The sequence below is a fragment of the Streptomyces sp. NPDC051664 genome (genome assembly GCF_044453545.1).
In the GTDB taxonomy this organism is placed as follows: Bacteria; Actinomycetota; Actinomycetes; order Streptomycetales; family Streptomycetaceae; genus Streptomyces.
In genome coordinates this window covers 1-57,671 of record NZ_JBITCU010000011.1, presented here as the reverse complement: position 1 = coordinate 57,671, position 57,671 = coordinate 1, and the positions used below count along the sequence as shown (strand labels likewise).

Below are 57,671 nucleotides of genomic sequence, written 5' to 3'. Positions count from 1 at the left end.
TCGTGCATGCCGGGGCCCTCCAGGTTCGGCGCGAGGAGCAACCCCTGCACCTGCCCGGATTCGGTCAGCCGGACGATCTGCCGGCGGTCCTCCGTCTGGTCGTAACTGGAGCCCCGCAGCTGAACGTTGACGCCGTGCGCCGCCGCGGCGTTGCGGACGCCACTGACGATGTGCGGCCAGTAGAAGTCCAGCGAGGGGACCACCATCCCGATCGTGTACGCGGGCATCGCGAGCCGCCTCCGGCGCACCGGCTCCTGCTCCAGGGCAGAGGGCAGCGTGGCCCCGCCGTGCACCCGGGTCAGCAGGCCGCGCTCGGCCAGCGCCGCGATGTCGCGCCGGATCGTCAGCTCGCTGACCGAGAGGTCCTGCGCGAGATCGCGCACGCGAACAGCGCCGTGCAGCCGCAGCTGGTCCATCAGCCGTTCGCGGCGTTGCAGTGCGAACAGCTGGTCGGCCCTCGCGGACGATCCCGCGGGTCCCTCGGGCCCGGTGAGCCGTGTCGACGTCATGGCGCATCCCCTCCCGTCCGGTGCTGAGCCCGGGCGATGTTCGAGTTTGTTCGGCTCGTTTCGTCTGTGGTCGAGCTCTGGTGGGTCTGTGTGGCTGACCACTATCTCTGACTCAGCGTCTTCTGGCTGGAACTCGCCGGAAACACGGATGGCACCTGCTGTTTGAGCGGGCGCCCAAAGGCAGAGGAGCCCGCACCGCATGCAGACCAAGGCCCGCGCTCTGGTCGTGATGAGCAGGTCCAGCTTCGAGGCACACTTCGACCAGGACCGGCTGCGCCGCCTCGCCGACCTCGTGACCCTGGACGAGCCCTGCTGGACGGACGACCTCGACAGCGCACGGTCGCGCAAACGCCTGGCCCGCGCCGAAGTGCTGCTCACGTCGTGGGGCGCGCCCGCTCTCACACCGCAGCGGCTCGCCGCGGCACCCCGCCTGCGGGCCGTGCTGCACGGGGCGGGCAGCGTGCGCGACCTGGTCGGGCAGGAGGTGTGGCGGCGCGGGATCCGGGTGACCAGCGCCGCCGACGCCAACGCCGTACCGGTGGCGGAATACACCCTCGCCGCGATCATCTTCGCCGGGAAGAAGGTCCCGTTTCTCGCCGCCGACGAGCAGCGCGCTTACGGGGGCTGGGGCTCGGTCACCGGTTACGGCGACCTGTCCAACTTCCGGCGGACCGTCGGCATCGTCGGCTTCTCGCGGATCGGCCGTCAGGTCGTCGAGCTGCTGCAGGTGCTGCGCGGCACCACCTGCCTGGTGGCCGACCCGTACGCCGACCCGGAGGAGGTGGCGCGGGCCGGTGCGAGGCTCGTACCGCTGGAGGAGATGCTGCCGCGGGTCCACGTGCTGTCCGTGCACGCCCCCGAGCTGCCCGAGACCCACCACCTCATCGGCGCCGAACAGCTGAGCATGCTCCCCGACTTCGCGACGGTCATCAACACCGCGCGCGGCTCGCTCGTCGACCCCGACGCGTTGGCCGCCGAGTGCGCCGCCCACCGGCTCTTCGCGATCCTCGACGTCACCGATCCCGAACCGCTGCCCGCCGAATCGCCGTTGCGCCGCCTCGCCCGCGTGATGATTACGCCGCACATCGCCGGGTCCCTGGGCACCGAGATCGGCCGGCTGACCGACCACGTCCTCGACGAGCTCGCCCGCTGGGTCGCCAGCAAGCCGCTGCGGGCCGAGATCACCGCGGAGAGCTGGGCCCTGGGCCTGAGCGCCTGACCCCGACCCGCTTGCTCCACCGTCCCCAACCGCTCAAAGGAGAGCCGCCGCAATGAAGTTGACGAAGAACCTCGCCCGTATCGCGCCGTTGGTCGTCGCCGCGACCCTCACTGCCACCGCCTGCGACGCCAGCGGCACGGACAGCACCTCGTCGTCCAAGGGCAAGACCGTCGTGAAGATCGCGTTGTGGAACTACAAGACCACGCCCGAGTTCAAGGCCCTGATCGACGGCTTCGAGGCCAAGTACCCCGACATCGACGTCCAGCCGGTCGACATCCTCGCTGACAACTACCCGGAGAAGGTCACCACAATGCTTGCGGGCGGTGACACCACCGATGTCCTGACCATGAAGAACGTCACCGACTACGCCCGCTACGCCACCCGCAACCAGCTCCTGCCGCTGACCGACGAGGCGGCCGAGCTGGACAAGGCGTCGTACTCCGGTCTCGACGACTACAACCTCAAGGGCAAGTACTACGCGCTGCCCTACCGCTCGGACTTCTGGGTCCTCTTCTACAACAAGGACATGGTCGGCAAGGAAGACCTGTCCAAGCTGACCTGGGACGACTACGCGGAGCTGGCGAAGAAGTTCACCAAGGGCTCCGGCTCCGACAAGGTCTACGGCACCTACCTGCACACCTGGCGCTCCGTCGTCCAGGCGATCTCCTCCGCGCAGACCGGCGGCGACCAGCTCGGCGGCGACTACGCGTTCTTCAAGGACCAGTACGAGATGGCCCTCGGCCTGCAGAAGGCGAAGGCGACCCTGCCGTTCTCCACAGCCTCCAGCAACCAGATCACCTACGACTCGCAGCTGACCACCGGCAAGGCCGCCATGGTCCCGATGGGCTCGTGGTGGGCGGCCGCGCTGCTCGCCGAGAAGGCGCAGGGCAAGAACGACATCAACTGGGGCATGGCGCCGATGCCGCAGGTCAAGAACGACGGCAAGACCGTCACCTTCGGTTCGCCGACCGCGTTCGCCGTCAACAAGAAGGCCCGCAACGCGGACGCCGCCAGGAAGTTCGTCACCTGGGCCTCAGGTCCGGAGGGCGCCGCCGCCGTCGCGAAGATCGGCGTCACGCCCGCGTACACCAGCGACAAGATCCTCGACACCTTCTTCTCCGTCGACGGGATGCCGACCGACGCACTGTCCCGCAAGACGATGCAGCCGACCACGGTGCAGCTGGAGATGCCGGTCAGCGACAAGACCTCCGACATCGACCAGATCCTCAAGGAGGAGCACGAGATGATCATGAGCGGCGAGAAGTCCGTCGACGAGGGCATCAAGGAGATGGACAAGCGCGTGAAGGACGAAGTCCAGTGAGCGTCGTCGCACCCCCAGTCACCCAGCATGCGTCCGACGGCGTTTCCGCGGCCCACCAGGCCGCCGCGAAGCGCCGGCGGCGCCGCAACCTCCTGGTCGGCTGGTCGTTCATCCTGCCGAACTTCCTCGGGTTCGCCGCCCTCACCCTCGTCCCGGTGATCGGCGCGCTCGCGATCTCCTTCACCGACTGGGACTCCTACTCCACCCCGAAGTGGGCGGGCCTGGACAACTTCCAGCGGTTGTGGACCGACTCCAACTTCTGGGCCGCGCTGCAGAACACCCTGTACTACGCGGCAGGACACATCCCGCTCACCCTCGGGGTCTCGCTCGGCCTCGCCGTGCTGCTCAACCAGAGGCTGCGCGGCGTGCACGTCCTGCGGACCGCCTTCTTCTTCCCGTACATCACGTCGCTCGTCGCCGTCGCCGTGGTGTGGAACATGCTGCTGAGCCCCGAGTCGGGGCCGGTCAACCAGTTCCTGACGTTCCTCGGCATCGACCACCCGCCGGGCTGGACCAGCTCCCAGGACTGGGCGATGCCTGCGCTGATCATCACGAGCGTGTGGCGGGACATGGGCTACTACATGGTGCTGTTCCTGGCCGGACTGCAGACCGTCCCGGCCGAGCTGTACGAGGCGGCCCGCATGGACGGCGCGGGCCCCTGGCAGCGGTTCTGGCACGTCACCCTGCCGGGACTTCGGCCCACGACCTTTTTCGTCACCGTCATGATCACGGTCTCCAGCTTCAAGGTCTTCGACCTGGTGCAGGTCATGACCGAGGGCGGGCCGGGCCGCTCCACCCTCGTCCTGTCCCAGCTGATCTTCCGTGAGGGCATCACGCAGGGCCGCTTCGGTTACGCCTCGGCGGTCTCCCTCGCGCTCTTCCTGATCTGCCTGGTGATCACGGTGATCCAGTTCCGGATGCAGCGAAGGAGCGAGCGATGAGCACCACCGTGCTGCGCAAGGACAGCAGCGCGCCCACGGACCCGGCTCCCGCAGGCCCTGCGGCGGAGCCCCGCGCCCGCAGCGGCGCGGTGGTGGTCACCGGGCAGATCGCCCTGTACGTGCTTCTCGCCGTGGTGGCCCTTGCGGTTCTCCTGCCGTTCATCTGGATGCTGATCTCGTCGGTCAAGGATGACCGCGATGTCTTCACGGTGCCGATCCAGTGGATCCCCGAAGAGTTCAAATGGGACAATTTCGCCACCATCTGGACGCGGGTGCCGTTCGCCGCCTACCTCGGCAACTCGTTCTTCCTGAGTATCGTGATCACGTTTCTGCAGGTGCTCACCGGCAGCTTCGCGGCGTACGGCTTCGCCAAGATGCGCTTCCCGGGCCGGGATTTGCTGTTCACCGGCTACATCGCGACGATCGCAGTGCCGTGGCAGGCGTACATGGTGCCGCAGTACGTGATCATGCAGAAGCTCGGCCTGGTGAACTCGTACACGTCACTCATCCTGCTGCAGGCGTTCGGCGCGTTCGGAGTCTTCCTGATGCGGCAGTTCTATCTGACGATCCCGGACGAGATCAGCGAGGCGGCCCGCCTCGACGGCCTGACCGAGTACGGCATCTGGGCGCGGATCGTGCTTCCGCTGTCCAAGCCGGCCCTCGCGAGCCTCGCGCTGCTGACGTTCGTGAACACCTGGAACGACTACATGGGCCCGTTCATCTACCTCACCGACAACCGCCTGTGGACCGTGCAGTTGGGGCTGCGCGCCTTCATCGGGCAGTACGACGCGGAGTCGGCGATGATCATGACGGGTTCGGTGCTCTCCGTGGTGCCGGTCCTGGCGGTGTTCCTGCTTGGCCAGCGCTACTTCGTGCAGGGCATCGCGGCGACCGGTGTGAAGGGCTGAGGGGTGGAGAAGATGGAGGCGAGCCGGCGTCCGCGGCTGAATGTCGCTTACGGTTCATGGGAGTTGATCTGGGCGCACGTCCACCGTGTCCTGGTCGTCAACCTCGGGGTCGCCGTGACGAATCTGCCCCTGCTGGCCGCGCTGCAAGTGACCCATCAGCCGTGGCGGCACCCGGTGTTCTTCGGGCTGTTGCTGCTGACGCTGCCGGGACCGTCCCTCGCCGCCGCGTTCGCGTATCTCGGCGCGACAACCGGGGACGAGCAGGCGCCGGTACGGCTGTTCGCCCGGGCATACCGACAGCTGTTCCGGCGAGCGGCGCTGGTCTCGGCACCCTTCGTACTGCTCGTGATCGCGGCCGTCACGGATGTCGTGACACTGCGAACATTCGTGCTGGGTACGGCAGTCGTACCGATGGCGGTGGTGGTCGCGCTGGTGGCTGTCGCGGCGTGGCCGGTCGCGCTCGCGCATGTGGCCGGGGGCGGGGGCATCGGACGGCGGCTCTTCCTGCTGGCGCCGTACGCAGTGGTCCGGCACGGGCTGCTGGCCCTGATGAACCTCGTGCTGGGGATCGTGGTCCTGTTGCTCGTCAACCAGGCGCCACTGTTGGGGCTCGCGGTGTTGCCTGGGTGCGTGCTGTTCGTGTTGTGGCGCAACTGCCGGGTCATGGCGGTCTTCAGCGATCCGGGCGCGGCGAGCGACCCTGTCGAACGAGAGGGGAGGCGTGATGTCACCGACAGCTTCCGGTCGGGCGCGGGACCGAAAACATCCGCTGGACGCTGACCGCTTGGGCGGGCTGCATGCCCGTATCCGGTTGGCGGCGGACTCCGCGCGGAGCACGCACATGCCGGACCTGCCGTTCTCCGTGTACCGCCGCTTCGACGACGACGGCGACCGTCTGGCGTACGAGGAGCTGTACTTCCGGCGCCGAGCGCTGGTGACGGCCCTCGCCGCCGAGGTCCTGGTTGACCCGGCAGTCCAACTCGGGTCTTTGGCCGATGCGTTGTGGTCCGTCTGCGACGAGTACACCTGGGCGCTGCCCGCCCACGAGATGCATGCGACCCGCCTGGGCCGGGGCATGGACCAGTGCCTCGACCTGTTCGCCGCGCTCACCGCGCAGCTGCTCGCCGAGACGGTCCAGGTCTGCGGCGACCGGCTCGATCCCCGGGTCGCCGCCCGCGTGCGCGACCAGGTGGACCACCGGGTGCTGTCCCTCCTCGCCGACGACGAACGCCCGCTTCTGTGGGAGGGCTGGGCACACAACTGGGCAGCCGTGTGTGGCGGTTGCGTGGGGCTCGCGGCACTGGCCCTGTGGGAGCCGGGGCCGCGCCTGACCCGAGTCCTCGACCGGTGCCGACGCGCCCAACTCACGTACCTCAGTGGCTTCGGCGACGACGGGGGCTGTGCGGAAGGGGTGGGCTACTGGGTGTTCGGGTTCGCGCACTTCGTCTACTTCGCCGAGGGGCTACGGGAGTTCACCGGGGAGGATCTGCTCACCCACCCCAAGGTGTCGGCCATCGCCCGCTTTCCGGGCGCGGTGCATCTGGGCGGCGGGCTGTTCCCCGCCTTCTCGGACGGGGAGGAACGGTCTCGCGTGCCCGCCGGTCTCGCCCGACAGCTCGCGCGGAGGCTCGGGGTCCGGGTCCCCGCCGAGGCCGTGGAGGCCACGGACAGCGGGGCGGACCTCTCACGGGACTGGGCCGACCTCTCCCGAACCCTGCGCTGGGGCGCCCCGGGCCCCGCCCCCGCGCCGGAACCCGAGCCGCCCACGGCGTACCTCCCCGACCTCGCCTGGCTGGTCGACCGGGGACAGGGCGTGGCCTTCGCGGCCAAGGGCGGCCACAACGCCGAGCCGCACAACCACAACGACCTCGGCCAGTTCGTACTGGCGGCCCGGGGTGAGGTGCTGCTCGCCGACCTGGGCGCCGGCGAGTACCGCAAGGGGTACTTCGACGAGGCCACCCGCTACGCATTCCTGCACGCCTCCTCGCGCGCGCACTCCGTTCCCCGCGTCGACGCGCGCGAGCAGTCCGCGGGCGGCGCCCGTGCGGCCCGGGTCCTGAAGCTCCACCTCCACGCGCACGGCGCGGACTTGACCCTCGACCTCGCCAGCGCTTACGAGGTGAACGGCTTGACAGCGCTGCGCCGAACCTTCTCCTGGCACCGCGACACCGGGGAACTGCTGCTCGTCGACGAGGTGGAGGCAGAACGGCCGGTGCCGCTGGAGGAGGTGTTCGTCAGCCGGCTGCGCCCCGAACTCCGCGCGGACGGGGCGGTGTGGACCGGAACCGCGGCACAGGCCCACATCGGCCTACCGGAAGGCTGTGTCCCGCACGTCGAAACGGTGCACACCACCGACCATGAGGGTGCCCCCGACACGGTCCACCTCCTGCGGCTCGGCTTCGACCTCGTTGAGCGGCGGGCCCGGTTGCCGTTCCGTTTCACCGTCGGCCCTGCTGTCGGCGGGGATGGCCTCTCCGTGGCGTGGCCCGAACCAGGCCCGATGCCGACCGGGATTACGGATTACAGCTCTGTGAAGGGCTCCTCCTCCGACACGAACCGGTAAGGGTCGTAGGCCCGGTAGCTGACCCGCAGGAGACCCGGGATCTCGTAGCCCATACAGGAGTAGCCGTACTCCACGTGGTACTGGCGTGGCGAGCGCGCCCGCCACAGCTTGTGCAGATCGCCGGGCATCGACCCGGCCGCGTTGATGACGACATCCAGCTCGCCGACCACCGCGTCCAGCGCGCCAAGCACCTGCGCCTGGGTCGGCCGGGCCGCGCCGTCCGGGGCGGCGTACGCGGCCTCGATCACCGGCTCCCAGCGCGCCTTCGCCGCCGCATACTGGGCCCGGTACGCCTCGTCCACCCGGTAGCCGGCCAAGGCCCCGGTGAGCGCCGACAGGCCCTCGCGGGCGTCGGCGACCAGGCCAAGTCCGGCCAGCTTATGGGCGTCGCGCGCGTCGACGTTGAGGCCCACGAAGCGGACGTCCGGCGCCGCGAAGAGGGTGTTCGACGAGGTGGTGAAGTCCGAGTAGCGGGTGCCGACGCCGATCACCAGGTCGGCCTTACGGGCGACGGCGTCGGCCGCCTCGGTGCCCGTGTGGCCGATACCGCCCAGGTCGGCGGGGTGGTCGTGGCGCAGGGAGCCCTTGCCCGCCTGGGTGGATGCGACCGGGATGCCGGTGGCGTCGACCAGGACGCGCAGCGCCTCCTCGGCCTCGCTGTGGTGGATACCACCGCCGGCGACGATCAGGGGACGGCGTGCGGCCCTTACCGCCGCCGCGGCCTCGGCGACCGCCCGCGGCTCGGGCGCGGGCCTGCGCACCTGCCAGACCCGCTCCGCGAAGAACTCCTGGGGCCAGTCGAAGGCTTCCGCCTGCACGTCCTGCGGGAGGGCGAGGGTCACGGCGCCCGTCTCCACCGGGTCGGTGAGCACCCGCATCGCCTGCAGGGCGGCCGGGATCAGCGCCTCGGGGCGGGTGATCCGGTCGAAGTAGCGGGAGACGGGGCGCAGGGTGTCGTTCGATCCACTCGCTGTCGCCGGTGGCGAACGTGTGCTCGGTGGCGGGCGCCAGCCCAAGCACCCGCAGCGAGGAGTGCTCCCAGCCCACGCGCTGTGGGCTGATGTCCCATCAGATACGGTCCGCGCGCCGCGCTTCCCGCCGGAACATATGGATCCAGCGTCATGTTGTCAGCCTCTCCTGGTCCTGATCCGGTCAAAGCAGCCCGACGGCCGTGTCGACCGCCGCCGCCACGTCGCCGTCCGGCGGATAGAGCAGGGAGCGGCCCACGACCAGTCCGCGCACGGTGGGCAGCGAAAGCGCCCTGCGCCACTTCTCGTAGGTGGCGTCCTGTTCCCTGCTGACCTCGCCGCCCAGCACCACAGCGGGCAGTGTGGAGCTCTCCACCGCCTCGGCCATGTCGTCAAGATCGGCGGTGACCGGGAGCTTCAGCCAGGTGTAGGCCGAGGTGCCGCCAAGGCCGGAGGCCACCGCGATCGCGGTGGCGACGGCCTCGCCGCTGAGGTCGTTGCACACCCGGCCGTCCACGCGCCGCGAGATGAACGGCTCGACGAAGACCGGCAGCCGCCGCTCCGCCATCTCGTCGATCGCCCGAGCCGCCGACTCCATGGTCGCCAGCGAGCCGGCGTCGTCGTAGTCGATCCGCAGCAGCAGCTTGCCGCCGTCGAAGCGGTGCCGCTCGATGTCCTGCGGGCGATAGCCGGTGAACCGGTCGTCCAGCTCGAAGGACGAGCCGGCCAGCCCGCCCCGGTTCATCGAGCACAGCACCACCTTGTTGTCGAGGGCGCCCAGCAGGAGCAGGTCGTCAAGGATGTCGGCGGTGGCGAGCACGCCGTCCACGCCCGGCCGGGACAGGGCGATGGTGAGGCGGTCGAGCAGCTCGTTGCGGTTGGCCATGGCGAGCCGCTGTCCCCCGACGGCGAGGGCTCCGCGCGCCGGATGGTCGGCCGCGACGATCATCAGTCGTCCGCCGTCGCCCACCAGCGGGCGGCGGACCCGCCGGGCGGCGGCCTCGGCGATCGCTTCGGGGTGGCTCGATCGCACGGCGGTGAGGTCGGAGATAGTGAGGCTCAACTGAGAGTTTCTCTTTCTGACTTGCGGTGCTGAAGGAGTCATCTGCCTACGCGCTGCCGCAACCGCCTTGCTCCCATGGAGGTCTGGGGGCGGAGCCAAGGAGCTTTCACCCCGGCACCTCAGCGGAGCTGAGAAGCGCGTCGACCTCGGCGGTGGTCGGCATCGCGGAGGAGCAGGCGAGGCGGGAGGCGACCAGGGCGCCGGCCGCGTTCGCGTAGCGCATGATCGCCGTCAGGTCCCAGCCCGACAGCAGGCCGTTGCACAGGGCCCCGCCGAACGCGTCACCCGCGCCAAGCCCGTTGACCACCTCGACCGGGTGCGGCGGGACCTCGGCCTCTGTGCCGTCCCGGTGCACGGCCAGGACGCCCTTGGGGCCCTGTTTGACGACGGCCAGCTCGACCCCGGCGGCGAGCAGCGCCTCGGCGCAGGCACGGGGCTCGCGCTCGCCAGTGGCGAGCGCGCACTCCTCAAGGTTGCCGACGCTGACCGTGGCGTGGCGCAGTGCCTGCGTGTAGTACGCGCGCGCCTCCTCGGGACCGGAGTGCCAGAACATCGGGCGCCAGCCCAGTTCGAAGATGGTGGCGGTCTGCGCGGCGCCCGCCTCCTTCGCCGTACGCGCATCGCTCCTGGCTGCCAGGGCCGCCAGGGTCGCCGTGCGGCTGGGCTGCTCGCAGAGCCCGGTTCCGGTCATCCAGAAGATCCGGGCCGCGCAGATCGCGGCGAGGCTCAGCTCCTTCGAGTGGATCTCCAGATCCGGCGCCTTCGGCTGCCGGTAGAAGTACAGCGGGAAGTCATCGGGCGGGAAGATCTCACAGAAGGTGACCGGGGTCGGGTACTCCGGCACCTCCGTGACCCACCGCGCGTCCACGCCGAACTCTTCGGTCAGCGCCTGGCGGCAGTAGTCGCCGAACGGGTCTCGCCCGGTGCGGCTGATCACCGCCGCGCGGCAGCCGAGCCGCGCGGCGGCGACCGCCACATTGGTGGCCGATCCGCCCAGGAACTTGCCGAAGGACTCCACCGCGGGCAGCGGTACGCCGGTCTGCAGGGGGTAGATGTCCACACCGATGCGACCCATGGTGATCACGTCGAAAGGTGTTTCCGGCGCCTGGTTTGCGTTCATGTCTCCTCCGGCAGGGCGGTACTGGCCACTCAGTGGCCCAGCTGTACGGTCGCGATCTCCCAGGCGCGAAGCGGCAGCCGCAGCACGCCCCCGTCCATGGGCAGCACCTCGCCGGGGCGGCCCAGCAGATCGCAGCGCCGGGCCCGGGTGAAGCCGCTTTCGACCACGGCCACAGTGTCCGCGCCGCCCTCGGCGACGACGCGCACCTCGCTCCAGCCGTCCCGCTCGCGGGCGCTGGTCAGCACCACGCCGGGGCCCTCGACTGCGAGACCGCACTCCGGCTCCGGCAGCGGCGCGGACACCTCGGCCGCGCCCGGGACGGCGTACAGGCCGTGTCGGAACTCCTCCGCCGCCCGCAGCACCGCATCCGATGCCGAGGTCCAGGCACCGGCGTACGGCAGAAGGGCCAGCGATACTGAGCGGAGGCCGCGGCTCTGCGCACCCGGCGTCGGCACCTGCGGGCCGGCCGGCTCGTCGCGCAGCGGGATCCGGTTGCGGGAGATCTGGCCGGACGAGCGGAGCAAGGTGAGCGCCAGCTCGCGGCCTTCCTCCACCAGCTCGTACTCGCTGTACTCGTCCAGGAGCACCGCGAGCCCGACCGCCGCGACGAAGCCCGCGGCGGGGAACGTCGGCAGCGGGTACTCTCCGCCGCCGCCCTCCGCGGTCAGACCGCGCTCGACCACCGCGAACTGGCCCTCGGCGAAGGAGGACTCGGCCTGCTCCGGCAGTGGCAGGTGCAGGCGCAGCCGGTGGTCGTCGCAGCGGTTGTCGAATTCGACACCGATCCGGGCGTACGGCTCGGCGGCGCGCAGTTCGACGCGCAGGGTGACGGTGACTGGCTCGGTGCCGGCCGAGCGGCCGTCCACGGCGAAGTCGCCGGCGGCGGGCCAGCTGTAGCGCCGCTCGACCTCCAGCGCGGCGCAGAGCGGGGAGCCGGCGGTGCGCGTGATCCGTACCGACTCGGGCTCGGCAACCAGTACATCGGCGGCCGGCGGGGCGTAGTTGTAGGTGTCGCCCAGATCGCCGCCGTCGACGAGCGAGCCGAGGCCGGCGGTCGTGGTGCCGTCCGCGCCGGTCAGGCTGAAGGTGCCGTCGCCGGCGACCTCGATCCGTACCAGGCCGTTGTCCAGCACCCGGCCGTCGCAGCGCACGTCGTTCGGCGGCAGCGCGGCGTCGGCGGGCGAGCCCTGGTCCGGCGTCCGCACAGCGGCGTAGCCCAGCGCGGGGACCTCGGCCCAGACGGGCACCTTTTCGCCGGGCGACGTGAGGATACGCACCCGCAGGCGGCGTTCACGCCAGCCCTCGCCGAGCGCCTCGCGCACTTCGGCAACATCGAAGGCGGCCGACTCGTGGCGGGCCACAGCGAAGGTCAGCGTCGAGCCGTCCTCGCTCAGCGACCAGGAGGCGACGTGCCGCCCGTACAGCTCGGTTCCGTGGATACGGGTGAGCGCGACCTCCGCCGGCAGGTCCCGGTCGTCGGCGAGCACAGCCACACCCGGCCGGTCGACCTCGGCGAAGACCACGCCGGAGCGCTGTCGCGGCGAGGGGTTGAAGACCAGCAGCGCGTCCTGCGGGACGGCCGCCGCCCGGCGCTGCCCGATCAGATCGCACACCGCCTGGCCCAGCTGCTCGGCCTCCGCCATCCGGGCGCTGACCTGGACGGCGGTCTCGTCGCAGCCGCAGCCGGTGACCGAGTCATGGCAGCTGACGGCGATCAGCCGCTGCCAGGCCATGTCCAGGAACCGCTGCTCGCCGCCGTCGCCGTAGAGCGCGGCCATCGGCTCGGCGTAGCGCTCGACCCAGCGCTCCGCGTGGCTCATCGCCCGCTTCAGCTCCGGGCGGATGGAGTTGACGCCGGGCAGGATGTTCGCGCGGGCGTGGCTGCGGAGCTCGCCGTGCACCAGCGGCAGGCCGTCGGTACCAGCGGGCAGCCCCTCGAAGAACGCCGCCAGGGTGGCCAGCCGCACTCCGATGCCCGTCTCCTTGCCCGCCGCGGCCAACAGGTCGGGGGCGTCGGTCGCCGGCGCGGTGTGATCCGAGCCGTACATGCCGAGCAGTGGCCCGCTCTCCGGCAGCGTCCAGGCGCTCATCCGCTCATGCAGCTCCCGCAGCCGCTCGGCCACCGCGCCGCGGTCGGCGAGCAGGCCCGCGGCGTTGCCGTAGCCACCGGCCGGGAGGTAGCGGGTGCGCACCGCGGTGCCGTCGGGGGAAACCCAGGCGAAGGTGTCCGACGTGACGGCGCCGGGCACGCCGCGGAAGACGCAGGCGTGGTCCAGGCCCGCGCCGCGCAGGATCTGCGGCATCTGCGCGATATGGCCGAACATGTCCGGAAGATAGCCGACGGGCATCGTGCCGCCCAGCTCCCCGGAGCGGCGGATCCCGCGCTCCAGATTGCGGACGACCTGCTCACCGGAGCACAGGAACTCGTCCATCAGGATGTCCCACGGACCGACGGCGAGCCGCCCGGACTTCACCAGCGCCGTCACCCGCTCGCGGGCCTCCGGGCGTACCTCCAGATAGTCGTCCACCGCAGCCATCTGTCCGTCCAGGGTGAACCGGTGGCGCGGGTCGGCCTCCATCCGGTCCAGCAGCTCGTCCAGCAGCGCCACCAGCTGCAGCCGGAAACGCTGGAAGGGCAGATACCACTCGCGGTCCCAGTGGGTGTGCGGGACTACTACGAGCTCATGGCTGTCACTCATGCGCGGACTCCCCGGCGGTGGTCAGGCCGTCACGGTCGGCGAGGCGACGGACGGCCGCTTGTGCGAAGGCGATGTCGGCGGCCGCGTCGGGGACCCCCGACAGGGGCGGTACGCCCTGGGTCACGAGCCGGTGGAAGGCGGTCAGTTCGGCCTCGAAGCCGCTCACGGGGGAGCGGAACTCGGTACGTGTCTGCTGCTCCTCGCGGCCCGTCGTCGCGATCAGCAGGGTAGGGGCGTTGAGGAAATACGGGGCCGGGAAGACCAGCTCCGCGCTGCCCGTGGCGTGGTGTACGGCCACTGTCTCCCGGTAGGCCGGGTAGTTGGGCTGGTAGAGCCAGCGGATGCCGTACCGGCCGCCGCCCCGCAGTTCGCCGGAGAGCTCGAGGGACGGCGCGTCGCCGGGGCCCGCGTTCCTGGCGGGCCACATCACGGCGTGGTCGACGGTGGCCGGAGGCCCGGCGAGCAGCCGGATCAGGGACAACTCGTGGCAGACGCTGTTCGTGATGATGCCGTACAGCTCTCGCAGCGCGGCGGGCGCCTCCTCGCCGAGGGCGGTGCGCAGTGGCTTGTCCCCTGCGGCGCGCAGCTCGGCCAGCAGCTCCGGGGAGACGTCGCCGGCGGGCGGCGGCAGCTGGGCGAAGGCCAGCTGCGACTGCGGGGAGGGGTGCAGCACGGTCACGTCGATGTGGTGGATCGCGGCGGGGCCGCCGGCCTCCTCGACCAGCGCGGTCAGCCGCTGCGCTGCCGGGTCGTACTGCTTCATATAGCCGACCATCAGCCGGGCCGTCAGCTCCTCGCCGAGGCCCTCCAGTTCGGCCATCTCCTGCTGGGCATAGCCGAGAGGCTTCTCGGCCAGCACGTGGTAGCCGCGGCGCAGCGCGTCGGCGGTGGCCGGGGCGTGGGTGCCGGAGGTCAGCAGCAGTACGGCGTCGAAGCCGCCCGCCTGAAGCATGGTGTCGACGCTGGTGAAGCGGCGCTCGGCCGGGACACCGTAGCGCTCCCCGGTCCGCTCGGCCACGGACGGCGAGACGTCCGCGACGGCGGAGAGTGTGAAGCGGCTGCCGAGGCGTTCCAGCAGGGGCAGATGGATGGTCTGGGCGATGGTGCCGAGGCCGGCCACCGCGACCCGGACGCGGTCGGTCGTCACAGGCCCGCCTTTCGCAGCGCCTCACGGTTGGTCCGCTGGTCGGCGAGAAGGCCGGTGGGCTCGCGGCCCGTCTCGGGTGCGTCCTGCTCGATCACGGCCCAGCCGGTGTAGCCGGTCTCCTGCAGTACGGCCACGACCTCGGTCATCTCGATCTCGCCCGTGCCGAGCACGGGGAAGGCACCGTCGCGTACCGCCTGGGCGAAGTCGCCGCCCGCGGCGCGGGTGCGCTCCACGGCCTCGCGGGAGGCGTCCTTGATATGCACCTGCTTGATCCTGGGCGCCCAGTCGCGCAGCGCCGCCAGCGGGTCGCCGCCGGCCAGATAGAGGTGGCCGGTGTCGAGGCAGAGCGAGACATCGGTGGCCTCGAGGAGCTTCTCGACCTCCTGCGCGCTCTCCACATCGGTACCCAGGTGGTGGTGGAACACCGGCTCCAGACCACGCTCCCGGCACCGGTCCGCGGCCCGCTGCACGCGGGCGGCGAAGCCCGCCCAGTCCTCGACCGTGCCGTAGGCGATGCCCGGGCGGGCCATCCGCTCGGCGTTGTCCGGGCAGGCAAGGGTGGGGCGCGGAGCGAAGACCGGGTCGGGGACGGGAACGGCGGTGAAGACATCGAGGGCCGCCTCAAGACCGGCCTGGTCGGCGCTGAAGCCGTCCTCGGCGCCGTAGCGCAGGTCGATCCAGCCGCCCGCCAGGGCCAGGCCGGCGTCCGCGAGCCGGCCCGGGAGGGTGTCGACCGTGCCCAGATAGCCGATCGGGCCGGAGTCGATGCCTTCGTAGCCCGCCTCGGCCAGGGCGCTCAGCAGCTCGGTGGCGGTGAACGGGGCTCTGTCGGCCGCGTAGATGCCGAAATTGACCGGTGCGTTCGCCACCCGGATGTTCACTGACACAGTGCGATTACCTCGTTCTCGTAACTTTCCAGACGGTGCAGCCCGCTCTCAGCGGGAAAGGTGGTGCGGTCCGCGTGGACGAGCTCGCGCCGTCCGTCGGGGCGGATGAGTGCGGTGCCTTCGGCGCCGAGCGCGAGAAGTTCGTCCCCGAGCCGCAGCAGCAGGGGCGCACCGGGGCCCGCGGAGACCGCCGTACGGCCGGCCGCCAGGGCAGCGAGCAGGGCTGCGGGGCTGTCGTCTTCGGCGAGCAGCCAGGTGGTGGGGGAGCCGGGCCGCCCGTCGTTGCCGTGGCGATGGAAGTCGCTGCCGCCGATGGCGATGACATCAGGCCGCCATGCCTGGGCCCAGGACAGCGGCGCCCCCCAGCGGCGGTCGAACCAGCCGGAGTGCCAGACCTCGGCGTGCCGGGGCCGGTCGGCGAGCGGCAATCGCCAGGCGCAGTCGCTGCCCAGCGGGTGGTTCAGGGACATGACGCCGCCATGGGTGCGGGCGTGCTCGTACCAGGAGTCGGCGGGCTGACGGAAGTCCACCCAGCCGATGTCGCCGAAGACGTTGGCGTGCCCCTCGTCGCGGGTGACCTCCTGGCCGGGGAGTAGCCTGATGCCGTAGCGGGCTCCCACGGCCGGGAGCTCCGGGTGGTGGCTGACCGTGTTGTGGTCGGTGACGGTGAGGAAGTCCAGACCCTCGTCGCAAGCCAGCCAGGCCAACTCGGGAACGGTGAGGGCGCCGTCGCTGTGCACCGTGTGGCTGTGGAAGTCGCCGGCGTACCAGAGCATTTCGCCGGACGCCGGGATATCCCGGCGCTCGCGGGCGGGCGGCCGTCCGCCCACCGGCTTCGGCGCGGCGGGCGGGGGCAGGGGGGCGGGGCGGGTTGTCGAGGTGGTCACCCGCACCTCGTAGTCCAGGCCGTCTGGCGGGATACGGTGCAGCCGCAGCAGTACGTGCCAGAGGCCGGGCTCCAGCTCGCCCTTGAGATAGCCGGGCGTCGCCCAGTCCACGGCCACCGTGTAGGTATCGCGGGCGCCGCCCGACCAGCCGCGGAAGGCGTCCGCGCCGAGACAGCCCAGGTCCAGCACGCCCTGCTCGCGGTCGAATTCCAGCTCGACGGTGACCGCCGCCGCTCCGGGAGCCACCTCGAAGGGAAGCTCCCGGAGCATCAGCTCCAGCCGGTCCCCCAGCGACCAGCGGCCGCGGTGGACGGTGGTGGTGACGGTCATGCGGCGGCTCCCTCCTCACGGCCGGCGGCATCCTTGGCCGCGGCGTCGCCTCCGGCGTCGATGAGGTCGCCGTCGCGGTACAGCAGCACCCGGTCGGTGCGTGGTATCGCATAGCCCTTGTCGCCGGCCTTGACGAAGACCTCCTCGTCGACGACGACCTGGACGAAGCCCGCCCCGCCGTGCAGCGTCACCAGTTGGGCGCTGCCCAGGTTCTCGATCACCGTGACCTCGCCGGAGAAGGTGTCCTGGACCGGCTCGGTGGAGTACGAGAGGTACTCCGGACGGATACCGAGGACCAGTTTCTCCCCGTCGCCCAGCGCACCGCCCGCGTACTCGGGGGGCACCGGCAGCTGCTGATCGCCGATGACCAGGTTCCCGCCGGACACCACCGCGTCCAGCAGGTTCATCGGGGTGGAGCCGATGAACGAGGCCACAAAGGTGTTGGCCGGCCGGTGGAACACCTCCTTCGGCGTGCCCAGCTGGCGGATCCGGCCGCCCTCCATCACCGCGATCCGGTCGGCAAGCGCCAGCGCTTCGGCCTGGTCGTGGGTGACGAAGACGGTGGTGACGCCGAGTTCACGCTGGAGGCGCTTGAGGAAGGTACGGGCCTCCAGGCGCATCCGGGCATCGAGATTGGACAGGGGCTCGTCGAAGAGGAAGACCTTCGGATGGCACGCCATCGCCCGGGCCAGCGCCACGCGCTGCTGCTGCCCGCCGGACAGCTGCCCGGGGCGGCGTGCCAGATAGTCGCTCAGGCCCAGCTCGGCGGCCGTCTCGGCGGCCTTCTCCGTACGTTCGGCCGTCGGGACCTTCTTGATGCGCAGCGGATAGGCGATGTTTTCGGTGACCGTCATGTGCGGGAACAGGGCGTAGTCCTGGAAGACCATCGCCACATCCCGCTGCCCGGGCGCCGTGTTCGTCACATCCCGGTCGCCGATCTGGATCGAGCCGCCGCTGGAGGCTTCGAGGCCGGCGATGGTACGTAGCAGGGTGGTCTTGCCGCAGCCGGATGGCCCGAGCAAGGCGAAGAACTCGCCGTCTTCGACCGTCAGGCCGATCGAGTCCAGCGCGCGTACTCCGCCTGGATAGACCTTGACGAGTTCGCCCATGGTGATAGATGCCATCAGCGCTTGATACCTCCGTGGAACCGGAATCCGTACCGGGAGCTGACGAAGAGAAACATCAGGACCACCGGAAGGGAGTAGAGCAGGGAGTAGGTGGAGATGAGCGCGAGGTTCGGCTGCCCGCCCTCGGTGTAGAAGGTGTACATCACCACCGCGGCCGGGGACTTCTCCGGCGAGCGCAGCAGCAGGAACGGGACCAGGAAGTTGCCCCACACCTGCGCCACCGACCAGACCGCGATGGTCGCCAGACCCGGCCGCACCAGCGGCACGACGATATGGCGCACGATCTGCAGCGGTGAGGCGCCGAAGACCCGCGCCGACTCCTCGTACGACACCGGCGTGCCGTCCATGAAGTCCTTCAGGATGAAGATGGCGCTGGGCAGCATGCCGCCGGTGAGGATCAGGATCACGCCGAGCTGGGAGTCGATGAGATGCAGCTCGAAGGCCAGGTTGAACAGCGGCACCATGGCCGCCGTACCGGTCACGATCGACGACAGCAGGAGCAGGACGTACAACAGCATGTCCCGGCCCGGCAGCTTCACCCGGCTCAGCGCATAGGCGGCCAGCGCGGAGAACAGCAGCGTCAGCGCGCCCGTGCCACCGGCCAGGATCACCGAGTTGCCCAGTGAACGCAGCGCGTACGGGTTGTCCGCCAGCACCTGGAAGTTCCGCAGGGTGAAGTCGGGCAGTGAGACGGTGACGCCGGGTGCCGAGTCGAACGGGGCCGCGAGCAGCCACAGCAGCGGCAGTGCGAAGAACGCGATCAGCAGGCAGATGAACGTGTAGAAGCCGGCGTGCCGCAGCACGCGCCGGGCCTGCGTCACAGCGGCCCCATGCTCGGCGGCACCCCGCCTGGTCGCCTTGATGTCAGTGGCGGTCATGCGGCATCGTCCTTCCGCGACCTGAGCATCCGCACATAGAACAGCGCGATGATCAGGTTGAAGAGCAGCATCAGCACCGAGATCGCCGCGCCGAAGCCCAGTTCGCCGCTGTTGAGTGCGAGCTTGTAGATGAAGACCGGCATGATCTCGGTCTTGTCGTCCGGGCCGCCGGCGGTGAGCATGAACGGCGTGAAGTCGTTGAACGTCCACAGGCTGATCAGCAGCAGGTTCGTCAGGATATGGCCCTTGATCCGCGGGATCACCACATCGCGCAGCTGCTGCCAGGTGGAGGCACCGGCCAGCCGGGCGGTCTCCAGATGCGACGGCGGCACGTTCCCGATGGCTGCCGCATAGAGCATCATTGAGAAGGCGGCACCCCGCCAGATGTTGAACACGATGATCGACGCCATCGGGTACTCCAGCAGCCAGCCCGTGCCAGGCGTCTGGAGCAGGGCGTTGAGTGTGCCGCTGTCGCGGTCCAGCAGGGCGATCCACAGGAACGCCACCACGGAGCCGGGCAGCACCCAGGCGAGCAGCAGCAGCGACTCGACGAGGCGGCGGAGCGCCCCGCGCCGTTCGCGCATCACCCACGCGACGGCGAAGCCGAGCAGCACCTGGCCGATGACGGCCGAGCCGATGACGTACTCGACGGTCAGCCACATGGAGTTGCCGAACCGGTCGTCACTCAGCGCGTTCTGGAGATTGTCAAGCCCCACGAACTGCGGGTTCGCCGCGGCGAGCCCGGTCAGCCGGTAGTCGGTGAGGCCGAGGTAGATGGTCCAGATCGCCGGGAACAGGAGGAAGGCCGCGATCAGCAGCATCGCCGGGACGATGAACGCTGTGGCGCGGGCCCGGCCCAGGCCGGCGGCATCGCCGCCGGCCTGGACACGGTTGGAGGGGGCGCCCGGTGCCTCCGGGCGCCGCTCCACGTCCTCGCTCTTCGCCGGTGTTCCGGCTTCGAGCTCAGGACTTGATGTTGCCGGCACCGCCCACGGCCCCTTCCAGCTTCTTCGCGTAGTCGGCCGCCGCCTGCTCCGGGCTCTTGCCGTCGACCACCGCGGCCGTGGCCTCCTGCAGCAGCGTGGAGACCTGTGCGTACTCCGCCAGCGGCGGGCGGAATGAGGTGACGGGCAGGACGTCCTTGGAGACGAAGCTCAGCATCGGGTCGCCCGCCAGCACCTCGTCGTTCACGTCGGTGCGAGCGGTGATCCGGGCCTCGCCGGCCAACTGCTTCTTGATGGCGTCGGCCGAGTTCATGAACTTCATCAGCTCGAAGGCGAGGTCGGTGTTCTTGCTCTTCGGGTTGATCGTCTGCACCCCGCCGCCGGAGTAGGAGACGAAGTCCTGGCCGTTCACGCCGGAGCCGGCCGACATGGCCGGGATCTTGGCGTAGCCCACGACCTCGTCGCGCTTCTCCATTGGGGCGACGCCGCCCTTGGGGTTGATCACACTGCGCCAGAAGTAGTCGCCCTCGAGCAGCATGCCCACCTTGCCCGCGGCGAACTCGGCGAAGGACTTGTCGCGGCCCTTGGCCTCCTTCTGCAGCAGCGGGTCGCCCAGCTTGTCGCCGTAGATCTCGCTGTACAGGTTCAGGGCGTCCTTCACACCCTGGGTGGCGCCGGTCCACTTGCCATCGGCCCAGGCCGATTCGCCGGTGCCGGCCAGCAGCGGCAGGAAGCCCTGCATGGTGGTGGCCTCACCCATGGCGGTGCCGGCGTTGAGCTGGATCGGGGTGACGTCCTTGACCGACTTCAGCTTCTCGCCGGCCTCGATGATCTGGTCCCAGCTGGTGGGTTGCCACTTCGCGGGCAGACCGGCCTGCTTGAACAGCTCCTTGTTGTAGTAGATCACCCGGCCGTCGCTGCCGCCGGGTATGCCGTAGAGCTTGTCCTCGAAGGTCGCCAGCTGCTGCACGGAATCCGGGATCTGCTTCCAGCCGTCCCAGCTGGAAGCACCCTTGACAACGTTGTTCAACGGCTTGATGTACCCGGCCTGGGCGAACTCGCCGACCCAGATTCCGTCGATGTCGTATACGTCCGGTCCGGAGCCCGACTGCAGGTCCAGGGCCAGCTTGGTCTTGTACTGCTCGTCGTCCACGCCGCTCGGTCGGAACGTCACCTTCACGTCGACGCCCTTGGCCTTCTGGGCCTTGGTGAACTGCGGGATGACCCACTTCTCGATCCAGTCCGCCTGCGCGGCGTTCTTGCCGCCAGAGATCGCGTTGGCCGTGATCGTAAGGGAGTTGGAGCCCCCGGCGTCATCGCCTGAGCCGCCGCAGGCGGCCAGGATCAGCGTCAGGGAGACGGCGCCAGTGAGCGCCATTGCACGTCTGGTCAGCACATTCATGGATGGGGTCTCCTCGGTGAAGTACCCGGACCCTGCCATGTGATTCACAATGACGTGAAGAGCTAATGTCTTAACAATTAAGTAAAGGGTCTTGTAGTGTCTACACATGAGACCAAAGTCCACCGCCGAGCGCGCGGAGGTGTCGGACCTTCTCCTCGGCGTCGACCGCTCCAGTCCGGTCCCGCTCTACTACCAGCTCTCCCAACAGCTGGAACAGGCCATCGAGCAGGGCAGGTTGCGGCCCGGCTCCCTGCTGGGTAACGAGGTAGCCTTCGCCGCCGATTTGGGCCTGTCCCGGCCCACCGTACGCCAGGCCATCAGGGCGCTGGTCGACAAGGGCCTCATGGTCCGCCGTCGCGGGGTGGGCACCCTGGTGGTGCACAGCCAGGTCAAGCGGCCCCTCGAACTGAGCAGTCTCTACGACGATCTGGAGTCTGCCGGCCAGTGCCCGGCGACCCGAGTTCTCGATGTTTGCGCGACAGCGGCAGACGCGGAGGTCGCCGCCGCGCTGGGGGTGGCGGAGGGCGAGCCGGTGACCCGGGTGGAGCGCCTGCGCCTGGCGCACGGGGAGCCACTCGCCGTACTTCGCAACCACATACCGGCGGACGTGGCGGGGCTGAGTGCGGATCAGCTGGCGAAGACGGGCCTGTACCGCCTGATGGGCGCGGCGGGCACGGCGCCGCACAGCGCCCGCCAGACGATCGGCGCCCGCAGCGCCACCGCTGAGGAGGGGTTGCTCCTGCACGAGCCGGAGGGCGCGCCGCTGCTCACCATGCGGCGGGTCGCATACGACACGACGGGACGGGCGGTCGAGTACGCGAACCACTACTACCGGGCATCGCGGTACTCCTTCGAGCTGCAGCTGCTGATCAGGAGCTGAGTGTCGGCGGGCAGGGGCGTACGCCTCACTCGGCCGGGCCGCCGCCCACGAAGACATGCAACTGCGCTGGCAAAAGGCCCTGCGGACCGGGATTTCCCGACGTTTGTCGCCGCATGGACCGAGCGGAGCGGATAACTCCACCGGTGAAGGAGGGGTGCTTGCGGGGCGCCGTGGGCGGTCGGCTTCCTCGTCCTGTCCGCCCTGATCTCCCTCCTCGCGGTCAACGCACCCCGCCCCAGCCACCACACCACCGAATCCTCCAAGGTCCCCGAGATGGCGATCTGACCACGGAGCCCCTCTGCAAGCCAGGCCTTTGGGGGCCTCCCCCCCCAGGGAGTCACCCCTCACATTGATGCGATTCCGGTTCCGTCGTCGGCCGAGACCCGGTGCCCACCCGCAACCTCGCCGGCAGGCCGCCGAGATCGCCCGCAAGGAGGCCGCGCTATGGCGTGATCGGCTGCTCGGCCCAGACGATCTTGCCTCGTTCCTGGTAGCGCGTTCCCCAGCGTTCGGCGAGCTGGGCGACCAGCAGCAGGCCCCGACCACCCTCGTCGGTGGTGCGCGCGTGCCGCAGGAAGGGGGCAGTGCTGCTGGAGTCCGACACCTCGCAGGTGAGGGCCCCATCGCGGATGAGGCGTAGCCGGATGGGAGGTGCGGCGTAGCGGATGGCGTTGGTGACGAGTTCGCTGACGATCAGTTCGGTGGCGAACGCGACTTCCTCCACGAGCCCCCAGGCGGCCAGTTGGCGGGTGGCCAGTTTGCGGACGGTGGCGACGGCGGCCGGGTCGGGCGGCAGATCCCAGACGGCGACACTGTCCGGGTCCAGGGGGCGGGTGCGGGCCACGAGGACGGCCGCGTCCTCATCGGGGTCCGACGGCACCAGCGTCTCGGTGAGGGCCAGGCTGAGGTTCTGCAGGGATCCAGTCGGCGAGGCCACGAGGCGTTCCAGCTCGGCCGCCCCGGTACCGGCTGGGAACTTCTGAAGGAGTCCGCGGGTGTGGAGCACGATCAGGCTGCCTACGGGCAGATCCAAGGCAGCCTGCTCGAACGGTGGACCGGGGCAGCCGAGAGCCTCGCCAGCGGGAGGGACCGAGGATGAGACGGTGCCGTCGGGGTGGGCGAGGATCGGTGCTGGGTGGCCAGCCGAGGCCATGCTGACGCGCTGGTTCACGGGGTCGTAGACCAGGTAGAAGCAGGTCGCGCCGACGGGGGTGTCTGCGCTGGTTTCGCCGGTTTCCCTGCCCAGAGCGCGGACCAGGTCGTCGAGGCGCGCGAGGAGTTCGTTCGGGGCCAGGTCCAGGTTGGCCAAGGTGTGCACGGCCGCACGAAGCCGGCCCATAGTGGCGGCCGTGCGAACGCCGCGACCGGGGGCGCTGCCACTCACAAGTGCGACGCGGGCCCCGGGAAGAGGAATGACGTCGGTCCAGTCGCCGCCGGCTCCGGAGTAGACCATGTGATGAGCCCAGTCCACGGCCCGGGCGGCGGGGAAGCGCTGGGGCAGCATGCCTTGCTGCAGGGCAAGTACGGTGTTGCGCTCACGGACGTAGCGGCGACCGTTGTCCAGGGCCACCGCTGCCCGGCCCGCCAGGTCCACAGCGAGCGCGAGATCGTCGTCCTCGAATGGGCCCCTCGCCGTGCCCCACCGATAGAAGCAGACCAATCCCAGGGCGCAACCGCGGACGACGAGGGGCACCAGCATCAGCGAGTGGACGCCGTCCTCCAGCATCTTGCGGCCCCGCACAGGATCGCTACCCACCCACGCACTGTCTTCGGTGACGTCGCGCACCAGCCGTGGCACGTGGTCGGCCAGCACCTGGCAAGCGGGCGCATCTCCCGGATAGCTGCTGATCTCCCCGGGGGCGTAGGCCCCGGGCTTGGCAGTGGCGCGTCGGGAACAGGAGGCGGCGCGCCGAAGGACGGCCGTTCCCGGGACCGGACCGGGCGGGATCTCCTCCCCATCGAGCACCGGATCCAAGACGTCCACGGCAACGCTGTCCGCGAGCCGGGGCACCACCAGGTCCGCCAGTTCCTGGGCTGTGCGCAGCAGGTCCAAGGTGGTGCCGATCCGCGCACCGGCCTCCGCCATCAGCGCGATCCGCCGCTCCGCCATGTGGCGTTCGGTGACATCGATCACGACGTCGGCTACCCCGAGAATCCGGCCGTCGCGGGCCTGGAGGCGGAAAGCGGACGCCGAATAGACGTGTTCCCGCGCTGGATCGCCGGGCGGCCGCCCGCGTTTTTCGAACGCGATCGCGGGCTCACCGGTCCTGAGGACCTCGCCCATCACCTGCTCCACCTTCTCGCCGCTGAACTCGGGCCACGCCTGAGTGGGGCGCAGCCCGAGGACCTCCTGGACCCGGGTGCCATGCATCCCCTCCGCCACTGCGTTGAAGCGCACCAGCCGCAGCTGAGGGTCCACGAGGATCAAGCCAATGGGAGAGCGGGTGAACAGCGCCTCGAGGAGTGCCTGTTCGACGTCCGAGGCCGGGACGTGCTCGGTCGGCGACGGCTCCACGGCCAGAAGAGGACCCGTACCCTCCTGCCCCCCGAGCAGCAGCCGGCATCGAACGATATGTCCGTCGCGGTGCCGGAGCATGACCTCGCCGTACCCGGAATCAGCACCGCTTCGCGACGCGAGCAGATCCGCCACCGGTCGGCCGAGGACTTCACAAGCCGGGTACCCCAGAAGACGCTCCGCGACCGGACCCCAGTCGGTCACCGCGCCGACACCGTCCACCACCAGCCGTGCCACGTCATCCGCCGTAGGTTCCACGACTTCACCGGGGGACTTCCGCCACGCCGAAGTGTTCATGATCATCCGCTCCCGTCGCGGCCCCCATCAAGTCTTCCACAGGCTGGGAGACTCACCACTCGCAGCGCTTCGCGGAGCACGCCCTGCGCGCCGCCGCTCGCCAAGTAGGGGAACCCCAGCCGTCCTGCGACCGGGATCACGATCGCCAGCTGGATCCCCCGACGGCGCCTACGCAGGCTGGGCGGTGACAGTCTGCACCGGCCCGGACGGCGTGGGCGCCTGGCCGCGGCCGTAGCCGGTACAACGGCCATGAGGCTCGTTCTTCCACGTCACACACGAACGGCACAGGTGCTCCCGGAGGCTACTCATCCAGCCATCGCAGCCACGACACCATCGGGGTGCTGGCCACGTCGGAACTGCCGTCCGCCCGATGTACTCGGCGTGCGGGGGTGTCCGGCATCGCGCGCGTGCCCGGTCCGGGTCCCCGTCGAGGAGTCCAGCCGGGCCAGGATCATGCCGACGGCTGTATGTGCTTCACACAGGTCTGCCAGCACGTCGAGGACCCGGCATCCAACGCAGTCACGCATGCTTGCCTCGGAGTGCTCTTCGGCCCGGTTCTGACTCGTCAAGGTCATGTGCATGATCCCGCCGGCGCTCGCCGTACGGACGCCGAGGGGCCCTGCGAGTACCCAACGACAGTCAGGTCCCGATCCGCCACTGCTGACGCGCATGAGAGTGCGCGCCGCCGAGAACGGAGCGGCCTGTCCCGGGGCAGCGGGCGGCAGCCGTGACCTGTGTCGACATCGGCGTCTGCCATCCTCGGCCCGCGCTGACGGGGTTCGATGGCATCCGACCGTCGCCTACGCAGATCGATGACCAACTGGACAGGTCTCGCCTCCGGCACCCCACTGGAGCTCCCGCCGCGGCTGCCCTGCAGACGGATCGAACGCAGACAGCGCCCTGCCATGACACCTGACGGCCGGTCGTGGCCCACTTCGCAGTCTTCCTGGTCGCGGCTTCACGTAACCGGTCAGAGCCGTCTTTCTGATGGGCCTCATCACCGGGACGTTGATCTGGTTCGTGACGCTCGGTTGACGCTCCAGGTCCCGAAGAGCCTCTCGGCGGAGCTCAGAATGGCCTCTGACCTGGGTGTATGTAAATCTCTCCTCCTGTGACGTCATTCCGATGACGCACCACGTGGAGTGCGCGGCGGTCCCGGAGCGGTCCGCGAGGATCAACGACCGCAGCCGCAGGACCAGTGCACAGCCTACGAAAGCGAGCCCGACGCCACCGACGCACAAGCGCGCCGTGGTCAGCGTTTTCGTAGACCGACTCATTTCTGTGGTCAGGGTCTCCCTTGAGCAACGCGCAGACGAAATACGGCCCGAGACGCGCCCTGGTCTCAGATGCCTCAAGATCGAACGGAGTGCGGTCCACTGACGACATGGAACTCCTTGAGGTCGGGAAGTTCTTCCTGACAGTCAGCTGATGAGCCAGCCTTGCTATGGCCATTTCCCTGTAGTGGACACCGCCTGCACTCCGCCGCAGGTGGACGATATCCGCCCGGATTGCGTCCGGCGGGAAGGTGCCTAGGCTGTCACTCCGGGGCGCGCATCGATCGGTCCTTGACCCGCCGCCGGGGCCCGGGGCCCGGGGCCCGGGGTGCACCTTGAAGCACGGGCATTGCCGTAGCGTGATCGCCTGCCACATGGAATGTCCATGTGTCCGGTCGGCCCGTGCGAGGGATTCCGGTGGCGAGCGATGGGACCGTGATGAGCGAACTGACGAAGCCCAGAATCGTGGTTCCGGAGGGTGCCGCGACCACCGAGTTGACGATCCGGGACCTCGTGGTTGGGGATGGACCCGAGGCGCAGCCGGGCAGGGTCGTCCAGGTTCACTATGTAGGGGTCACGTTCGCGTCCGGAAGGGAGTTCGACTCCTCCTGGGAGCGGGACCGGCCGTTCAAGTTCGCCGTGGGCGGTGGCAAGGTCATCAAGGGCTGGGATCGGGGGGTAAGGGGAATGAAGGTCGGCGGCCGGCGCGAGATCATTGTTCCCCCGCGTCTCGGTTACGGCAGACAGTCACCCTCTCCGTTGATCCCGGCGGGCTCGACGCTGATCTTCGTCGTGGACCTGCTCACGGTGGTGGGCGGGCCCGCCGGAGCGAGGCCCGGCTTGACCGGCTCGGCCTGAACCTGGCGCTCCTGAGGGGCTGGGGGCCCTGTCGCTCCCACGTAAGGACAGATGCACTCATCGACAGACAACGCAGCGAGGTGCCGCAGCTGTCGTCGTGCGCCCGCCAGGGATTACGGGACAGCCCTTAGTCAGGGTGAGGGGGATCAGGCGCTGCGCGGGAAGCTGAGGAAAGTGGCTGACTGCGGCTGGCTGCACAAACGCCCCGACGGGAAGTTGGCTGGCGATACGGGCGATGCCGACGCCCTTGTCGTACAGGGCGAGGGCTTTGGGGAGCACGCGCTGTGTTTCCGGTTCGGCCTCAGTCATGGCTGCGGCAATCGGCGACATCGACCCGTAGCTGGGCACAGGCGAGCAATGTGGGTCGGCTCGTGCCAGGACAGGTCGGTGTGGGCCGACGGTTCAGCTCGACGCGAGTGTGCGCTGGTGATGGTCAGCGGCGGCCGGTGGCCAGGATGACGAGGAACTGGCCGCCGCCCGGCTCGATGTCGGCGGTCACCGGCAGCCCCGGTACCAGTCGGGAGAACCGGTCCACCAGCCAATCCGCCGCCTCTTGGGCGTCCCGCTCGGTCGGACAACGGCCCACCATCTCGCGGCCCCCCTTGCGCTCCAGCCTCCCGGCAACGGTGATCAGCGCCGCGGGTTCGACCACGTACAGGTGGTCCGGCCAGGCGATGACCACCTTGACCGCGCCTTTGCGGGTGTTGCATCCGCGGTGCGCGAGCCGCTCGGCGACCTTGGCCTTCCGGTCGGCAGTCCGGCTGTCGACGCTGGGCCCCCGTGGGTCGTTCACCGACTCGTCGGAGTCGACCGCTTCGTCACACACCCAGCACCGCCAGCCGTCGCGCTCGGCCACATCATCAAGGAGACTCATCCGAGCAAACTAGCCTGCCCGGCCGCCACCCCGCGCACCAGGGCCCCGGCAAGGTCTCCACACCGGCCAACAATGCTGCAACGCCTGGCAACCAGCGTCACCGATGCTTTGACCTGTGTGAAGGCCGATCGTCGATGGCCCACCGGCACCCGCGCGGTGTGGCTCGACAGAGGCATGAACGTGAGAGGCCGCAACTTCAAGTCAGGGTGCCCACCGCACACTTGCCGCTTCCCGGATCGTCCGCGTTCAGGACCGCCGCTAGCACGTCGGCTACGCCGGCTACGTCGGCAGGAAGGCATCGTGCAGCAGACCCGCAGGAGTGCCTGCTACACGTCCGGGTCGCGCGCGATCCAGGCTGGTGAATCGAGCCGGATCGCACCGTCACCAACCAGCGATCGAAGTGCCTCCTCGAGTACCGAGAGTGACGCCGTACCCACCTGTTTCTCCCACTGCTCACGCATCTCGTCGAAGATCGCTTCGCCCTGTTGCAACATTGCGAGTCCGTGCTCGGTGACGCGAAGTCGCGTCCGTCGACGGTCGGCCGAGTCAGGTTGGCGCGCTACGTAATTGCGTTCCTCCAGTGCGGCGATCGTCTTCGCGGCCGCCTGTCTCGTCACCGACATTCTGCGGGCGAGTTCGGAAGCACTGTCGGCGCCGGACAAAATCGAGTGGAGGGCAAAGTCGTGCACCGACCGTACGTCCTCGTACCCGCGCTCGGCGAGCTCGGCGGTGGCTCGATCCGCCAGAGTGCGGAAGCCGGCGAGCAGGAGCAGGGCGAGATCGGCGCCTGATCTGGACATGCAGTCAGCATACGGCCACCTTTGACAAGGGCAACCTGGTTGCCTATGTTGGTTGACAACCAGGTTGCCTATTCGGGAGCTTCTCGTGACCACAACCACGCCCTTCGGCGCAACCCTTCCCGGCGTCGCGCATCACCTCGCCGACATCAACGGAACGCAACTGCACTACGTCTCCGCCGGCACCAACGGCTCACCGATCCTGCTGGTGCACGGCTGGCCGGAGACCTGGTGGGCGTTCCGTAAGCTGATTCCGCTGCTCGCGCCGACTCACCGGGTCTTCGCCCTCGACCTCCGCGGGTTCGGCGACTCCAGCAACGCCGACACCGAGTACGGCGAGGCGGTCGCTGCCGAGGACCTGCACCATCTCGTCGAGCACATTGGCGCGGGTCCCGTTCACATCGTTTGCCAGGACATCAGCGGCGGCACCGGCTTCCGCTTCGCAGCAACGCGTCCCGAGGACGTCATCAGCTTCACTGGAATCGAGACGGCCCTGGCCGGTTTCGGATTCGAGGCTCTTGCCGACGTGAACAACCACGGCTCTTGGCACGTCGGATTCCTCGGCACTCCGGGCATACCCGGAATGCTCCTTCCCGGCCATGAGCGCGAGCTCCTGGCCGACTGGGCCTTCCCGCTGATGAACGGGACGGACGGTTCCATCGGCGAAAGAGACGTCGACGAGTTCGTTCGAACCTACGCGCGCCCGAACGCCTGGCGAGGAACGGAGGGCCTATACCGAGGCCTCTTCTCCGACGAAGGCGCAACCAAGGCTCTCGCCGAGTCACACCCGATTGCAGTCCCGGTACTCACCGTTGAGGGTGCCGGCCATCGAGGGATCACCGAGACGACCTTCCGTCAGGTGACCGCCGGCGAGGTCACCGCAGTGCACCTTGAGGGGGTCGGCCACCTCATCGCACAGGAGGCTCCTGAAGCACTCGCAGCCACAATCCTGGAATTCACTCGAAGAATCGACAATTAGACAGTGTCCTATGTGGTGGGGCGGACGAGTCGTTTGTAGCAGCAGAGGGTGGCGGCTGCGAGGACGCCCGACGTCGCGCTCTCGCTCAAGGCCCCGACGCCGGGTAGTGACAAGACATCCGCCCAGCACCCACAGCCGTTCACCACACTCGAACAGCCCACCGAGACTCCAGCCCCGTCGGACGGCCTTACCAACGGATTAGGTAGTTGCGGGAATAGCGTTCGTAGCGGTGGTTGAGTCGGCGGTAGCCGGTCAGCCAGGACGTGGGGTCGGCCGCGCGGTGAGGTGCTCGCCGTGGGGCGAGTCCTGTTCCGCGCGGCCTCCCGCCGAACCGGACAAGACGGTTTCCCGGTCATCCGGCTCTCCAGTGACTACGGAGTGAGTGATCTGGCTGGCCGTTCCAAATGGATGCGGTCATGGCAGGTTGAACCGTTCCGGGTTCGGTGGGGTTCGGTGGAGACTCGATTCTTTGAGAGGATCGAGTTATGGCACGTCCCTGCCCTTATCCCGCTGAGCTGCAGCGTCGCGCGGGCCTCGTCATGCCAGTGACCGTCAACTCCGCGTGCTGGCCTACAGCCTGGTGCCAGGCAGGGGCGCCAGCCCGAATGAGGACTGGATCACGCTCCAAGCCGAGGCCGAACAGCGCGGTTGCGCAAGAGGAGCACGGCTCCACGACACGGCCGCCCCCGTGACAGGTGGCCGGTGGGACGAGTGCTGCTGCCGGAGTTCAGGGGCGCCCCGGGGCTGGGCCGGGGGTGGGTGTCGGGTCCAGGCCATGGCGCAGGTCTTACCCCACGGCATGCCGGGAACGGCTGAGGGCGGCGATGCCGACGGTTGCCACGAGACCGTAGAGGGCGGGTGCGAGGAACACGTGCGGCAGCCCGAGCAGGGCCACGCCGAGGCCGCCGGTCAGCCCACCGAGAGCGCTGGCAACGGCGGTCGAGCTCATGAAGATGGCCGAGGCCGTCGCGACGGCCTCGGGCAGCAGGCGTTGGGCGACGATGATCCCGAGGCCGGCGAATACACCCCACACCCCGCCCATGAGGACCTGTCCGGCGAGCATGCCGGCCGCGCTGCCGGTCAGGGCGAAGCAGAGATTCGCGCCTACGCCGAAGGCGGCGCCGAAGACCATCAGGCGCATCATGCCGATCCGGCGGGCGACGACCACGGCCACCGGCATCAGGATCAGCTCTATCAGGGGCTGGATGCCGATCACCGTGCCGCTGACCGCCGTCGGCAGGTGCATGTCGTTGTGCATGTAGATCGTGAGGTAGCCGTACTTGATCGGCTCTCCGGCGTAGACGAGCACATACAGACCGGTGAAGGCGAGCAGGGGCAGCATGGCCCGCACCCCCAGGTGCCGTTCGGGGCTCTTGTCCGACTTCTGCGCCTGCGCCTCGGCCTGTGCACCGGGCTGTGCCGAGCGGTCGCGCGCGAAGCCCATGGGGACGATCTGCGCGAGGGTGCACAGCCCGGTGGCCACGAGCATCACGCGCGGGCCGGCGGCGGTCGCCAGCAGCGAACCTGCGACGGGGCCCACGATCCATCCGGCCGTCAGCGCCATGCGCACGATCGAGACGACCCCGTCGCCGACGGGGCTGGCGGTGGCCTGCAGGTCGTCGTGGACGGCCGCGAACAGCTGGGACCCGGCGGCGCCGGAGAAGCCCAGGACCACGGCGCTGATCGCGAAGGGCATCCACACCTGGGTCGAAAGGGCCATGGCGGTCCAGCCGAGGAATCCCGCCACGGCGCACAGCCGGAAGAGCCCGAGCCGTCGCCCCGTGCGGTCCGAGCGTGCGCCGATGAAGTACCCAGTGACCGGGGCGGTGATGCTCGTCAGGTAGTACAGGCCGGCCGTGGTCAGCGAGACGTGCAGGTTGTCGACGAGAAACAGGGTGATCTGCGGGGCGGCGGCCGAGGTGCCAAGTCCGGACAGGAACAGCGCGACGGTTGAGCCGCGGTAGAGCGGCGAGTTCCACACCGACCGCATTGCGGACGGAGCGGCCACGACGCCATCGGCGGCGAGTATTCGTGACAAGTCAGGTCCCCCCAGGAGGTCAAACTCAAGAGGCCTCACACCGTATCTTCGAACAAACAGAACATCAATGGTGTTCTTACACCTGCATTTGGCTCGCATTCTCTGTTCAATCTGAGCCTGGCAGGCTCAGACCGCGGACGCTGCCGACGACAACGCAGAAGGCCACAGGTAGGAAGAACGTGAGGTGGAGCGGCACGAATGTGGTGACCGGCCCGATGGCCGGGCCCGGCGAGCGCGCCGAGGTAGCCAAGACCTGCGACACGCGAGACGTTGACGCCGATGGCGGCCGCGAACGCCCCGTAGCGGAGGATGGCGAAGGGCCCGAACCGCGCGGAGAGGACGATCCACATCCCCCACGAGGAAGCCGTTCAAAGTGAAGTAGGCGAAGGTGGCCAGGCGGCCGGCCCGCCCGTAGGTTCCTGTCCACGATTCAAACGTAACGAACAGAGTTGAGTTTCAAAACATTGCTATTTACGCAGATATTCCGTTCAATAGGACTATGGCTGGCACTGACCGACTGAGGCAGATCACCGAATCCGTGCGCGAGGCGGGCCGCATGAGCGTCGCGGAGCTCGCGGGGCTCACCGGGGCGTCGGAGATGACGGTCCGCCGCGACCTCGAGGCCCTGTCCGCCCAGGGAGTTCTTGAGCGCTACCGCGGCGGGGCGCGGAGCCTTCTGCTCCGCGGCGAAGAGCCCCCGTTCGTACTGCGGAGCCAGGACGGGCTGGAGAACAAGCAGCGCATCGCCGCCGCAGCGGCGCGTCTGGTCGCGGACGGCGAGTCCGTCGTCGTCGACAGCGGCACCACCTGCCTCGAAGTGGCCCGCGCGCTGGCAGGCCGTCGGCTGACCGTGATGCCGCTGTCCCTGCACGCCGTGAACGTGCTGGCCGAGACCCCGCAGCTGACCCTGCTGGTGCCCGGCGGCCGGCCGCGACCGGGCGAGCTGGCACTGACCGGCCCGCTGACCGTCGCATCGCTGGCCGCCCTCCGCTTCGACACCGCGATCATCGGCTGCTGCGGACTGGACGCCGCGGACGGCCTGACCGCCTACGACCTGGACGACGCCGCCGTCAAGAGCGCCGCCATCACCTCCGCCCGCCGCGTCATCGCCGTCACCGAGGGCGCCAAGCTCTCCCGCACCGCACTGGCCTTCGTCGTCCCCGTTACTTCCCTCCACACCGTCGTCACCGACGGGGACGCCCCCGAGGACCAGATCGACCTCCTCGCCGCGGCAGGCGTCACAGTGCAACAGGTGTGACCCGCCGGGCACTCCGGCGCACAGCCGCCTGCTCCAGGATTCCCTCCTCCGTGCAGGGACGTGCACGGGTTCCCGTGCATCCCCGCGTCGGCGTGCACCTTTGGCGATCTCTGGTTACGAAAATCGCGGCGGAGCACCGCTGTCTGGCTACCTGCTCGAACCTGGGATCGATCCGCTGGAGCGGATCCGCCGTGGCATGTACACCGTGCCCGCCAGCGCTCGCGCGGAGCGCACCGCACCCCACGACATCGGGGACGATCCGCGCGCCGAGGGCCGCACGCACGATCTCACGGACCGGATGGGAGACATCACCGCGCACGGGAAGGCCCATGGCCTGCCCGTGCGCGGCACGTTGGACAAGCCCCGCAAGCCCTACGACCTCGGCTTCCCGCGGCCGCCGTCCACCGCCGGGCTCGACTCCGCCGTCGTCTCCCCCCTACTTCGAGAACCGCTGGGCGTGCCGGCCTGGCGTCTCGCATGCTGTCCGTCAGCGGCGGCGGTGGACCAGAGTCTCCAGGCTGACGGTCAGGTAGGTCTCCAGGGTGGTGGCTTCGAGATCGCTGGGCGACAGAGTGAAGTCCAGACCCGCTTCCAACCTTGCGGTCCATGGCAGTTCTGCTGCCGATACGAAGGCATCGCGGACTCTGCGATGAACGCGCGGTCGTTCGAACTGTTGGCGCTGTCGGTGCTCGCGTCGAGCGGATGATGTGCGGTGGTTTTTCTCTTCATGACTCAGGTCGACCATGACACTGGAGTGGCGCGCCAGGGCCCGTTGGTCTGAACAGCCCTGGCCCCGAATTGATTCGGCGCCAGGGCTGTCTTGCGTGGTGCGGGGAGGATCTCGATGAGCTCGCCCGCGCCGGGTTCCCGCCGGCGTCGTCAGCGTCTGCGGGAAGGGCGGCCAGCTCCGATTCCCGCGACGTGCAGGGCAAGAAGTGCCAGGCCCAGGAGCATGAGGTTCACGGAGGAGAAGACGTCGTTGGTGGTGATTTCTGCTGCGTTGATCAGGAAAGCGATGACGAACAGGACGGCCGCGGCGATGCCGAGCATGGGGTGCTCCTCTCGAAGGGGGTGAGGTGCGTGTGCCCGGACATTCCATAGACAGACCTCGTTTCCGCTTCGGCTTCGGGACGTCGGCCGGGCTGCGTGCCGGGGTTGCGGGGGTGTTCCTCGAAGGCAGGGGTAGAGGGGTGAGGAGTGCCGAGTGAGGGAGGGGCAATGGCGAAGGACACGTCGCTGCGCGCGATGGGATGGGCTCAGTCGTTTCCGGTGTCGCAAGGCGTGCGGGCCGGCCGTCGGTGGACGCGTGAGCACCTGGCGTCCCTGGAGTGGACCAGGGACGCCCCCGAAACAGTGGACGCGATACTGCTCAGTGTTTCCGAACTGGTCACCAACGCGCACGTGCACGCGCACAGTGACGCCCAGCTGGTTCTGACCTGGGACAGCCACTGCCTGCATGTGAGTGTCCACGACTCCGACCCCCTGCCCCCCGCCAGGCAGCCCGAAGACCTCACGACGACCGGGGGGCGCGGACTGGTTCTCGTCGACGCACTCGCCGACGGCTGGGCCACGCATCCGCAGGCGTCGGGCAAGACCGTCACCGCGTGCTTCGTACCACCGGGCGCTCCGAAGCCTAGGCATGGCGGGGACGTCAGCTGAGTTCTGGGGCGGAAGCGACCCGTAGCTGGAGGACGGTGTCCCGGTCCGACCCGTCGCACGCCCTATGCCGGTGCTGCCCGACATGCCTGCGCGATGCGCTGATGCCGAGCGGGGAGTCGACCGCCTTGCCCCGGCCGGTGCGGTCCAGGGCCCACAGCCCCGCCCAGTCCCCCTTGCATCATGCGCCGCCAGGAAACGGCACTTCTCACCGGGGGGAGCTGGTGGGTACCTCGGCGGTTGCCTCACGGGAGTTTGGTGGACACGAACGTCGATAATGCCAACCGCCAGGTGCGGGTGAGCTCCCTCGGTTGGTGGGTCGCTTCGGTGGGACTGTAGAGGGAGGTCCGGCCGTACCAAATGACCAGCGCGTGCTGCTGTCGCATAAGCGACCAACCCGACGGCTGGCGCGAGGCCATCGAACCCTTCCTGGACGGCGTCCTCACAGCCTGATGGTCGCTTCGCCCCAGATCACCGACGCGAGCACGGGGAATCCCATGGGCGAACGCTCCCCGAGCCGTGCGGGCCCTGGCGGCCGGAATAAGATCGCGTCGATCGGCCAGGGGGGCGGATCTTTTAGGGCCTCTGGGGGGCGACGCTGTGGGTGTCATCGTGGGTGCAATTGTTGCGGTACTTGTCGTTGTGGGCGGGTGGTGGGTTGTTCGGACCTACAACCGGCTCGTTCGGCTGCGGAATCAGACGCAGGCTTCGTGGGCGCAGATCGATGTGCAGTTGAAGCGGCGGCATGAGCTGATACCGAATCTCGTCGAGGGGGCGCGCGGCTACGCCGCTCACGAGCGCGGCACCTTCGAAGCGGTCACCGCCGCGCGCGGGGCGGCCCTAGGCGGCGGGCTCGGTGTTACGGACCGGGCAGCCGCCGAGGACGCGCTCACCGCGACGCTGGGGAGGCTGTTCGCGCTCGGAGAGAGCTATCCGGAGCTCAAAGCGGATCAGCACTTCAGTACGGTGCAGGCCGAGTTGAGGTCGGCGGAGGACAAGATTGCGTACGCGCGGCAGTTCTACAACAGCGCCGTGCAGAGCTACCACACCGCCCTCGAGAGCTTCCCGGGGAACGTCGTGGCGGGGCTGGGCGGCGCGCATGGGCGGCGGGAGTACTTCGAGGCCGCCGGCGTGGCGCAGGATGCCGTCCAGGTGAGATTCGCGTGACGGTCACCGAACAGCTCTATTGGGGCGGCGCCGGCCTGATCGTGCTCTGGCTCGCCGCCTTCGGGCTTGCGCTGGTCGCCACCCGGAACGGCGTGGTCACGCCGGGGCCCGCGACCCAGGAGTTCGGGGCCGACCCCGAACCGCCAGGCGTGGTCAGCCTGCTCGGCAATCACTGGCGGGGAGTGGAGCATGCCGCCGCGGCCACCCTGCTGGATCTCGCGGCCCGTGGGCTCGTCGAGCTGCGACAGCCGGGCGACGACCCGGCCCGTAGCACCGTGCACCTCACCGAGGCGGGCCGGGCGGCGCCGGGGCTGATGCCGTACGAGCAGCGGGTACTGGACCGCGTCGCCACCCGCGTGGCGAACGGCGGCGCACCCATCGGGGCGATCGCCTTCCGTGACGACAAGCGCGCCGCCTCCTGGAACACGGCGCTGCGCCAAGAGATCATCGCCGAGGCCCGGTTGCGCGGCCTGTCCCGGCACCGGTTCGCACCGTTGCTCGGCACTGCTTTGCTGATCGGTGCCTTCGTGCCCGGTGCACTGTTCGCCGTGGCCGCGGTCATGGGAGGGCACGGCGTGCGCGCCGCGCTCTTCGTCGGTGTGGCTCCGGGGGCCGCGCTGGCCTTCCTGCTCGGCAGGTCGCTCGGCGAGCGGGCGACACCGAAGGGCCTTGAACGCGCCGGGCATTGGGCCGGACTGCGAGCCTGGCTGACGGCGCACGAGGACTTCGCCCAGCTGCCGCCCGCATCCGTGACGGTCTGGGACCGCTATCTCGCGTACGGGACCGCGCTCGGCGTCACCGTCCTGACCAGCCGGCTCCTTGGCTTCGACTCCGGCGACCGGCGACGCGTCTGGTCCTCGTACGGAGGGACCTGGCGCCCGGTGCGGATCCGCTACCCGCGGCTGCGCCCCGGCTTCGGCTGCTCGACGAGCCGGCTGCTGCAGTGGGCGGCCGCGGCGGGCGTGGTCGCGGTGGGGCTCTGGGCCTTCGCGATACTGCGGCAGCCCGACTGGGCGGTCGCGGTCGACGCGCACAGCGGCGGCTCGCTGCGCCGTCCGGGACTGGTGCTGAGCGCCGGCTGGGTGGGCAGCGTGCTGCTCGGCCTTGTGGTGGCCGGCAAATTCAGCCGCTGGACGCTTCTCGTGGCGTTCCTGGCGATGATGCCCGGCAACTTCGCAAGCGGCAGCCACGGCTGGTTCAGGGATGCGGCGGCCCACGAGGGGCCCCTGCTCGGAGAGTGGGCGGCGATCGCGGCGTTCGGCGTGCTGGCGACGTACCTCCTGGCACTCGCCTGCCTGGAGCGGCGGGAGCCCGACACGATCACCGGTGAGGTGCTGCGGATGGAGTCACGCACGGGCAAGGAGGCAGCCCGGTTCCTGGCCCTGGACGAGGGGAACACGGACCTGACCACCGCCTGGGCCCTGCCCGCGGCCTCGCAGGGCATAGCGACCGGCGCCCAGGTGCGGCTGCGGGTCTCGCGGGGCACCCGCACCATCCGCTCCGCGGAGCTGGTGAGGGCCGCGATGCCGGAAGGCGACCGAGTGAAGGCCATCAGGCAGGACGCCTCTTAAGGAAGAAGATGCTCCGGAGCGCCTCCACGGTGAGGCGCTCCGGTCAGATGCGGGAGAGCGGCCTGACGCTCTCGCGGATCACGATGTGCGTGCCCAGGACGTGCCGTTCGGGACCGGTGGCCGGCGGTCCGTCCAGCGCGAGCCGGACCGCGGTGCGGCCCAGCTCCTCGGCGGGGATGTGGACCGTGGTCAGCCGGGGGGTTACCTCGGCGGCCACCGGGTCGTCGTTGTAGCCCACGACTGAGATGTCCTCGGGCACCCGCAGCCCGCGCTCCTGGAGGGCGCGCATCGCGGCGGCCGCGCTCTCGTCGTCGCCCGCGACGACCGCGGTGAAGTCGGGCCGCCCGTCGCACGCGTCGAGGAGCCTGCGCATCACCTCGTACCCGGCGATCCGGCTGAAGTGGGTGCCGTGCAGCCGGGCCGCCGACGGCGGAAGGCCGTGGTCGGCGAGGGCCTTGAGATATCCGGCGACGCGCGCCTCGCCCGTGGTGTGCCCCGGTTCGTACCCCAGCAGGACGATTTCGCGGTGTCCGGCGCCCAGCAGGTGGCTGGTGACGGCGTGTGCGCCCGCCTCGTTGTCGTACTCGACGACGATCGCGGGCACATCGGGTGCGGGCGTGGGCCGGCCGCAGAGCACCAGACGGGAACCGGCGGCGGCGAGCGCCTGGGCGTACTGCGCCATCCGCGCCCGGTACTCCTCGTCCTCCGCGACCCCGCCGACCAGCACGACGGCCTCCGCCGCCTGCTCGCGCATCATCTGTACGACGGCGAGTTCGCGGGTCGGGTCGCCCCCGGTCGTACACACCAGACAGAGGCGGTCGCGCTTGGCGCTCTCCTCCTCGACGCCCTGGGCGACTTTCGCATAGAACGGGCTGGTGACCTGGGAGATGAGGACGGCGACGGTCTTGCGACCGGTGCCGGCCAGAGCGCGGGCGTGCGGGTTGATCACGTAGTCGAGGTCCTTGACCGCACGAAGCACCTTCGTCCGGGCACCGGCCGAGGTCGCATGGGTGCCGGACAGGACCCGGGAGGCGGTCGCCACCGACACCCCGGCACGCGCCGCCACATCACGGATGGTGACCCGTTCCCCCACCACTGCCCCCTCTTGTCGTTCGCCGCCCCGGGTGGCAGCACTCGCGGCTGCCACCCGGAACCATCTTGCCCTACCTGCTGGTCAGTGGGTCGACTCGAACTCCTTCACCAGTTCGTCGGCGGCCTTGGCGCCGCCCTGGTTGCGCCACTTCTTGTAGATGGAGTCCCAGTCGGAGAGCTTGCTGCGGCCGGAGATGACGGCGGTGGTCCCGTCCTTGAGGAGCTGGTTGAGGGTCGCGTTGTGCTTGCTGAGGGTCTCCGAGACCAGGCCCGCACTGTCGTTGGGCTTCATCATCGGCATCACCTTCTGCTCCCAGGCGTGCACCCGCTTGGTGAGTTCGGGGTCGCCGGGCACGAACAGCACGGTGGGGGCGTCGCAGAGGTAGGCGAACGGCACATTGATCTTGTTCTCGATCAGGCCGAGCGAGGTCAGGATGGGACTGCCCGACGCGTCGCGGGTGAAGTGGGTGCCCTCGACGCCGAAGTGCATCAGCTGGTACTCCTCGGAGCCGAACGGCGAGGCCAGCCAGTCCAGGACCCGCAGGAGCAGTTTGATGCGGTCCTTCGACGCCTTCTTGAAGTAGGTGCCACCGAAATAGCCGGTGTTCTGCTGGTAGTGGGTGGTCGCGCCGCTGACGGTGTACGGCGTGAGGACATCGAGTTCGTATGCGCCCTTGATGCTCTGCTGGGCCGGGAGCAGGGAGCCGGCGAAACCGTCCGCCATGGAGAGCAGGGTGCCGTTGTAGAAGAGGGTCTTGATGTCGACGGTGGAGGTGGAGGAGGCGTCCGGGTAGAACACCTTGTCGTTGTTCCTGGCGACCAGGTACTCCAGCGTCGCCTTGAACTCCTCGGTGCCCCACATGTCGATGGCTTTGCCGTCCTTGATCTCCCAGTCGTTGGGGGCGCCGTGCCACATGGCGTGCGTCTTGTGCCCGTAGATGGTGGACATGGACGAACCGAGCGCGAACTTCCTCGACGTCGAGGCCTCCTTCACCACGGCAGCGAAGTCCTCGGCGGACATCCCCGGCTTGTAGCCGGCCGCGTCGAAGGCGGTGCGGTTGATGAAGATGGCCTCGTTCGGCTTCGGGCGTTCGATGGGTACGCCGTAGAGCCGGCCCGCGATCCGGCCCAGGCCCTGCCAGGAGTAGGTGGGGATGTTGGCGAGGTTGGGGTACTCCTTGATCGCATCGCCCGACAGGAACTCGGTGAGATCGGCGCAGCGTGCCCGTACGAACTGTTCCTTGCTGGGCAGTACATGGCCGCCGCCGACGTTGATGATGTCGGGCAGGTCACCACCCGCGATGACGGTCGCCATCTTGGCGTCGAAGTCCGCGTCGGGCACGACGGTGAACTCGATCTCCACGCCGAGGGCTTCGTTCATCGCGGCCCAGTACTTGTTCTGCGAGGCGGGCTTGGGCGGGGTGCCGTAGGTGATCGTGATGACCTTGATCTTCTCGCCCTTGCCGGGCTTGTCGGTCACCGCCTTGACCAGCTTGTCGGGGTAGCGGGTGTACCCGGCCTGTACGCCGCTGGAGGAAGGTGCGAGTTCGGGCGCGGGTGCCGGGGCGGCGACGTAGGCGGGCCAGGGCGCCAGCTTCGTACCGGCGTTGCTGACCTGACGGTCCTTGGAGCTGGTGGAGCACGCGGTGAGTCCGGCGGGGGTGGCGATCGCGACGCCACCGACGGCGATGGAGCGCAGCAGGGTGCGGCGCGAGAGGGAGGAGGACATGACGAGGTAAACCCTTCGAGTCGGCTCTGGGGCTGGGGTGTTGGAGAGGTGGGGTCAGCTCTTGATGGCGCCGGTGAGCACGCCTTTGGTGAAGTACTTCTGCAGGAAGGGGTAGACGATCAGGATGGGTACGGTCGCGATCACGAGCACTGCCATCTGCGTCGTCTGCGGGGCTGAGATCATGCCTGCCTCGCTGGCCCCGGTGTCGGCGATCTGTGCGCCACCGATGACATAGGTGCGCAGGACCTGCTGGAGCGGCCAGTGGTCGGAGTTCATATAGATCGAGGCATGGAACCAGGCGTTCCAGTAGCTCACCGCGTAGAAGAGGCCGACCACCGCGAGCGCGGCCTTGGACAGCGGCAGCGCGATTCGCCACAGGGTCTGCCAGTCGCCCGCGCCGTCCAGGCGGGCGGCTTCGTACAGCTCTTCGGGGATCCCCTGGAAGAAGCCGCGCAGGACCACCAAATTGAAGACATTGATGAGCACGGGGGCGATCAATGCGGCGTAGTTGTCAAGCAGACCCATCCCCTTGACCAGGAGGAAGGCCGGGATCATGCCGGGCGGAAAGAGGAAGGTGAAGAGGATGAGCATCAGTGCCGGCTTGGTGCCGAAGACCTTGGGGCGGCTCAGAGCGTACGCGAGGAACGTCGTGCAGGCGAGCGAGAGGAGAGTCCCGGAAAGGGTGACGCCGACGCTCACCCCGAGCGCCTTGGTGACGATGCCGCCGTCGAGGATCTGCCGGTAGGCGCGGGTGGTCGGGTGTGAGGGCCAGAGTATCCAGCCGCCGTTGTCCACCACCTCCTGGTTGGAGGCGAGGCTGGTGGAGACGATCACCAGGAAGGGCATCAGGACCAGGACGAGCAGGACGGCGATGGCGACGGCCTTGCCCGCCTGGGTGACGGGCCTGGGCTTCTCCGCCCAGGCGGGACGGATGTGCCGGGCCGGGCGTGCGTGATGTGCTGCCGTGGTCACTTGTAGATCCCCTGCTCTCCGAGCCGGTGTGCGACCTTGTTGGCCGCGAAGACGAGGGCCGCGCCGACGACTCCCTTGAAGAGGCCTGCCGCGGCCGCGTAGCCGGTGTCGCCGCCGACCAGGCCCTGCCAGAAGACGAAGGTGTCGAGGACCTCCCCGGCGCCGGGTCCCACCGTGGACCGTTGCAGCAGCATCTGCTCGAAACCGACGGACAGTACGTCGCCGAGCCGCATGATCAGCAGCAGCACGACGACGGGCCTGATGGACGGCAGGGTGACGTGCCAGAAGCGGCGCCAGGGGCCGGCGCCGTCGATGGCGGCCGCTTCGTAACTCTGCTCGTCGACCTGCATCAGGGCGGCGAGGAAGATGATCGTGCCCCAGCCGGCGTCCTTCCAGACGACTTGGGCGACGACGAGGGGCTTGTATGCGTCGGGGTTGCCGATGATGTCGACCGTGTGCAGCCCGGCATCGCCCAGAGCACTGTTCAACAGGCCCGTAGAACCGAGAACTTGCTGGAAGAGGGCGACGATGATGACCCAGGACAGGAAGTGCGGCAGGTAGACCACGGACTGCACGAAGCGGCGCAGCAGGTCCGAGGTGAGGCTGTGCAGCAGCAGGGCGATGGCCAGCGGTACGGGGAAGAAGAAGATCAGTTGGAGCAGGGCGATCGCCAGGGTGTTCCAGGTGGCGTGCCAGAAGTCCGGGTCACCGAACATCCGGCTGAAGTTCTCGACGCCGATCCATGGGCTGGCCCACAGTCCGTCGAACGGCACGTACTCCTTGAACGCGACGACGTTGCCGATGAAGGCGCCGTAGTGGAAGAGCAGGAAGTACGCCAGCCCCGGGAGCATCAGCAGCACGAGGGTCCGACTCGACTGGAAACGCTTCCACCGCTGACTCTGCGAAGAAATGGCCGAGTTAGGGGGATGCGTCCGCTCGATGGGTGGCGCAACCGCTCCGCCGCCGGTCAGATTCTCTGTCACCGTGGGCACGGCAACCCCTCCGTCGTGGGAACAAGGTGCGAGGAATCTAAAGCGGTTACATGAGGTGGTCAACCCATCGCGTCCTTACTTCTCTTGACCTCTTGCAAGAAATCGCTCTAACCTCCTGCACTGTTGTGTAACCGGTTACAGGCAGAGAGTGGGTATCCGTGGCCGACCGACCAACCGCCGTGCTGGCCATGGGCCTTGACGTAGCCCGGGCGGTGTTCCCACCCGGACTGTGTGAACGGCTTCGGCGCTGCGTCGATTTGGCGGACGAACCGCTGACCGGATCGCTCACCGGAACGGAGGCGGGCGCCGTCCTCGCCGATACCCAGGTCCTGATCACCGGCTGGGGCTGCCCGCCGATCGCCGCGGACGTACTGGCCCTGGCGCCACGGCTGGAGGCGATCGTCCACTCCGCGGGATCCGTCAAGGGCCTGGTCACGGAGGCGGTGTGGGAGCGCGGTCTACTCGTCTCCTCGGCGGCGGACGCCAACGCGGGCCCCGTCGTGGACTACACCGTCGCCGTCATCACGCTCGCCTCGAAACGTGCCCTGCCCACCGCCGCGCGCTACGGGGAGGGTTGGCCGGCATTCTCGGAGCGGGAGGGCGCGGACGGCCGGACGGTCGGCATCATCGGCGCCTCCCGTATCGGGCGCGGCGTGCTCGCCCGGCTCTCCGCTTCGGACAGCGACTGCCGACTTCTGCTCACCGACCCGTACGTCACCGGGCGGGAGGCTGCATCCCTGGGCGCTGAGCTGGTCCCGCTGGACGAACTCTGCCGCCGTAGCTCGGTGGTGAGCATCCATGCCCCTCAACTCCCCGAAACGCACCATCTGATGGACGCGGCGATGCTGGCGCTCGTCCCGGACGGCGCCACTGTCGTCAACACGGCCCGTGGCAGCCTGCTCGACACCGACGCCCTGACCCGCGAGTGCGCCTCGGGCCGTCTGGACGCCTTCCTCGACGTCACCGACCCGGAGCCGCTCCCCGCCGGCCATCCCCTCCTCACGCTCCCCAACGTCCTGACCACCCCGCATCTTGCGGGTGCCCAGGGCAGCGAGGTGCGCCGCCTCGGTGTCTACGCCGTCGAGGAGGCGGAGCGCTTCGCCCGCGGGCAGCCCCTGCGCGGCGGCCTCGGGCGAGCCGACCTGACACGGCTCGCCTGAGGCCGCTCACCGGCGACGTGGAACGCGAGAGCGTTGGAACGGAGGGGAGCGGAATCGCGGGGCCGCTGCACCGGGGCACCCGGGGTACATAGGCGGCGTGGTCGCCACGTCCGCCGGGTCGGTCCATCACACTCCGGGCGAGTGAACATGCCATCGTGGCCGGGAGCTCTTTGTTCTCCCACGGCCTGAAGATTCCGCCGTTCGATCGATCCGCCCCCGGTGCCCCCGGAGGCCGGCGCAGGCCGAGGAGGGGGCGCTCATGCCGCGTCCAGGAAGTCGCGGACCAACTCGGTGAATTCCTCGGGCAGGTGGTCGGCCGGCTGCACTTCCGTCCCCGTACGCCCCCGTGGAGCGTCCGCTGGCCGGCACCTTCGTGCGTCCTGGGTCTTTACGCCGCCGTCATGGATGGTCTAGAACGACAGTCATCCGATGTTACGTGAGCCCGGCGCCTGATTTCTGCACGCCACAGTGAAGTCATGCGCGGAGGCGGGCGTATTCATCGGACTACTACGTCAGCACCGTTGACTGCGAGCCGTACCGCCCTGGAGGGCATCGTGCAGAAATTCCCCCGCCGTCGCCGGCGGGCTCCGTACAGACGGGTCGTTGCGCTCTGTGCGGCGGCGCTCACCGCCCTCGCGGGCGCCGCCGTGGTCGACGGCGGCACCGCCGCCGCGGCCGCGGGGCCGACCACCGCCTGGCAGCACGGAGACTTCGCGCTCGACCCGGCAGGTGTCGTCAGCCGCTCCGACATCGTGCTCGGTTCGCCGAACTCCGACCCGACCGCGTCCATGCCGCTGGGCAACGGATCGCTCGGCGTGGCGGCCTGGGCAGCGGGCGGCTTCACCGCCCAGCTCAACCGCTCCGACACCATGCCGGACCGCAAGTCCCCCGGCCGGCTCAACATCCCCGGCCTGTCCGTCATTTCACATGCCGCCGACTTCCGCGGACAGCTGGACCTGACCGACGGCGTGCTGCGGGAGTCCGGCGGCGGCATGTCGATGAAGGCCTGGGTCGCGGCGGAGAAGGACGAGCTGATCGTCGACGTCTCCGGGGCGGACCCGGGCGTGGCGCAGACCGCCACCATCAACCTGTGGTCGCCGCGCAAGCCCGCCGCGGCAGTGTCCGGCACCGTCGGCACCCTGGCCGAGACCTGGGCCGACGGCAGCCCGCCCATCGGCAGCGGAAAGACCTTCGGCTCGCTCGCCGCCATCACCGCGGGCGGCCGCCAGGTGAGCACCACCGTCAGCGGCCCGACGCAGGTCAAGGTCAGCTTCACCCCGCACGCCGACGGCACCTTCCGGGTCGTCGTCGCCTCGCCGGGCTGGACAGGCGGCAACGCCGCCAAGACCGCCGCCAAGGTGATCGGCCATGACGCGACCGCATCCGTACGGACCCTGACGTCCGCACAGGACCGCTGGTGGGACGGCTTCTGGGCGCATTCGGGCCTGATCGCGATGAGTTCGGCGGACGGCAGCGCCGAATACATCGAGAACCTGCGCACGCTGTACCTCTACGAAGAGGCGGCGTCGATGAAGAAGGGCATCTACCCGGGCAGCCAGGCCGGCGAGGCCGACATGTTCGCCTGGAACAGGGACACCCAGACCTGGACGCCGTCCGCGTACTGGCTGTGGAATCTGCGCACCCAGATCGCAGCGAACATGAGCTCGGGCAACTACCAGCTCAACACCCCGATCTTCGACATGTACGCCGACGACCTGCCCGCCATCGAGGCGTGGACCAAGCAGCAGATGGGCGGCCGTCCTGGCGCCTGCCTGCCGGAGACGATGCGCTTCAACGGCAACGGCATCTCCCCCGGCGCCGGCGAGAACGGCTCGTGCAGCGAGCCGGGCAGCCCCAACTGGAACGCCCTGGACATCTCCTCGGGTCCTGAGGTCGCCCTCTACATGTGGGAGCAGTACCAGGGCACCGGCGACAAGGCCGCGCTGAAGCGGTACTGGCCGTTCATCAAGTCGGTCACCGAATTCCAGCTGGCCTACCAGACCGTGGGCGCCGACGGCCTGCTGCACGCCAAAGCCAACGCCCACGAGACCCAGTGGGCGGTCAAGGACCCGACCACCGACATCGCGCTCGACCGGGCGGTCTTCCCGCTGATCGGCAAGATCGCGCGTGTGCTCGGCACCGACCGCGGCGCCGACAAGGCCCTGGTGACCCGCGCCGCCACCGCGCAGACGCAGATCCCGCCCTACCCGCGCACCGACCAGGCCACCCGCGGCAAGCTGCTCAACCCCGGCTACACCGCGGCCGAGACCGCCGCCGCGGACGCCACCGGCACGGACATGATCGCGATCTCGTACGAGCCGGCGGCCGAGCGCAGGAACGGCGAGAACATCGAACTGGAGCCGCTGTGGCCCTGGAACACCGTCAGTGACCAGGACGCCGACCTGTTCTCGCTCGAGCAGCGCAGCTACGCGCACCGGCCCAACAAGGGCGGCAACGACTGGTCGATGGACGCCATCGACGCGGCTCGGCTGCAGAACCCCGCCGAGGTGCGCGGCAACCTGATCTCGCTGACCGAAGGGCACCAGGTCTACCCCAACGGATTCGCCGACCTCGGCAGCTCGGCCGGCTTCCAGCCCTACATCGAGCAGGAGTCCGGTGTCGCGACCGCGGTCGGCGAGGCGCTGGCCCAGGACTACGACGGCATCGTCCGCTTCGCACCGGCCTGGCCGGCCGAGTGGGACGGCGCGGGCAGCGTCTACATCCAGGGCAGGAGCAAGGTGGACGTGCAGGTACAGGGTGGCAAGCTGGTCACTGCCGCGATCGAGGCCGGCGCCTCCGGCACCCTGCGGGTGAAGAACCCGTGGCCCGGTCAGCTCACCGAGGTCGTGGACGGCAGGAACGGCCATCTCGTCGTCCATGCGAGCACCGCGGACCTGTTGAACGTCCCCGTGAAGTCCGGCAAGTCCTATCTGGTGCAGCAGGTCGCCGCGCCCACCACCGCCCTGCCGTTCGCGCGGGTCACCGGTAGCGCGCCGACCGCGGCCCGGCACCTGGGCGGCGTACAGCTCGGCCTGGACGCGGCCACCCGGTCCGGCAGCGCCACCGTCGGCACCGTGCTGGGCGGCACCAACCGGGACTACGGCCTCAGCCAGATCGAGGACGCCGGCTCTCCCACCACAACGGACGACGTGGGCGGGCTCGCCGCCCGCACCACAGAAGGCGATCTGTCCTTCGACGTCGCCGACGACGTGGCCGCGACGGGGTCCTACGACGCCAAGGTCACGGTGTCGTACTACGACTCCGGCACCGGTTCGCTGTCCGTGCAGTACGACGCCGGGGCCAAGGACCGCTACCACGAGGCCGGCACCATTGCGCTGACCGGCACCGACACCTGGAAGACCGCAGACGTCACCCTCAGCGGTGCCTGGTTCGGCGGGCTGCAGAGCGCGGGCGGCGACCTGCGGCTGCACTCGGCGGCCGGCCCCTTCACCGTGCACAGCGTGGGCCTGACGGTCACCGGCGCCTGGGTGCCCGACCGGCACGCCTTCCCGCCGGCCCCGGCGATCACCACCCCGCGCGGCGGCGCCACCGTCAAGCTGGGCTCGGCGGTGTCCGGTACGGCGATCCCCGACGGCACGGTGACCGTGCGCGAGGCGTCACGGGTGCTGTGCACCGACACCGCGGACGACAGCGGCGCCTGGAGCTGCGCACCCGACGGCGGCTTCACCCCGGGGCGGCAGACCGCCACGGCGACAGTCGCCGACCCGGGCGGCATGGTCAGTGACGCCTCGGCCGGGGTCGCCTTCGACGCCTCCGACCTGCCGCCCGGCACCGCCGTGGTCGGCTCGGTCGTCGGCGCCACCGACCACGCGTACGGGATGAGCGAGGACGAGCGGCCCTCGGGCGGCTTCGACGGCCCGACGACCGCCTCGGTGGTCGACGGCCTGTCCGCGCGCACCAGCACCCAGGGCAACATCTACTTCGACGTCGACGACTCGATCGCGCACGCCGGGTACTACACGGCGACCTTCACCCTCTCCTACTACGACCAGGGCACCGGTTCCTTCTCGGTGCAGTACGACAACGGCGGCTCCGACCCGTACAAGTCCGCCGCGGGAATCGCGCTGACCGGCAGCAACACCTGGAAGACCGCGACCGTGACGGCCACCGACGCCTACTTCGGCGGCCAGCAGCACTCGGCGGCCGACTTCCGGCTGCGCAACGGCAGTGGTCAACTGACGGTGCACAGCGTGGCGGTGAAGATCAGCGGTGACGGCGTCCCGAACGTCACCGACTTCGCGCCGCCGGTGACGGTCGCCTCGCCTGCGGCGGGCGACACCGTCGGTGCCGACCCGGCCGTCTCGGGCTCCGCGGAGCCCGGCGCGACGGTGACCGTGACGTCCGACGACGCGGCGCTGTGCAAGGCCGCCGTTTCCGACAGCGGTAACTGGACCTGCACCGGGTCCGGCGAACTTGCCGCAGGGCCGCACACGTTCAAAGCCACCGCGGCCGACCCGACCGGCACCCCGGCGGAACCGGCCACCGTACAGGTGACGGTGGCCTGACCAGCAGCGCGGGAAGGAGCGGTCCGGCCGAACGGCCGGGCCGCTCCTGTGCGTCGGGCCCGGTGGGCTTACGCGAAGCCGACGATGCCGCGCGGGCTGTAGTGCTCCTCGAGGCGCTTGCACTCGTCGTCGCTCAGCCGCAGGTCCACCGACGCGACGGCGTCGTCCAGGTGCTGCGGCTTGGTCGCGCCGACGATCGGCGCGGTCACCCCCGGCTGCCGCAACAGCCAGGCCAGCGCGACCTGGGCGCGGGTGACACCGCGCTCGTCCGCGATCGCCGCGACGGCGTCCACGATGTGCCGGTCGGTGTCCTGGTAGAGGGTCTTGCCGAACTCGTCGGTCTCGCTGCGCGTGCTGGTGGTGTCCCAGGCCCTGGTGAGCCGGCCGCGGGCCAGCGGGCTCCACGGGATGACCCCGACACCCTGGTCGGCGCACAGCGGGAGCATCTCCCGCTCCTCCTCGCGGTAGAGCAGGTTGTAGTGGTTCTGCATGCTGACGAATCGGGTCCAGCCGTGCCGCTCGGCGATGTACTGCGCCTTGGAGAACTGCCATGCATACATCGAACTCGCCCCGATGTAGCGGGCCTTGCCCGCCTTCACCACGTCGTGCAGGGCCTCCATGGTCTCCTCGATCGGCGTCGCCCGGTCCCAGCGGTGGATCTGGTAGAGGTCGACGTAGTCGGTGCCCAGCCGGCGCAGGCTGTGGTCGATCTCGGTCATGATCGCCTTGCGGGACAGCCCGCCACCGTTGGCCCCCGGCCGCATCGGGCCGTGCACCTTGGTGGCCAGCACGATCTCGTCGCGGCGGGCGAAGTCGGCAAGCGCCCGGCCGACGATCTCCTCGCTGGTGCCGTCGGAGTAGACGTTCGCGGTGTCGAAGAAGTTGATACCTGCCTCGACGGCCTGCCGTACGAACGGCCGGCTGGCCTCCTCGTCCAGCGTCCAGCTGTGGTTACCGCGGTCGGCGACGCCGTAGCTCATACAACCCAGGCAGATGCGGGAGACGTCGAGACCGGTCGTGCCGAGTTTCAGATAGTCCATGGCCACCGACCCTACGTCGGCGTCCGGTCGCCCTCAGCGGGGGCGAGGCACCGGTCGAGCACCGCGGGCCAGGGACCGTGCCCCGAGACAGGGTTGAGACGGCCGCCGCCGGGCACCCTGGCGCGGCTGGGACCGCCTTTCTTGGCGGGTTTCGTCGTGTACGGCGCAGGAGCAGCCCTCGGCTCCCTGTTCGTCACCCGCTTTGCTCTGTCGTACTGCCCTGCGGCTAGTTTGTGTGCAGGACAGGTACGCAGGCCCGTGGTGGCAGAGGTGCACGGGGGACGGGAGGTCGGGAAGAGTGTCGCTGCGCGGAGGTGATCCAACCGAGATCGGCGGTTATCCACTTGAGGCGCGGCTCGGCTCGGGTGGCATGGGCACGGTCTTTCTGGCCCGTACGAGTTCGGGGCGACCTGTCGCGATCAAGCTGATCCACCAGCAGTTCGCGGGGGACGACGAGTTCCGCATCCGTTTCCGACAGGAGGTTGCGGCGGCGAGGCGGGTGAGCGGCGCGTTCACCGCCGCCGTGGTCGACGCTGCCCCTGAGGCCGAGCAGCCGTGGATGGCGACGACCTATATCGAGGGGCACACGCTCGCCCAGCACATCGCCACGAAGGGCCCGCTGAATGGAGCGGAGCTGAGGACGCTCGCCATCGGGCTGGCGGAGGCGCTGCGCGACATCCACCGGGTGGGGGTCGTCCACCGTGACCTGAAGCCCTCGAACGTCGTGCTCTCGCCCGAGGGCCCGCGCGTCATCGACTTCGGCATTTCGCGCGCCGTGGACCAGCAGACGCTGACGATGACAGGGCGGGTCATCGGTACGCCGCCCTTCATGTCGCCGGAGCAGTTGCAGGCGCCGCGTGGTGTGGGGCCGCGGTCCGATGTCTTCTCGCTGGGGACGCTGCTGGTGTACGCAGTGACGGGCCACGGGCCCTTCGACGCGGACAGCCCATACATGACGGCGTATCAGGTGGTGCACGAGGAGCCGTCGCTGGGCGCCGTGCCGGTGGCTTTGCGCGCGGTCGTCGAGTCGTGCCTGGACAAGGAGCCCAATGGGCGCCCCTCGGCGGACGAACTCCTTGTGCTGCTGCGGGACCTGCCCGCCGACCTCGGCGGGACCGACGCGAACGGGGTTGGCGCGGGCCGCACCCGCGACATGATCACCCAGCATCACTTCGCGACGCAGGCCACCCCGGCGCCGACTGCCCCGACCACCGCCCCGGCCGATCCCGATACAGGGAGCACCGGCAGCCCCATCGGCCACCGTCTGCGCAGCCGATGGCGGCCTGTGCTCGCGGCCGCGGTCGCGGTGGCAGCGATCGGCGGGGGAGTCGCCGTGCTGAAGGCGGGCGGCTCTGGGGGGAACAGCGGCGGCGACAAGGGCAACAGCGTTGCGGCGCCGAGTGCCGCACTTCCGGACGGTTTCGAGCCGTGGCGCAAGACTGTGCAGGGCGGTCGCGAGGGCATCCCCGACGAGCTGCGTTGCGTCGCGCGCGGCGACGCGCTGTTCTGCGGGGGCGGCGGTGTTGTCGCGACCCGTATCAGGGCCCTGGACGGCTCGCGGGTGTGGACGGCGAAGAGCCCGGGCGTCCCCGTCCAGGGCATGCACCTGGTGGGCGCCACCGACGACACGGTGCTCGGTTACCGCTTCGCCGCCCAGGACGCCCCGCAGGACCCTCCGAGCGAGGTGGTGGCCATCGACGCGAACAACGGCCGGGAGCTGTGGTCCGTGCCGTCCGGCGCCCGGTCGAAGGCGGTCACGGGTCGGACTCAGGACGCCATGGTGGTCGGCCCCGCCGTCGTGACGGTCGACGCTTCCAACTCCCGCTTCGAGGCCCGGGACGCGCACAGCGGTAAGGTCGCCTGGACGACGTCGTTCCCCACGGGTACGCAGTGCGCTCCCGTCCCGGTGGGCCCACAGCTCTTCGCGATGTGTGCGACGGATGCGGAGGTGGATGCGTCAGAGGTGCGCAGCCCCACCCTGTACACGGTCGACCGCGCCTCGGGGACACTGGGCAGGCCCATCGCGGTTGACGGCCCCGCTGTGCCGATGGGCGTCGCCAACGGCAGGCTCGTACTCCTTCAGGAGCACAGGGAGGGAACGGCGTTGACCGGGTACGACGGGGTGGCGCAGGTCGACCCGGCCTCGCGGAAGGTCACGTACTCCCGACTGGCCAAGACATACGCGGGGACGCCCGGCATGGCGGGCGGCACCGTCTACGTGAGCGGACAGACCGGTCTCGTCACGGCGCTCGACCCCGCGACCGGCCGGAAGAAGTGGTCGCGGCAGACGAGCGTGGAGGGCGCGTCGGGTCCCGTGGCGGGAGCCGACGCGCTGTATTTCAGCTCGGCCACCGGCCGGGTGGTCGCGCTGTCGCCGCACGATGGCAAACCCCTGTGGACAACAGATCCGCAGGCCGATGGTTTGACGGGCGAGCAGGGCGCAAGCCCGCGCGTGACCGTTGCGGGGCGTGCGGTAATCGTCGCCGCGGCCGAGAACACTCTCTTCGCCTTCGACGCGCAGAAGCCGCCGAAGTCGGGCTGATCCCGGCGGCACCGGACGCCGGCCGCCTTCCTTGCCGTGCGGACACCTCAGCGGCTCACTCGGTGGCCTGCACAGCGAGGTCGCGTCTTGCGAGTGCGCCGCGCCCGTAGCGTTTCTGGTGCTGACGACCGGACCGGTCTCCCGTTCCCGGCCACCGACCGGCGTCCGCACCGGGTCGCCTGAGCGGGAGGCCGGACCTCGGGCTGCAACTGTCAAGACCGCGTCAAGCCGGTGCGGTCCGTGTTCCGTGTGGACGCGCTGGTGTGGAAAGCTGCCGACGTTGTCAGTGGCAGGGGGGCCAGTGAGTAAACAGGATGTGCGCAAGATGCTGCGTGAGATGGCGACCGGAGAGCCCGTTCAGGTCACCAGCGGCATGTCGTCCATTGATAAAATCGCCGAACTCGCCGTCGTCGCCGAGCAGTTCGGGTACCAGTATGCCGACGTCCGGCGGGGCGACGGGTACGTGATGTCTCTCGTGGCCGACCCCGGCCCGCAGGCTCGCGCGCGGGCCGCGCAGAACTGGGCGCAGTACCCTGACGCCGTTGACGGGGGCGCGTTGCCGCCCTTCGTGCCCGATGCGTTCCAACTCCTCAAGGCCCGCATCACGTTCGACCTCACCACCGAGTTCTCCGACAAGCAGCGGCTGATCATCGCGAGTCTCGGCATCACCGTGATGGTCGTGAGTGTCGTCGCCTGGCTCGGCGCGGACACCACCTCCTTCGTCGTAGCCGGCGTTGTCTGGGTCGTACTGATGTCCCTCCTGCCCGTCGTGAACGTCGCCGGCCGGCGCTACAAAGCCAAGTACGCCGCCCGGCTGGCGGCCGCCGGGTTCACGCCGGTGACCGACCGGAGCGGCCGGCTGCGGTACCTGCCGCCGGGCGGACAGCTTCCCGGTCACGGCAATCCCTTCGCCGGAGGAGCTGACACGCCTCCTCAGCCGTACCCCCCGCAGCGCTGACCAACGGCGGGCACCCGAGGTGACCGCCGTGGGTAGGGCCTGCGCGGTCACCGCCGGTGCACGTACGGGCTCTGCGAGGGCATCGAGGCCGACCCGGCCATGTGGCGTCCTGCGGTACGGCCTGAATGGTGGCGAGATCTCCGAGCGCTTCGCCGGCCCTATCGGTGGCCTTGCCGCGACGGCCAAGACCACTGTCCGTGGACGCCGCCTGTCATCCTTGACCTGATCAAGGAGGGGCATATGGCTTTCGCGGAGCACGTGGAACGGGTTGCCGGTGAGGTGGTCGGAGAGTTTCCGGCGGACGGCGCGATCTACGCGGTGACGTTCCGGATCGACAGCGTCGATCAAGATCCGCGGCTTCCGTACGTGGCGGTCGGCTACACGACCGAGGCCGACGCGGCGAAGTCGGCGCAGACGGCGTCGGATGCCTGGGAGGCGCGCTGGAGTTACGCGTATTTCCCCGAGACGGGGCTCGAAGGGGTGCGGGTCGTCGGGCGTGATCCGGAGGGCGCGGAGGCGCACCGGCGGGAAGCGGAGTCCCGGGGGCTCTGGTACGAGGACGACGAAGAGCCGGACGAGCGCGACGAGTTGCTGGTCGAATGGTTCTACGAGGTGTGCGTCGGGGCGGCTCGGCGCCTTCACGGGAGCGGTCGGATCGTGGAGGTACTGGGGCGCCCGGTTCCGGTGATTCTCTACGACATGTTCGACCCGGACGCGATGTTCGAGCTGACCTCGGATGCCAATCCGGCCGAGCTGGTGGCGGAGTTCATGACCGAGGATCCGGGTGTGGACCTGTCCGGCGCATCCAGCGAACTTTCGGAGGCCTGATCACCGACAGGTCGTCGACCTCAAGGATCGCCACGGTCACGCCGGGCCCGGTTTTCGCTGGATCCCGCCCCGCCGCCCCGAATGCGTGAGGCATGCGCTGACTTGTCCGACTTGCTCCCGGAAATTTCTCGCTCCCTCTCGAGAGAACATCCCTTGACGCCCTTCCCGGCCGGACCTACATTCCTCGAATAGATCGGAAAGTGTCCTAACTATTCAACGAGGAGCCACTCCATGACCGCTCCGGTGAGGGGAACCCCGGGTACCCCGCGCACCATGCGTGCGATGAACGACCGCGCGACCCTGGACCTCCTCGTGGCGCACGGCGCACTGACCCGGGCGCGCATCGGCGAGCTCACCGGCCTCTCCAAGGCGACCATCTCGCAGATGCTGGAGCGCTTGCAGGGCGCCGGACTCGCCAGGGCGATCGGGGCGCAGACCGGAGGCCCCGGTCCGAATGCACTGCTCTACGAGGTCGACCCCTCCGCCGGGTATGTCGCCGCCCTGTCCGCCGGCCCCACCGGCATCACCGCGATCGTCGCCGACATCGCCGGACGTGAGGCCGGCCGCTGTCACATCGCGGCGAGCGCCGTCGCCGAGGACGTGCGCCACCGCACCGCCCAGCTCGTCGCCGAGGCCGTCGACGGAGCGCTCCGCCAAGCCGGGCTCGGCCACGACGACATCGCGGCCGCCGTCATCGGCACGCCGGGAGCCATCGACCCCCGCAGCGGACAGCTCCGCTACGCCCCCCACCTGCCCGGCTGGCACTCCCGCACCCTGCGCGGCGAACTCGCCGAGGTGCTGGGCACCCCGGTGGACATCGAGAACGACGTCAACCTCGCCGCACTCGCCGAGCAGTACGACGGCGCCGCCCAGGACCGGGACAACTACGTGCTGGCCTGGATCGACGAGGGTGTCGGCGCCGCCATCGTGCTCGAAGGGACGCTGCTGCGCGGCGCGACCGGGGGAGCGGGCGAGATCGGCTACATGCCCCTGCCCGGCGCACCTCTCGCACGCGAGGAAGCAGGGCCGACCGGCCAGGACGCCGGCGGCGGCTTCCAGAGCCTCGTCGCCGCGGCCGCCGTACGCCGGCTCGCCGGCGGCACCGCCTCGCTGGAGGAGGCGCTCGCCGACGACTCCGTACGCAAGGAGCTGGCCCGACGGCTGGCCACCGGCCTGGCCTCCGTCGTCGCCGTGGTCGACCCCGACCTCGTCGTGCTGTCCGGCAGAGTCGCCCAGGCCGGGGGTGAATCACTCCGCGCCCTCGTGGAGCAGGAGATGACCGGCCTCGCACTTCCCCGGCCCGAGCTCCGCATCAGCGACCTGGATGGTGACCCGATCCTCATCGGCGCCCTGCGCCGCGCCCTCACCCGGGCACGCCACACCGTCTTCGACACCTCCGCCTGATCCCCACCGCCCCTGTTCCGCACTCCCCAGCGGGGGAGACCACCGCAAAGGAAGCCGCCATGCAGCGATGGCGCATACGCACGTGCGTGTCCGCGGCACTCGCCACGGCCGGACTACTGCTGTCCGGCTGCGCCAACCCCGGCGTCGGCAGCGCCGAGGACGACGTGACCGCCCCCGTCACACTGAAGTTCTGGCACGGCTGGTCGGCGCCCGGTGAAGTGAAGGCGATCAACGATTCGATCGCCCGCTTCGAGAAGTTCCACCCGAATATCCACGTCCAGGCGACCGGCAACGTCACCGACGCCACGATCAACCAGGCCCTGCGGGCCGGTGGCGACAGTGCACCCGATGTGATCACATCGTTCACCACCAACAATGTGGGCCAGTACTGCGACTCCGGGATGTGGGCGGACCTCGATCCGTTCCTGCACAAGACCGGCGTCGACAAGGCGAAGATCTTCCCCAAGAGCCTTCTGCAGTACACGAGTTTCGAGGGCAAGCAGTGCGCGCTCCCCCTGCTCGCGGACGCGTTCGGCATGTACTACAACAAGGACGCGTTCCAGGAGGCGGGCATCTCCCGTCCGCCGCGGACCATGTCGGAGTTCGTCATCGACGCGAAGAAGCTGACCGTGCGCTCCGGCAAGGGGTCGTACAAGCGGGTCGGCTTCATGCCCAACTTCCGGCTGTACCAGAACAGTCCGGACCGTCTGTTCGGCCAGTGGGGCCCCACGTACTTCGACAAGGAGGGCAACTCGGTCCTCGCCGGGCAGAAGGCGACGACCGACTTCTACCGAGTCACCGGCCAACTGGCGGAAGCTCAGGGCGGTTACGGCGCCCTGGAGAAGTTCCGCACCTCGTTCGGTGACGAGATGTCCGCGCAGAACGCCTTCCTCACCGGGAAGCTCGCCATGCACCTCGACGGCGAGTGGCGCGGTCTGATGCTCAACGAGGCCAAGGCCGGCTTCGACTGGGGCGTGGCCCCGCTCCCGGTGCCCGACGACCAGGCGGACACCTACGGGCGCGGCTATCTGACCGGCACGGTCACCGGCATCGGCCACAGCAGCAAGCACCAGAACGCAGCCTGGGAGCTGGTCAAGTTCCTGACGACGGACACCCGTCAGGTGGTGGACTTCGCCAACGCGATCCACAACGTGCCCTCGACGTACGCGGCCCTGAAGTCGCCCGACCTGGACGCCGACCCGACGTTCAAGGCGTTCATCGACATCGCGCAGAACAAGTACAGCCAAGCCATGCCGCAGTCCACCAACGGCGGCATGTACATCACGTCGCTGCAGGACTTCTCCTACTCCGCCGAGGCGGGACGGATCCCTGACCTGCACAAGGGGCTGCGCGAGCTCGACGAACAGATCGACGCAGACACCCTTCAGTCGAAGAGCTGACCGACGCGGGAGCACCACACCATGGCCCTCACCCTTTCCACGCCGGCGCGGCGCAGACTGCGCACGCTCGGCTTCCTCTCCCCGTGGCTGATCGGGTTCAGCGTCTTCTTCGCCTACCCGCTGATCGCCACCGTCTACTTCTCCTTCATGCACTACAACCAGATCCAGCGGCCGACCTTCGTCGGCCTGCGGAACTGGACCTACGTCTTCGAGCAGATGCCGCTGTTCGGACCCGCCCTGTGGAACACCCTCTGGCTGGTCGTGATCATGGTGGCGCTGCGGGTGGTCTTCGGGCTGTCGCTCGGGCTGCTGATCACCAAGATCAAGTCGGGTCCCGGGTTCTTCCGGACCGCCTTCTACCTGCCGTACCTGGCGCCTCCGGTCGCCGCGACCGTCGCCTTCGTCTTTCTCCTCAACCCGGCGACCGGGCCGGTCAACGGCATCCTCTCGGCCATCGGGGTCGACGGCCCGAACTGGTTCAACGACCCGAACTGGGCCAAGCCGTCCCTCGTCATGCTCTCGCTCTGGGGCATCGGCGACCTGATGGTGATCTTCATGGCGGCCCTGCTGGACGTACCGAAGGAGCAGTACGAGGCCGCCGAGCTCGACGGTGCGGGAGCGTGGGCCAGGTTCCGTTACGTCACCTGGCCGTCGATCACACCGATCGTGATGTTCGCGGTGGTCACAGGCGTCGTCCAGACGATGCAGTACTACACGCAGGCTCTGGTGGCCGGGAAGCTCGCCTCCGGGGTCTCGATCGGCCCGGGCTCGGTCATCCAGCCCGGCTACCCGGACCACTCGACCCTCACTGTCCCGCAGCTCGTCTACTCGATGGGCTTCCAGAACTTCAACACCGGCGCGGCGTGTGTTCTGTCGCTCGTGCTGTTCGCCATCGCGATGGCCGTGACCATGCTGCTCATGCGTAAGCGCTCGGGCCTGCTCTCGGCGGAGGACTGATTCCGGTGACCACTACGACCATCGAAGCCCCGGCCGCTTCCAGGGCCCCGTCCACCTCACGCGCGCAGGGCCCCGAGGCCGCGCGCGCCCGCCGCAAACGCGTGCTGAACTGGATCGCCGTCCACAGCGTGGCCCTGGCCATCGCGCTGCTGTTCGTCCTGCCGTTCGTCTTCGTGTTCCTGACGTCGGTGATGAGCGACGCGCAGGCCATGAGCGGCGACCTGTGGCCCGACTCCTGGCACTGGGAGAACTACACGGCCGTCTTTCGTACGGAGGGCTTCCTCACCTGGTGGAAGAACTCGCTGATATACGCCGGGCTCGGCACGCTCTTCACCGTCTGCTCGGCCGTCCCGGTCGCCTACGCGCTCGCCAAATTCCGCTTCCGCGGCCGGCGAGGGCTGATGATCCTCGTCATCTCCACGATGATGCTCCCGCCCCAGGTCATCGTGATTCCCATGTACCTGGTGTGGGCCCAGCAGTTCCACCTCTCGGGCACGCTGTGGCCGCTGATCATCCCGATGGCGTTCGGCGACGCCTACTCGATCTTCCTGCTGCGGCAGTTCCTGCTGACCATCCCCAAGGAGTACATCGAGTCGGCCCGCGTCGACGGCTGCGGGGAGCTCCGCACGCTGCTGACGATCATCGTCCCGATGGCCAAGCCGGGGATCGCCGCCATCTCGCTGTTCCAGTTCTTCTACTGCTGGAACGACTACTTCGGGCCGCAGATCTACGCGGCCCAGAACCCCGCTTCCTGGACGCTGAGCTACGGACTGGAGTCCTTCAAGAGCGCCCACAGCGTCAACTGGAACCTGACCATGGCCGCGACGCTCCTCGTCATGGTGCCGGTCGTCATCGTTTTCTTCTTCGCACAGAAGGCCTTCGTCGAAGGCGTCACACTCACCGGAGTAAAGGGCTGACCTATGAAGCTCGCAGTAGTTGGTGGCGGGTCCACCTACACCCCTGAACTGATCGACGGCTTCGCCCGGCTGCGGGA

Annotated in this window: 44 protein-coding genes and 1 pseudogene (1 of these 45 running past the window's edge); 23 read left to right on the top strand and 22 right to left on the bottom strand. The window is 69.4% G+C overall.

Annotated features, from left to right (window positions below):
- On the bottom strand, positions 1–509 hold the start of the coding sequence (locus tag ACIA8E_RS21410) for a substrate-binding domain-containing protein (RefSeq protein ID WP_399300506.1). 679 nt of this gene lie to the left of the window's left edge; only the first 509 of its 1,188 coding nucleotides appear in the window; its start codon is at positions 507–509; its stop codon lies off the left edge, out of view.
- Positions 510–708: 199 nt separating this feature from the next.
- On the opposite strand from ACIA8E_RS21410, the gene ACIA8E_RS21405 reads away from it, so the two are divergent.
- The 6 genes from ACIA8E_RS21405 to ACIA8E_RS21380 all read left to right on the top strand — a co-directional run bounded on the left by ACIA8E_RS21405 (position 709) and on the right by ACIA8E_RS21380 (position 7,461).
- The gene (locus tag ACIA8E_RS21405; protein ID WP_399300503.1) at positions 709–1,728 is read left to right on the top strand and encodes a hydroxyacid dehydrogenase; all 1,020 of its coding nucleotides are present in this window, start codon (positions 709–711) and stop codon (positions 1,726–1,728) included.
- A 52-nt stretch (positions 1,729–1,780) separates the two neighbouring features.
- On the top strand, positions 1,781–3,049 hold the full coding sequence (locus ACIA8E_RS21400) for an ABC transporter substrate-binding protein (protein WP_399300501.1): 1,269 nt from the start codon (positions 1,781–1,783) through the stop codon (positions 3,047–3,049).
- Positions 3,046–3,990, top strand: a complete 945-nt coding sequence (locus tag ACIA8E_RS21395; RefSeq protein WP_399300498.1) for a carbohydrate ABC transporter permease — start codon at positions 3,046–3,048, stop codon at positions 3,988–3,990. Before ACIA8E_RS21400 ends, ACIA8E_RS21395 begins: the two co-directional genes overlap by 4 nt.
- Entirely contained in the window at positions 3,987–4,898 is a 912-nt protein-coding gene (locus ACIA8E_RS21390) for a carbohydrate ABC transporter permease (protein WP_399300495.1), read from the top strand. Before ACIA8E_RS21395 ends, ACIA8E_RS21390 begins: the two co-directional genes overlap by 4 nt.
- Before the next feature lie 12 nt (positions 4,899–4,910).
- Positions 4,911–5,678: a hypothetical protein gene (locus ACIA8E_RS21385; RefSeq protein ID WP_399300936.1), complete on the top strand. Its 768-nt coding sequence runs from the start codon at positions 4,911–4,913 to the stop codon at positions 5,676–5,678.
- Between the two features lie 61 nt (positions 5,679–5,739).
- Complete coding sequence (locus tag ACIA8E_RS21380; protein ID WP_399300492.1) at positions 5,740–7,461, top strand: heparinase II/III family protein; 1,722 nt, start codon at positions 5,740–5,742, stop codon at positions 7,459–7,461.
- An 8-nt stretch (positions 7,462–7,469) separates the two neighbouring features.
- Here ACIA8E_RS21380 and ACIA8E_RS21375 read toward each other — a convergent pair.
- From ACIA8E_RS21375 to ACIA8E_RS21325, 11 genes and pseudogenes are all read right to left on the bottom strand, one after another.
- Positions 7,470–8,420: pseudogene (locus ACIA8E_RS21375) on the bottom strand (3D-(3,5/4)-trihydroxycyclohexane-1,2-dione acylhydrolase (decyclizing)); the annotation flags it as partial.
- A gap of 193 nt (positions 8,421–8,613) precedes the next feature.
- Entirely contained in the window at positions 8,614–9,492 is an 879-nt protein-coding gene (locus ACIA8E_RS21370) for a deoxyribose-phosphate aldolase (protein WP_392755347.1), read from the bottom strand.
- Positions 9,493–9,598: 106 nt separating this feature from the next.
- Positions 9,599–10,612, bottom strand: a complete 1,014-nt coding sequence (gene iolC, locus ACIA8E_RS21365; RefSeq protein ID WP_399300488.1) for a 5-dehydro-2-deoxygluconokinase — start codon at positions 10,610–10,612, stop codon at positions 9,599–9,601.
- Positions 10,613–10,641: 29 nt separating this feature from the next.
- Positions 10,642–13,311: an alpha-mannosidase gene (locus ACIA8E_RS21360; protein ID WP_399300485.1), complete on the bottom strand. Its 2,670-nt coding sequence runs from the start codon at positions 13,309–13,311 to the stop codon at positions 10,642–10,644.
- Positions 13,304–14,458 (bottom strand): Gfo/Idh/MocA family protein, encoded by a 1,155-nt coding sequence (locus ACIA8E_RS21355; RefSeq protein WP_399300483.1) that lies wholly within the window; start codon positions 14,456–14,458, stop codon positions 13,304–13,306. Before ACIA8E_RS21355 ends, ACIA8E_RS21360 begins: the two co-directional genes overlap by 8 nt.
- Positions 14,455–15,345, bottom strand: a complete 891-nt coding sequence (locus tag ACIA8E_RS21350) for a sugar phosphate isomerase/epimerase family protein (RefSeq protein WP_399300480.1) — start codon at positions 15,343–15,345, stop codon at positions 14,455–14,457. The genes ACIA8E_RS21355 and ACIA8E_RS21350 overlap by 4 nt, the downstream gene beginning before the upstream one ends.
- Positions 15,336–16,562, bottom strand: coding sequence for a CehA/McbA family metallohydrolase (locus ACIA8E_RS21345; RefSeq protein ID WP_399300478.1), 1,227 nt, complete (start codon positions 16,560–16,562; stop codon positions 15,336–15,338). Before ACIA8E_RS21345 ends, ACIA8E_RS21350 begins: the two co-directional genes overlap by 10 nt.
- A complete protein-coding gene (locus ACIA8E_RS21340; protein ID WP_399300475.1) occupies positions 16,559–17,686 on the bottom strand; it encodes an ABC transporter ATP-binding protein in 1,128 nt (375 codons plus the stop codon). The genes ACIA8E_RS21345 and ACIA8E_RS21340 overlap by 4 nt, the downstream gene beginning before the upstream one ends.
- The gene (locus ACIA8E_RS21335; RefSeq protein WP_399300473.1) at positions 17,686–18,567 is read right to left on the bottom strand and encodes a carbohydrate ABC transporter permease; all 882 of its coding nucleotides are present in this window, start codon (positions 18,565–18,567) and stop codon (positions 17,686–17,688) included. Before ACIA8E_RS21335 ends, ACIA8E_RS21340 begins: the two co-directional genes overlap by 1 nt.
- Positions 18,564–19,553: a sugar ABC transporter permease gene (locus ACIA8E_RS21330; protein WP_326632189.1), complete on the bottom strand. Its 990-nt coding sequence runs from the start codon at positions 19,551–19,553 to the stop codon at positions 18,564–18,566. The genes ACIA8E_RS21335 and ACIA8E_RS21330 overlap by 4 nt, the downstream gene beginning before the upstream one ends.
- Positions 19,531–20,952 carry an extracellular solute-binding protein gene (locus ACIA8E_RS21325; protein WP_399300470.1) on the bottom strand — a complete coding sequence of 474 codons (1,422 nt, stop codon included), beginning with the start codon at positions 20,950–20,952 and terminating at the stop codon, positions 19,531–19,533. The genes ACIA8E_RS21330 and ACIA8E_RS21325 overlap by 23 nt, the downstream gene beginning before the upstream one ends.
- Before the next feature lie 67 nt (positions 20,953–21,019).
- Between ACIA8E_RS21325 and ACIA8E_RS21320 the strand changes: the two genes are divergently transcribed.
- Complete coding sequence (locus ACIA8E_RS21320) at positions 21,020–21,793, top strand: GntR family transcriptional regulator (RefSeq protein WP_399300467.1); 774 nt, start codon at positions 21,020–21,022, stop codon at positions 21,791–21,793.
- 442 nt (positions 21,794–22,235) lie between these two features.
- Here the strand turns inward: ACIA8E_RS21320 and ACIA8E_RS21315 are convergent, their stop codons facing one another.
- Entirely contained in the window at positions 22,236–24,605 is a 2,370-nt protein-coding gene (locus tag ACIA8E_RS21315; RefSeq protein WP_399300465.1) for a SpoIIE family protein phosphatase, read from the bottom strand.
- Between the two features lie 1,712 nt (positions 24,606–26,317).
- Between ACIA8E_RS21315 and ACIA8E_RS21310 the strand changes: the two genes are divergently transcribed.
- Positions 26,318–26,737: an FKBP-type peptidyl-prolyl cis-trans isomerase gene (locus ACIA8E_RS21310; RefSeq protein ID WP_399300462.1), complete on the top strand. Its 420-nt coding sequence runs from the start codon at positions 26,318–26,320 to the stop codon at positions 26,735–26,737.
- Positions 26,738–27,170: 433 nt separating this feature from the next.
- Here ACIA8E_RS21310 and ACIA8E_RS21305 read toward each other — a convergent pair whose 3' ends face one another.
- Together ACIA8E_RS21305 and ACIA8E_RS21300 are read right to left on the bottom strand one after the other, a co-directional pair.
- The gene (locus tag ACIA8E_RS21305) at positions 27,171–27,611 is read right to left on the bottom strand and encodes a hypothetical protein (protein ID WP_399300459.1); all 441 of its coding nucleotides are present in this window, start codon (positions 27,609–27,611) and stop codon (positions 27,171–27,173) included.
- Between the two features lie 326 nt (positions 27,612–27,937).
- Complete coding sequence (locus tag ACIA8E_RS21300) at positions 27,938–28,411, bottom strand: MarR family winged helix-turn-helix transcriptional regulator (protein WP_399300456.1); 474 nt, start codon at positions 28,409–28,411, stop codon at positions 27,938–27,940.
- An 85-nt stretch (positions 28,412–28,496) separates the two neighbouring features.
- Here ACIA8E_RS21300 and ACIA8E_RS21295 point away from each other — a divergent pair, with 85 nt between their 5' ends.
- The gene (locus tag ACIA8E_RS21295; RefSeq protein WP_399300455.1) at positions 28,497–29,387 is read left to right on the top strand and encodes an alpha/beta fold hydrolase; all 891 of its coding nucleotides are present in this window, start codon (positions 28,497–28,499) and stop codon (positions 29,385–29,387) included.
- A gap of 787 nt (positions 29,388–30,174) precedes the next feature.
- Here the strand turns inward: ACIA8E_RS21295 and ACIA8E_RS21290 are convergent.
- Complete coding sequence (locus tag ACIA8E_RS21290) at positions 30,175–31,425, bottom strand: MFS transporter (RefSeq protein ID WP_399300452.1); 1,251 nt, start codon at positions 31,423–31,425, stop codon at positions 30,175–30,177.
- 499 nt (positions 31,426–31,924) lie between these two features.
- On the opposite strand from ACIA8E_RS21290, the gene ACIA8E_RS21285 reads away from it, so the two are divergent.
- The gene (locus tag ACIA8E_RS21285; RefSeq protein WP_399300451.1) at positions 31,925–32,683 is read left to right on the top strand and encodes a DeoR/GlpR family DNA-binding transcription regulator; all 759 of its coding nucleotides are present in this window, start codon (positions 31,925–31,927) and stop codon (positions 32,681–32,683) included.
- Positions 32,684–32,783: 100 nt separating this feature from the next.
- Positions 32,784–33,389: a hypothetical protein gene (locus ACIA8E_RS21280; protein WP_399300448.1), complete on the top strand. Its 606-nt coding sequence runs from the start codon at positions 32,784–32,786 to the stop codon at positions 33,387–33,389.
- Between the two features lie 173 nt (positions 33,390–33,562).
- Here ACIA8E_RS21280 and ACIA8E_RS21275 read toward each other — a convergent pair whose 3' ends face one another.
- Positions 33,563–33,733 (bottom strand): hypothetical protein, encoded by a 171-nt coding sequence (locus tag ACIA8E_RS21275; RefSeq protein ID WP_329165044.1) that lies wholly within the window; start codon positions 33,731–33,733, stop codon positions 33,563–33,565.
- A 168-nt stretch (positions 33,734–33,901) separates the two neighbouring features.
- Here ACIA8E_RS21275 and ACIA8E_RS21270 point away from each other — a divergent pair, with 168 nt between their 5' ends.
- The 3 genes from ACIA8E_RS21270 to ACIA8E_RS21260 all read left to right on the top strand — a co-directional run bounded on the left by ACIA8E_RS21270 (position 33,902) and on the right by ACIA8E_RS21260 (position 37,077).
- Entirely contained in the window at positions 33,902–34,342 is a 441-nt protein-coding gene (locus ACIA8E_RS21270; RefSeq protein WP_399300444.1) for an ATP-binding protein, read from the top strand.
- Positions 34,343–34,939: 597 nt separating this feature from the next.
- A complete protein-coding gene (locus ACIA8E_RS21265) occupies positions 34,940–35,506 on the top strand; it encodes a LemA family protein (protein WP_399300441.1) in 567 nt (188 codons plus the stop codon).
- Positions 35,503–37,077, top strand: coding sequence for a DUF2207 family protein (locus tag ACIA8E_RS21260; RefSeq protein WP_399300438.1), 1,575 nt, complete (start codon positions 35,503–35,505; stop codon positions 37,075–37,077). Before ACIA8E_RS21265 ends, ACIA8E_RS21260 begins: the two co-directional genes overlap by 4 nt.
- 43 nt (positions 37,078–37,120) lie before the next feature.
- On the opposite strand, the gene ACIA8E_RS21255 is transcribed toward ACIA8E_RS21260, so the two are convergent.
- From ACIA8E_RS21255 to ACIA8E_RS21240, 4 genes are all read right to left on the bottom strand, one after another.
- A complete protein-coding gene (locus ACIA8E_RS21255) occupies positions 37,121–38,170 on the bottom strand; it encodes a LacI family DNA-binding transcriptional regulator (RefSeq protein ID WP_399300435.1) in 1,050 nt (349 codons plus the stop codon).
- Positions 38,171–38,251: 81 nt separating this feature from the next.
- Entirely contained in the window at positions 38,252–39,898 is a 1,647-nt protein-coding gene (locus tag ACIA8E_RS21250) for an extracellular solute-binding protein (protein ID WP_399300432.1), read from the bottom strand.
- Between the two features lie 54 nt (positions 39,899–39,952).
- Positions 39,953–40,870, bottom strand: a complete 918-nt coding sequence (locus tag ACIA8E_RS21245) for a carbohydrate ABC transporter permease (RefSeq protein ID WP_399300429.1) — start codon at positions 40,868–40,870, stop codon at positions 39,953–39,955.
- Entirely contained in the window at positions 40,867–41,721 is an 855-nt protein-coding gene (locus ACIA8E_RS21240; protein WP_399300934.1) for an ABC transporter permease, read from the bottom strand. The genes ACIA8E_RS21245 and ACIA8E_RS21240 overlap by 4 nt, the downstream gene beginning before the upstream one ends.
- A gap of 299 nt (positions 41,722–42,020) precedes the next feature.
- Between ACIA8E_RS21240 and ACIA8E_RS21235 the strand changes: the two genes are divergently transcribed.
- Positions 42,021–43,022 carry a hydroxyacid dehydrogenase gene (locus ACIA8E_RS21235; RefSeq protein WP_399300426.1) on the top strand — a complete coding sequence of 334 codons (1,002 nt, stop codon included), beginning with the start codon at positions 42,021–42,023 and terminating at the stop codon, positions 43,020–43,022.
- 521 nt (positions 43,023–43,543) lie between these two features.
- Positions 43,544–47,548 (top strand): Ig-like domain-containing protein, encoded by a 4,005-nt coding sequence (locus tag ACIA8E_RS21230; protein WP_399300423.1) that lies wholly within the window; start codon positions 43,544–43,546, stop codon positions 47,546–47,548.
- Positions 47,549–47,616: 68 nt separating this feature from the next.
- Here the strand turns inward: ACIA8E_RS21230 and ACIA8E_RS21225 are convergent, their stop codons facing one another.
- Positions 47,617–48,588: an aldo/keto reductase gene (locus ACIA8E_RS21225; protein WP_399300420.1), complete on the bottom strand. Its 972-nt coding sequence runs from the start codon at positions 48,586–48,588 to the stop codon at positions 47,617–47,619.
- 298 nt (positions 48,589–48,886) lie between these two features.
- Here ACIA8E_RS21225 and ACIA8E_RS21220 point away from each other — a divergent pair, with 298 nt between their 5' ends.
- The 7 genes from ACIA8E_RS21220 (at position 48,887) to ACIA8E_RS21190 (ending at position 57,594) form a co-directional block, all read left to right on the top strand.
- The gene (locus ACIA8E_RS21220) at positions 48,887–51,130 is read left to right on the top strand and encodes a PQQ-binding-like beta-propeller repeat protein (protein ID WP_399300417.1); all 2,244 of its coding nucleotides are present in this window, start codon (positions 48,887–48,889) and stop codon (positions 51,128–51,130) included.
- 301 nt (positions 51,131–51,431) lie between these two features.
- Positions 51,432–52,088 carry a hypothetical protein gene (locus ACIA8E_RS21215; RefSeq protein WP_399300414.1) on the top strand — a complete coding sequence of 219 codons (657 nt, stop codon included), beginning with the start codon at positions 51,432–51,434 and terminating at the stop codon, positions 52,086–52,088.
- Positions 52,089–52,328: 240 nt separating this feature from the next.
- Positions 52,329–52,916 (top strand): hypothetical protein, encoded by a 588-nt coding sequence (locus ACIA8E_RS21210; RefSeq protein WP_399300411.1) that lies wholly within the window; start codon positions 52,329–52,331, stop codon positions 52,914–52,916.
- 231 nt (positions 52,917–53,147) lie between these two features.
- Positions 53,148–54,320 carry an ROK family protein gene (locus ACIA8E_RS21205; protein WP_399300408.1) on the top strand — a complete coding sequence of 391 codons (1,173 nt, stop codon included), beginning with the start codon at positions 53,148–53,150 and terminating at the stop codon, positions 54,318–54,320.
- A 59-nt stretch (positions 54,321–54,379) separates the two neighbouring features.
- Positions 54,380–55,720: an extracellular solute-binding protein gene (locus ACIA8E_RS21200; protein ID WP_399300405.1), complete on the top strand. Its 1,341-nt coding sequence runs from the start codon at positions 54,380–54,382 to the stop codon at positions 55,718–55,720.
- 21 nt (positions 55,721–55,741) lie between these two features.
- Positions 55,742–56,677 carry a carbohydrate ABC transporter permease gene (locus ACIA8E_RS21195; protein ID WP_399300402.1) on the top strand — a complete coding sequence of 312 codons (936 nt, stop codon included), beginning with the start codon at positions 55,742–55,744 and terminating at the stop codon, positions 56,675–56,677.
- Positions 56,678–56,682: 5 nt separating this feature from the next.
- Positions 56,683–57,594, top strand: a complete 912-nt coding sequence (locus ACIA8E_RS21190) for a carbohydrate ABC transporter permease (protein WP_399300399.1) — start codon at positions 56,683–56,685, stop codon at positions 57,592–57,594.
- Positions 57,595–57,671 lie beyond the last annotated feature (77 nt).

Bases quoted from the DNA above. Each gene is read 5' to 3' on its own strand.
- ACIA8E_RS21400 (WP_399300501.1), top strand. From the start codon at position 1,781: ATGAAGTTGACGAAGAACCTCGCCCGTATCGCGCCGTTGGTCGTCGCC.
- ACIA8E_RS21335 (WP_399300473.1), bottom strand. From the start codon at position 18,567: ATGACCGCCACTGACATCAAGGCGACCAGGCGGGGTGCCGCCGAGCAT.
- ACIA8E_RS21275 (WP_329165044.1), bottom strand. From the start codon at position 33,733: ATGCTCGGCATCGCCGCGGCCGTCCTGTTCGTCATCGCTTTCCTGATC.
- ACIA8E_RS21200 (WP_399300405.1), top strand. From the start codon at position 54,380: ATGCAGCGATGGCGCATACGCACGTGCGTGTCCGCGGCACTCGCCACG.
- ACIA8E_RS21270 (WP_399300444.1), top strand. From the start codon at position 33,902: ATGGCGAAGGACACGTCGCTGCGCGCGATGGGATGGGCTCAGTCGTTT.
- ACIA8E_RS21310 (WP_399300462.1), top strand. From the start codon at position 26,318: ATGAGCGAACTGACGAAGCCCAGAATCGTGGTTCCGGAGGGTGCCGCG.
- ACIA8E_RS21225 (WP_399300420.1), bottom strand. From the start codon at position 48,588: ATGGACTATCTGAAACTCGGCACGACCGGTCTCGACGTCTCCCGCATC.
- ACIA8E_RS21315 (WP_399300465.1), bottom strand. From the start codon at position 24,605: ATGAACACTTCGGCGTGGCGGAAGTCCCCCGGTGAAGTCGTGGAACCT.
- ACIA8E_RS21390 (WP_399300495.1), top strand. From the start codon at position 3,987: ATGAGCACCACCGTGCTGCGCAAGGACAGCAGCGCGCCCACGGACCCG.
- ACIA8E_RS21210 (WP_399300411.1), top strand. From the start codon at position 52,329: ATGGCTTTCGCGGAGCACGTGGAACGGGTTGCCGGTGAGGTGGTCGGA.
- ACIA8E_RS21360 (WP_399300485.1), bottom strand. From the start codon at position 13,311: ATGAGTGACAGCCATGAGCTCGTAGTAGTCCCGCACACCCACTGGGAC.
- ACIA8E_RS21195 (WP_399300402.1), top strand. From the start codon at position 55,742: ATGGCCCTCACCCTTTCCACGCCGGCGCGGCGCAGACTGCGCACGCTC.
- ACIA8E_RS21405 (WP_399300503.1), top strand. From the start codon at position 709: ATGCAGACCAAGGCCCGCGCTCTGGTCGTGATGAGCAGGTCCAGCTTC.
- ACIA8E_RS21325 (WP_399300470.1), bottom strand. From the start codon at position 20,952: ATGGCAGGGTCCGGGTACTTCACCGAGGAGACCCCATCCATGAATGTG.
- ACIA8E_RS21345 (WP_399300478.1), bottom strand. From the start codon at position 16,562: ATGACCGTCACCACCACCGTCCACCGCGGCCGCTGGTCGCTGGGGGAC.
- ACIA8E_RS21300 (WP_399300456.1), bottom strand. From the start codon at position 28,411: ATGTCCAGATCAGGCGCCGATCTCGCCCTGCTCCTGCTCGCCGGCTTC.
- ACIA8E_RS21250 (WP_399300432.1), bottom strand. From the start codon at position 39,898: ATGTCCTCCTCCCTCTCGCGCCGCACCCTGCTGCGCTCCATCGCCGTC.
- ACIA8E_RS21320 (WP_399300467.1), top strand. From the start codon at position 21,020: ATGAGACCAAAGTCCACCGCCGAGCGCGCGGAGGTGTCGGACCTTCTC.
- ACIA8E_RS21385 (WP_399300936.1), top strand. From the start codon at position 4,911: ATGGAGGCGAGCCGGCGTCCGCGGCTGAATGTCGCTTACGGTTCATGG.
- ACIA8E_RS21285 (WP_399300451.1), top strand. From the start codon at position 31,925: ATGGCTGGCACTGACCGACTGAGGCAGATCACCGAATCCGTGCGCGAG.
- ACIA8E_RS21205 (WP_399300408.1), top strand. From the start codon at position 53,148: ATGACCGCTCCGGTGAGGGGAACCCCGGGTACCCCGCGCACCATGCGT.
- ACIA8E_RS21340 (WP_399300475.1), bottom strand. From the start codon at position 17,686: ATGGCATCTATCACCATGGGCGAACTCGTCAAGGTCTATCCAGGCGGA.
- iolC (WP_399300488.1), bottom strand. From the start codon at position 10,612: ATGAACGCAAACCAGGCGCCGGAAACACCTTTCGACGTGATCACCATG.
- ACIA8E_RS21240 (WP_399300934.1), bottom strand. From the start codon at position 41,721: ATGCTCCCGGGGCTGGCGTACTTCCTGCTCTTCCACTACGGCGCCTTC.
- ACIA8E_RS21380 (WP_399300492.1), top strand. From the start codon at position 5,740: ATGCCGGACCTGCCGTTCTCCGTGTACCGCCGCTTCGACGACGACGGC.
- ACIA8E_RS21305 (WP_399300459.1), bottom strand. From the start codon at position 27,611: ATGAGTCTCCTTGATGATGTGGCCGAGCGCGACGGCTGGCGGTGCTGG.